We start from the raw sequence: 57,671 nt of genomic DNA, 5'->3' as shown, positions 1-57,671 counted from the left end.
ACGGCAACAACAACGGCTACTGCCAGGACTCGCCGCTGACCTGGATCGACTGGGAGTCCGTCGACGAGGGGCTGCTCGAGTTCACCAAGCTGGTCACCCGGCTGCGCACCGAGCACCCGACCTTCCGCCGGCGCCGGTTCTTCCACGGCCGCCCGGTGCGCCGCGAGGAGGGCGACCCGGTTCAGGACGTCGCCTGGTTCACGCCCGGCGGTGACCTCATGTCCGACGAGGACTGGGACGTCGGCTTCGCCAAGTCGCTGGCCATGTACCTCAACGGCCACGGCATCCGCGAGACCGACGAGCGCGGCGAGGACGTGGTGGACGACTGCTTCTACCTGCTCTTCAACGCCCACCACGAGCCGATCGAGTTCACCCTGCCGACGGACGAGTACGCCGAGGGCTGGACGGTCGTCGTCGACACCGCCGAGCTGCACCAGGTCGAGCCGGTCGTGGTCAAGGCCGGCGAGAAGCTGACGGTGCAGGCCCGGGCCAGCGTCGTCCTCCAGGCAGCCGCATGACGTCGACGGAGGACCGCCGCGCCGTCCCGACGGCGACGTACCGGCTGCAGGTGCACGCCGACTTCACGCTGGACGACGCCGCCGCCGTCGCCGACCACCTGGCGGCGCTGGGGGTGAGCCACGCGTACTCCTCGCCGCTGCTGCGGTCAGCGGCGGGGAGCACGCACGGCTACGACACGGTCGACCACGCGCACGTCGACGAGGCGCGCGGCGGCCGCGAGGCGTTCGACCGGTTCGTCGCGGCGCTGCACGAGCACGACCTCGGGCTCGTGCTCGACCTGGTGCCCAACCACATGGGCGTCGCCGACCCCACCGAGGCGCCGTGGTGGTGGGACGTGCTCCAGCACGGCCGCGACAGCACGCACGCCGCCGCGTTCGACATCGACTGGGACTTCGGCGGGCGGGTGCGGATCCCCGTCCTGGGGTCCGCGGACGACGTCGCGAAGCTGGAGGTGGTGGACGGCGAGCTGCGCTACTACGACAACCGCTTCCCCATCGCGCCCGGCACCGGCGAGGGCTCCCCGCAGGAGGTGCACGACCGCCAGCACTACGAGCTCGTCGACTGGCGGCGCGCGGACTCCGACCTCAACTACCGCCGCTTCTTCGCGATCAACACCCTCGCCGGGCTGCGCGCGGAGGACCCGGAGGTCTTCGCCGCGACCCACGAGCTGGTGCTCCAGCTGGTCCGCGAGGGGGCCGTGGACGGGCTGCGGATCGACCACCCCGACGGCCTGGCCGACCCCAAGGGCTACCTCGACCGGCTCGCCGACGCCTCGGGCGGCCGGTGGACGGTCGTGGAGAAGATCCTCGAACCCGGCGAGGACCTGCCGGAGAGCTGGGCCTGCGCCGGGACGACCGGCTACGACGCGCTGTCCGAGGTCGACCAGGTGCTGGTCGACCCGGCCGGCGAGGCGGAGCTGACCGCGCTGGACACCGAGCTGTCCGGCGGGCCGGTCGACTACGGGCAGCTCGTGCACGACTGCAAGCGCGAGGTCACCGACGGCATCCTCGGCTCGGAGGTGGCCCGTCTGGTGCGGGTCATCGGCGAGCTCCCGGGCGTCGACGAGGCCAGCGAGAAGGAGGCGCTGGCCGAGCTGCTGGCCTCCTTCGACGTCTACCGCAGCTACCTGCCCGACGGCCGCGAGCACCTCGACGCGACGGTCGCCGCCGTCCGGGCGCGGCGGCCGGACCTGACCGCCGCGCTGGACCAGCTGCACCCGGTGCTCGCCGCGGCGGGCACCGAGGCGGCCACCCGGTTCGAGCAGACCAGCGGCCCGGTGATGGCCAAGGGCGTCGAGGACAGCGCCTACTACCGCTGGGCCCGGTTCGCCGCGCTCAACGAGGTGGGCGGCGACCCGGCGCGGTTCGGCACCGGCGTCGAGGAGTTCCACGAGGCGCAGGCGCGGCGGCTGGCGCGCAAGGCGCAGGCGATGACGACGCTGTCCACGCACGACACCAAGCGCAGCGAGGACGTCCGGGCCCGGCTCGCCGTCCTGGCCGAGCTGCCCGGTGAGTGGGCCGGGCTGGTGCGCGGCCTGCTCGACCGCCACCCCCTCCCCGACCGGCCCCTGGCGCACCTCGTCTGGCAGAACCTGGTCGGCGCCTGGCCGCTGTCGCGCGAGCGGGCGCAGGCCTTCGCCGAGAAGGCGGCGCGCGAGGCCGGGCAGTCGACCACCTGGACCGACCAGGACGAGGAGTTCGAGTCGCGGCTGCGCGCGATGGTGGACGCCGCCTTCGACGACGAGCGGACGCGCTCGGAGCTCGACGCGTTCGTGGCCCGCATCGCCCCGCTCGGCTGGTCGAACTCGCTGACGCAGAAGCTGGTGCAGCTGACGATGCCCGGCGTCCCGGACGTCTACCAGGGCACCGAGCTGTGGGACCACTCGCTGGTCGACCCGGACAACCGGCGGCCGGTCGACTACGACCTGCGCCGCCGGCTGCTGGCGCGGCTCGACGAGGGCTGGGTGCCCGGGGTCGACGACACCGGGGCGGCCAAGCTGCTGGTGGTCTCCCGGGTCCTGCGGCTGCGCCGCGACTCCCCCGGCCTGTTCGCCGGGTACACGCCGGTGACCGCGACCGGGCCCGCCGCCGGCCACGTGCTCGCCTTCGACCGGGGAGCCGTGGCCTCGGTGCGGGGTCCCGCCGCGAGCGAGCGAGTGGCGGGGGGCACCGAGGTCCTCCGTGGCGTGGTGACCGTGGCGACCCGGCTGCCCGCCGGCCTGGCCGCCACGGGCTGGGGCGACACCGCGCTGCAGCTGCCCACCGGCGCCTGGCGCGACGTCCTCACCGGGGAACGGCTGGTCTCCGACGCCGGCGGCCTGCCCGTCGGGTCCGTGCTGGCCCGGCTGCCGGTCGCCCTGCTCACCCGTGACTGACAGCATGATCCACTCCGAGACCGAGTCCGCCACTGGAGGCGCCCGCATGTCCGAGCCCGCCGAGTTCGCCGTCTGGGCTCCTGTGCCGTCGCGGGTCCGCCTGCAGGTCGACGGCGCCGTCCACGACATGCGGCGCGACGACGACGGCTGGTGGCGCGCCCAGGTCGAGGCCGCGCCGGAGGCCGACTACGGCTTCCTGCTCGACGACGACGACACCGTGCGGCCCGACCCGCGCTCGCGCCGGCAGCCGCAGGGCGTGCACGGGCCGTCGCGGCGGTACGACCCGTCGTCGTACGGGTGGGCCGACCAGGCCTGGACCGGCCGCCCGCTGGCCGGCGGCGTCGTCTACGAGATGCACGTCGGCACGTTCACGCCCGAGGGCACGCTCGACGCCGCGGTCGGCAGGCTCGACCACCTGGTCGAGCTGGGCGTGGACTTCGTGGAGCTGCTGCCGGTCAACGGCTTCAACGGCACGCACAACTGGGGCTACGACGGCGTGCTCTGGTACACGGTGCAGGAGGAGTACGGCGGTCCGGCCGCCTACCAGCGGTTCGTCGACGCCTGCCACCAGCGCGGGCTGGGCGTGGTCCAGGACGTCGTCTACAACCACCTCGGGCCGTCGGGGAACTACCTGCCGCTGTTCATGCCGATCTTCTCCGAGGGCGGCGCGAACACCTGGGGCAACTCGGTCAACCTGTCGGGGCCGGACTCCGACGAGGTGCGGCGCTACATCATCGACAACGCGCTGATGTGGCTGCGCGACATGCACGTCGACGGGCTGCGGCTGGACGCCGTCCACGCGCTGGTCGACGAGCGCGCCACGCACGTGCTCGAGGAGATGGCCCAGGAGGTCGACAAGCTGTCGGTCGCCGTCGGCCGGCCGCTGACGCTGATCGCCGAGAGCGACCTCAACGACCCGCGGATGGTGACGCCGCGGGTGGCCGGCGGCCTCGGGCTGACCGCCCAGTGGAGCGACGACTTCCACCACTCCCTGCACTCGGTGCTGACCGGCGAGGGGCAGGGCTACTACGCCGACTTCGCCGAGGCCGGGCTCGGCGGGCTGGCCAAGACGCTGACCGGCGCGTACTTCCACGACGGCGCGTGGTCGAGCTTCCGCCGGCGGCACCACGGCCGGCCGGTCGACACGGCGCTGCTGCCGGGCTGGAAGTTCCTCGGCTACCTGCAGGACCACGACCAGATCGGCAACCGCGCGGTCGGCGACCGGATCTCGGCGTCCCTCTCCCCCGGCCTGCTCGCCGTCGGCGCGACGATCGTGCTGACCGGCCCGTTCACGCCGATGCTCTTCATGGGCGAGGAGTGGGGCGCGAGCACGCCGTGGCAGTTCTTCACCAGCCACCCCGAGCCGGAGCTGGGCAGGGCCACCGCGGAGGGCCGGATCGGCGAGTTCGCCGAGCACGGGTGGGACGCCGACGTCGTCCCCGACCCGCAGGACCCGGAGACGTTCACCCGGTCCAAGCTCGACTGGTCCGAGCCCGAGCGAGAGCCGCACGCCCGGCTGCTCGCCGTCCACCGGGCCCTGCTCGCGCTGCGCAAGGCCGAGCCGGACCTGGTCGACCCCGACCTGTCGGCGGTGGCGGTGAGCTGGGACGACGAGGACCGCTGGCTGGTGGTGCACCGTGGCGCCCTGCGGGTCGTGGCCAACCTGTCGGGCGAGGCACGCGAGGTCGACCTGGACCGCACGGCCACCCGGGTGCTGTTCTCCACCGGGGACGAGCCCACGCTGGACGGCCCGACCGTGACGCTGCCCGCCGAGAGCGCGGCCGTGGTCACCACGGCCTGAGGTGCGCCGCCTCCTGCCGGAGCCGGACCCGGCCGAGCTGGACGACGCCGCGCTGGCCGACGCCTACCGGCTGGCCGGCCGGTCGGTGCGGGTGAACTTCGTCGGTTCCCTGGACGGCGCGATCGCGATCGAGGGCCGCAGCGGCGGGCTGGGGTCGCCGGGCGACAAGCGGGTCTTCCGGATGCTGCGGGCGCTGGCCGACGTGGTGCTGGTCGGCGCCGGGACGGCGACCGCGGAGGGCTACCGGCCGGTGGCCGCCGACTCCGCGGTCGGCTCGCTGCGGGCCGCGCTGGGCCGGCCGGCGACCGCGCCGATCGCCGTCGTCTCCCGGCGGGCGTCCCTGGTGCCCGGAGACCGGCTGGCCGACGCCTCGACGATCCTGGTCACCTGCTCCTCGGCGGACCCGGACCGGCGGGCGGCGCTGGCCGAGGCGGGGGTGACGGTGCTGGTCTGCGGTGACGACGACGTCGACCTGCCGCGGGCGCTGGACGAGCTGGCCGGGCGCGGGCTCGAGCAGGTCGTGTGCGAGGGCGGGCCGGCGCTGTTCGCCGCGGCGCTGGCCGCCGGGGTCGTCGACGAGCTGGACCTGACGATCGCCCCCGCGCTGGTCGGCGGCGAGACGCGGCTGCTGCCGGGCGCGCTGGACGAGCCGGTGCGGCCGCGGCTGGTTCAGGTGCTCGAGGAGGACGGCGTCCTCTTCACCCGCTACGCGCTGCGAGGCTGACCGCCGGGGTCAGTCGTCCCCGCCGTTGCCCTGGTTCCCCTCGTTGCCGTTGCCCCCGCCTTCGTCGCCGTTGCCGCCACCCTCGTCCCCGTTGCCGCCGCCCTCCTCGTCGTTCCCGTTCCCGTTCCCCCCGTTGCCGTTGCCGCCGTTGCCGTTGCCGTTCCCCCCGTTGCCGTCGCCCTCCTCGGCGGCGGGTGGGGGCGGGGCGACGGCGTGGGTCACGGTGACCACGGTGCCGGGCTCCAGTTCACCCGTCGGGTCGAGCGCCAGCACCTCGCCGTCGGCGGCGTCGGCGGTGGTGACCGGGCGCAGCTGCACCTGCAGGCCCAGCGCGGTGAGCTCGGCCCGGACCTGCCCGACCGGCCGGCCGACGTAGTCCCCGGCGGCGACGCCGACGGTCGGTGGCTGCTCGGCGACCGTGGTCTCCGGCGCGGCACTGGTCGCCGTGCCGTCGGCGGGCGCGCTCGTGGTCGTCCCCGCCTCCCCCGTCCCCGGGTCGTCTCCGCCTCCGAGGGCGAGCGCGAGGACGACGCCGACCGCGAAGAGGGCGGCGAGCACGACCATCCCCGCGAGCAGTCCGCGGCGGGACCGGCGCGGCGGCTGCGCGGCGGGCCGGGCGGGCTGCGACGGTCCGGAGGGCGGACCCGAGGTCGCAGCCGCGGGGGCGGCCACGGGCAGCACGCGGGTGACCGGCGGGGCGGCACCGGCCGGGCGGGGCGGGATGACGGCGGTCGGGGTGCCGTCGGCGAAGGCGCCGGGCAGGGGCGCGACCGGGCGGCCGGCGCGGGCGGCGTCCACGGCGTCGCGGAAGGCCGCCCCGTCGGGGAACCGCTGGGCGGGGTCCTTGGCGAGGGCCCGGCCGACGAGCGCGCGCAGCGGCTCGGGGACGTCGTCGGGCAGCGGAGGCGGCGGCTCGTTGATGTGCCGCATCACGACCTGCACCGAGTTCTCGCCGTCGAAGGCGCGGCGCCCGGCGAGCATCTCGTAGCCGACCAGGCCGAGGGCGTAGACGTCGCTGGCGGGCGAGGCCGGGGCGCCCTGCGCCTGCTCCGGGGAGATGTAGTGCGCGGTGCCGATGATCTGCCCGGTGCCGGTGAGCGGGACGCTGGCCGCCGAGGAGGCGATGCCGAAGTCGGTGAGCTTCACCGTGCCGTCGCGCGCGACGAGGACGTTGCCGGGCTTGACGTCCCGGTGGACCACCCCGAGCGAGTGGGCGGCCCCGAGCCCGGCGGCGGTCTGCCGCAGCACGTCGGCGGTGCGGTCGGGGTCGAGGCGACCCTCTCGGGCGAGCACCTGCGACAGCGACTCGCCGTCGACCAGCTCCATGACGAGGTAGGCCAGGTGCTCGGGGCTGCCCGGGCCGACGGGGACCTCGCCGTAGTCGAAGAGCGTGGCGATGTTCGGGTGGCTGAGGACGGCGGTGTGCCGCGCCTCCGCCCGGAAGCGGGCCAGGAACTCCGGGTTGCCGGTGAACTCGCTGCGCAGCACCTTGAGCGCGACGTCGCGGCCGAGCAACGTGTCGGAGGCGCGCCACACCTGCCCCATGCCGCCGGTCGCCAGCAGCGACCGCAGTTCGTAGCGGTCGGCGATCCTGCCCTGGCCCGGCTGCACGCACCTCTCCCTCTGCCCGGGTCGCCCTGCGGCGGACCCGACACTCCATGGTCGCCGACGCCCGGGAACGCCGCGAGGGCGGCCCGGGAGATCCCGGACCGCCCTCGACGGGTGGGTCGATCAGACGGCGGGCAGCCCCTGCTCCAGCGTGAGCTCGACGCTCAGGGTCGCCTCGTCGCCCTGGACGACGTTGCCGACCTCGTCGTCGAGGCTGACGTCGATGATGTAGCAGAGGACGTCACCGGCGGCCAGCGGGTAGTCCGGGACGCCGGCCCCGTTCAGCTGCGACATCTTCCAGCCGGCTGTGCGGTTCTGCAGGCCCGCGACCGACGTGTCCGCGCCGCACTCAGCTGCCCGCTCCACCTCGACCAGGTAGACCGCGACATCCGCGGTCGTCGAGAACTGACCGTCGCCCGCGCAGCCGCCCGGGAGATTCCGCTCGGAGGCGGACTCACACCCGTCGGGAGCCTCGTCCACCGAGCCGACCGCGGACAGGCTCCCGTCGATGGAGCCGCCGTTCTCCACCGGGAAGCTGAGGCGGGTCGTCTCGCCAGGGGCGAGCTCGACGGACTGCGCATCCGTCTGGATGGACTCCGACGCGGTGATGACCAGGGTCCCAGCACCGGCGGAGCCCGTGGTGACGGCCTCGTCGGTGAACGAGGCGAAGGTGCCGCTCGCACCGAAGGCGATCAGGGCGGCGCCGCCCATGGCGGCGGAGGCGATGGCGATCTTCTTCACGGTGGGTCTCCTGACGATGTCCCCGTCGGACGACGGCTCTGTCACCGGGCACGGCGCCGCGGCTGTCGACCTCGACCCTCGCGGCGGACCACCGCACCGGACATCGTCAGAACTGGCGATCGTGGTCCCACCCGACCTCCTTCGTCACAGGCGACCCGTGCGCCGCAGCCACCTCGCCCCCGGGGGAGCACTCCACCGATGGACCCACCACACCGTGGTCTGCTGGCGTCCGACCACGGGGGGTCCGCCCATGACCAGCACGAACACCGCCACGGCGGCGGTGCGCGACGCCTGCCGGCGACTCGGCGCCGTCCGGATCGCGGCGGCCGGGACGGCGCTCGGCGCCGCCGTCGTCCTCCTCGCGCTCGGGCGTGCGGAGGCGCGGCACGAGGTGCTGGTCGTCCTGGGCACGCTCGGCTTCCTGCTCGCCGGCTGCGGCCACCTCCTCCGCTGGCGGGTCACCGGCAACGCCACCACGCGCTCCGTCGGCGCCGGGCTGTTGCTCGTCGGCCTGAGCCGCCCCGCGGCCGTGGTCACCGGGGCCCTCGTCGAGGGTGCCGGACCGGCACTGCCCGCGGCCGCTCACCTGGCCGTTGCGTCGACCGCCGCCGCCATCGTCCTGCGGGCCTTTCCCGGCGCGGGCTCCCGGCGGCGACCGGTCACGGCGGGCCTCCTGGCCGTGGCCCTCACCGCCGCGGCGGCGGTCGCACTGGGGGCCGCCGTCCCCGGGATCGCCCGGCCGGCGGCGGCCGGGGCGTGCTTGGCGCTCGCCGCGCTGTGGGGAGCGACCGCCGTCGCGGCCTGGCGCAGCGACCAGCTGAGCACCGGGCACCGGCGGTCCGCCCAGGCCCTGGCGGTGGTCGCCCTGTCCCTGTCGGGGATCGCAGCGCTGGCTGCCCTCCCCACCCTGGTCCCTGGCGTCGCCGCGACGGTCGCCCTCGTCCGCGACGTGGGTTCGGCGGCCGCCGCCGGCGCCGCCACGCTGGCCGCCGCCCGACGGCTCACCGACGCGCTCGGCGGTCAGGAGCGCTACCTGGCCGGCCTGCTGGAGCAGCTCGCCGGTCATGAGCGGCAGCTTCAGCAGGCACGCGCCTGCCTGCACGACGCGCGCGCCGCCGTGGCCGGCGTGCGCGCGGGGAGCGCCGCCGTGCAGCGCTGCACCGCTCCGTCCCAGGCCGCGCTGCGGGCCGACCTCGAGTCCTCGGTGGCCGCAGAGCTCGCGCGACTCGAGCGTCTGCTGCGGCTGCCCGACCAGGCCTCGCGCGTGCGCAGCACCGACCTCGACGGGCTGCTGCGTCCCCTCGTGGTCAGCCACCGGGAGCGTGGGCTGCGGCTGCGCTGGCAGCCGACCGGCGCCGGTCCGGTCTCCGTGGACGGCGACGCGCTCGCCGTCGTCGTCGGCAACCTGCTCGGCAACGCACTGGTGCACGCCCCCGGCGCGCTGTGCACGGTGACCGTCGAGGTGGGCGACGCGCTCAGCGTCATCGTCGCCGACGACGGGCCGGGCTTGGGCGCCGGCCGGCGCGCCGCGGCCTTCGAGGCCGGCGAGCGGGGCACATCGAGCCCCGGCGAGGGGCTGGGGCTGGCCATCTCCCGTGACCTGGCCCGGCGCCACGGCGGCGAACTGGTGGCGGTCGACGCCGCCGTGGGCTGCCGGTTCGTCCTGACCCTGCCACTGCGGCCGGCACCCGCAGTCCCGCCTGTCGTGCCGACCGCCCTCCCGCGCCCGCGCATCCCGGTCGAGGACCACCTCTCGCTGGCCCCCCGCCCCGCCCCGTCGGTGGCGGCCTCGTGAGCCCGCAGGCCACGCTGCTCGTCGACGACCACTCGCTCTTCGCCCAGGCGGTGCAACTGGGCCTGGCCGCCGCGGGGATCCCGGCGACCCGGGTCGTCCCGACGTCCGCCGCGGCCGTGATCGCCGCCTGCCGGGCAGCGGCACCGGCGACGGTGCTCCTCGACCTGCGGCTGGGCGCCGGCGAGGACGGCGAACCGATCGACGGCCTCGACCTGGTCGCCCCCCTGTCGGAGGCCGGCTGCCGGGTCGTCGTCGTCACCGGGGAGACCGGTGACGCCACGTGGGGCACCGCCGTCGAGCGCGGGGCGGTCACCGTCGTGGCCAAGGACACCGCGCTCGACGAGCTCGTCGCGCTGGTGCAGGCCGTCGGTTCCGGCGAGGGCGTCCTCGACGGCGGCCGGAGGCAGGACCTCCTCGCGGCCGCCCGACGGGCGCGCAGCGAGGAGTCGGCGCGCCTGGCGCCGTTCCGCTCGCTGAGCCCGCGCGAGGACGAGGTGCTCCGGCACCTGGCCGCCGGCCTGCCCGCCGCGGCCATCGCGGCGGCGGCCTTCGTCAGCGAGGCGACCGTGCGGACGCAGATCCGCGCCGTGCTGAGCAAGCTGCAGGTGTCCTCGCAGCTGCAGGCCGTGGCGCTCGCGCGGCAGTCCGGTTGGCTGCAGGACGGGCCCGAGCCCGCCCGCTGAGTTCAGCGGTTCTTACCGCCGCCCTGGCCGTTGTCGGTCCCGTTCTGGCCGTTGTTCCCGGTCGAGCCGCTGTTCCCGGTGGAGCCGCTGTTCCCGCCCGGGTTCCCCGGGTTCCCGTTCTGGTTGCCCGAGTTGCCCGGGCTACCCGAGTTGTCAGGGGTCGCCGGCTGCCCCGGCGTCTGCTCCACGTCGGCGGGGTCACCGCGGACGACGAGGTGGGCCCGCACGGTCCGCTCGTCGCTGAGGCCTTGGCCGGCCGGGTCCTGGACGAGGGCCAGGCGCAGGTCGACCCACGCGCTCGCGCCCGCCCGCGACGGCGGAGCGGCGGGGTCGCGTGCGACGTGCACCGAGACCGGCGTGCCGCCCGCTGCCACCGGCCCGAGGTCCACGGGCCCCTCGGTGAGCTCGCAGAGCGTCGGGGTCACCGTCCCCGCGCTCAGCCCCGTGATGGAGACGACGAGGCCGGGCAGGTCGTCGCACACGACCCCGGGGAGGGAGATCTGCAGCCGCCCGGCGACCCCGCTGGCAGTCACCAGCAGCGGGGCGCCGTCGGCGTCCTGCTCGTGGACCTGCAGCAAGTCCCCGCCCTCGGGCGAGGTCACCTGCAGCGCGAGGGAGGCCGCGCCGGCGGTGGCGGTCGACTGCGCCTGGTCGGTGAAGGTGGCCAGCGTCGTGCCGGCGCCGAGCAGGGCGGTCCCGGCGAGGACCCCGCCCAGGGCCCACTGCGTCTGCCGCCTCATGCCGCACTCTCCGCCCGGCGCCGACGGCGCACCACGAGGAACAGGAACCAGCCCAGCGCGAGGACACCCAGGAAGAGCCCGCCCGCCCACACGACGGCGGCCCCCAGCGACTGACCGGCGGCCCGCGACTGCGTGCGCGTCTCCGCCTGTGGCTCGGTCTGGGTCTGGGGCTGGGTCTCCCGCACCGTCGAGGACCGCATACCGCCGTCGTCCACGGTGACCGAGGCCGTGGACACGCCGATCACGGTCCCGGCGCCGCCGGGGGTGGTGCCCTGGCCGCCGCCGCGGACCGGGGTGCCCTGGCCGTTGCCGCCGCCCGGGCCGGCTCCGGACGGGCCCCCGTTGCCGACGCCGACGCCGTTGTTGCCGCCGCCGTTGCCGCCGCCGCCGTTGCCGCTGCCGCCGCCGTTCGTCCCGCCGCCGTTGCCACCGGGGGGGCCCGAGGTGCCGCTGCCGCCGGGAGTGCCGGCGGCGCCACCGCCGTCCGGGTCCTCCGGGTCGACGGGATCAGGCGCCGACGACTCGGCATACACGGTGAGCTCGAGGTCGAGGGTGTCGGACTGGGCGAGGTTGTTCTCGTCGAGGTCGTCGAAGGTCAGCCCGAGGACCAGGCAGGTAACGTCGTCCCAGCGCTCCCCTTCGTCCAGGGTGAGCTCGAGGTACTCGAGGACCGGCTCCTCCCCCTCCGCCGGGGTCGACGGCGCGACGAGGGGCAGCCCGACCCGGGGCCCGAGCGGGGCGCAGCCGCCGCCGGTGCCGACGGTCCCCGGGGCGACCGTGGCGCGCAGCTGCCCGACGAGCTCCCCCGGGTCGGCGGCCGGGTCGACACCCTCGGCGGCACACCCGTCACCCATGTCCCGCTCCGGGTCGAGACAGCCGTTCTCGCGCGAGCCCACGCCGGAGACGGCGACCTCGAGCAGTTCCGGCACCTCCCTCTCCCAGCCCGTGCGATCGAGGTCGACCCGCACGTCCTGCGTGCGGCCGGGGACCAGGCCGCTGTCCGCGGCGGCCGGTGCGGCCACCGCGAGGGCGCCGGCGGTCGCCGCGAGGGCGACGGCAGCGGTGTACAGGGGACGGCGCACCTGGCGATCGTCGTGTCGGCCGGCGCCCGGCACATCGTCAGAATCGATGATGTCGCGCGCTCCCGCGCCCGCGAGACTCGCAGCGTGCCCTCCCCAGCGCCGACCGTGCTCGAGACGGCCCGCCGGATCGTGGCATGGGCGATCGGCCTGGTCCTGCTGGCGGGGACGGCGACCGCCCTGGGCGTGGCCCTCTACCCGACGGTCACCGGCGGTCAGGCCCTCGCTGTCCTGTCGGGGAGCATGACCCCGGGCCTGCCGGTCGGCGGCATGGCCTTCATCCGACCGGTCGACCCGGCCTCGGTCGAGGTCGGGGACGTCATCACGTTCCAACACCCGTCCGACCCGACCGCCGTGGTCACCCACAGGGTGGTCGCGGTCGACGCCACGGGCGGGGCGCCGGTGTTCACTACGAAGGGCGACGCGAACGAGGACCCCGACCGCCGGCCGGTCCCGGCGTCCGCCGTGCAGGGCGCGCTCTGGTTCGACGTCCCGGAGATCGGCCGGCTGATCGCGCTCCTGCACTCCCCCAAGGGCGTCGGCGTGCTCGTCGTCCTCGTCTGCGGGCTGCTCGCCGTCCACCCGGGGAAGCGCAGCGGGGACGCGCCGGTGGCGGCGGGCAACGGGGACGGGGACGGGGACGTCGACGCGGACTCCGCGCGGACCGTGGTCATGGCGCCGGTGACCGAGGAGCCGGGGACCCTGCTGGTCGGGGCGGCGCGCCCGCGCGTCCCCGTGCCGCCGCCGGTGGTCCGGCTGCTTGACTGACCGGCATGGACCTGCCCGTGCTGCCGCCGGTCAAGCCGATGCTGGCCAAGGCGGCCACGAAGCTGCCCACCGCCGAGGGCCTGTTCTACGAGCCGAAGTGGGACGGCTTCCGCTGCATCGTCTTCCGGGACGGCGACGAGGTCGAGCTCGGCAGCCGCAACGAGCGGCCGCTGACGCGGTACTTCCCCGAGGTCGTCGAGGCCGTGAAGGCCGCGCTGCCCGAGCGCTGCGTGGTCGACGGCGAGATCGTCGTCCCCGCCGGGGACCGGCTGCACTTCGAGGCCCTGCTGCAGCGCATCCACCCCGCGGCCAGCCGGATCAACCTCCTGGCCGAGCAGACGCCGGCCACGTTCGTCGCCTTCGACCTGCTCGCGCTCGGCGACGAGTCGCTGATGGAGCTGCCGTTCGAGCAGCGCCGGGCCCGGCTGACCGAGGTCGTCCGCACCACCGACCAGGTGCACACCACCGCCGTCACCCGGGACCCGCAGACGGCCCAGCGCTGGTTCGAGCAGTTCGAGGGCGCCGGCCTGGACGGCGTGGTCGCCAAGGCCGCCGACCTGCCCTACGGCCCCGACCAGCGGCTGATGACGAAGGTCAAGCACGTCCGCACCGCCGACTGCGTGGTGGCCGGCTTCCGCTGGCACAAGAGCGGGCCGATCGTGGGCTCGCTGCTGCTCGGGCTCTACAACGCCGAGGGCGACCTCCAGCACATCGGCGTCGCCGCCTCCTTCCCGATGGCCCGGCGCGCCGAGCTGGTCGAGGAGCTCGAGCCCTACCGGGCGAGGGCGCTCGACGGGCACCCGTGGCAGGACTGGGCCAACGCACAGACCGACACGAACGGCGAGCACCGCATGCCGGGCGCGCAGAGCCGGTGGAACGCGGGCAAGGACCTCTCCTGGGTCCCGCTGCGGCCCGAGCTGGTCGTGGAGATCAAGTACGACCAGCTGGAGGGACGGCGGCTGCGGCACACCGGCCAGTTCCTCCGCTGGCGCCCCGACCGCGAGCCGCGCAGCTGCACCTACGACCAGCTCGACGTCCCGGTCCGCTACGACCTCGCCGAGGTGTTCGCCGGGTGAGCCGCGCGGGGGACCTGGTCCGCACGGGCCTGCGGGGCGTCGGGCAGCTGCTGCTGACGATCGGCTTCGTGCTGCTGCTGTTCGTCGTCTACGAGCTGTACGTCACCGACATCCTCGCCGGCCAGGCGCAGGAGGAGCTCAGCGACGAGCTGCGCGACGAGTGGGACGGCGCCGCCTCCGGCGGCACGCCCGCGCCGATCACCCCGGAGGTCGGCGAGCCGTTCGCCTTCCTGCACATCCCGGGGCTGGGCGCCGGCTGGAACCGGGCGGTCGTCGAGGGCACCAGCGCCGCGGAGCTCGAGCAGGGCCCCGGCCACTACATCGGGACGGCGCTGCCGGGCCAGCAGGGCAACTTCGCCGTCGCCGGCCACCGCGTCGGCCGCGGCTCGCCGTTCCTGGAGCTGGACGAGCTCCGGCCCGGCGACCCGATCGTCGTCGAGACCGCCGACGCCTGGTACGTGTACCGGGTGCTGGGCGACCCGGCGACCGGCGACTTCGCCGGCCCGGTCCCCGGCCAGCAGATCGTCTCGCCGAGCGACGTCTCGGTGATCTCCCCCACCCCGCTGGCCGCCCCGGAGGTCCCGCCGTCGGGCGCGTACCTGACCCTGACGACCTGCCACCCGGAGTACTCGGCACGGCAGCGGCTCATCGTCCACGCGGTCCTCGACGGGGGCCCGGTCATGCGCGCCGACGCCCCCGACGGACCGCCCGCGCTGCAGGAAGGCTGAGGTAGAGGCCGTGTACTCGTGGATCTGGCGGCGCCTGCCCGGCGGCACGGGGAGCAAGGCGTTTCTGGCGCTGCTGCTCGTGCTGGCGGTCAGCGCGCTGCTGCTGTTCGTCGTCTTCCCGCGGGTGGAGCACCTGCTGCCGTTCACCGATGTGACGGTGGACTAGGTCCGTCGGCCCTCCTGCAGGGGCCCGTCGCGAGCCTGCGAGCGATGGGGGGCAGGGAGGTCCTTCAACTACCCTTGTCGATCATGCGAGCCTCCCGCGGTCTGCTGGCCGCCGCGTCCGGCCTGCTCCTCGCCCTCACCGGCTGCACGTCGGACGGCGGCGGGGACGACGCCGACACCACCGCCGCCGAGACGACGTCGGCGGCGCCGACGACCGCGGCGACGGACGTCGAGCCGATCGAGCTGCAGGACTGCACCGACGACCTCCTCGGCGTCGGCGTGGCCAACCCGCGGTCCCTGGCCTACGAGTGCGGCTACCTCGACGTGCCGATCAGCTACGAGGAGGCCGACAGCGAGACGCTGCCGATGTTCGTCATCCGCGCCCGCTTCCCCGGCCAGACCGACAAGATCGGGTCGCTGGTGGTCAACCCCGGCGGGCCCGGCGGCTCCGGCGCCGACGCGGCGCTGAGCCTGTCGCAGACGCTGCCCGAGGACGTGCTGCGGCGCTTCGACGTCGTCGGCTTCGACCCGCGCGGCGTCGGCCTGACCACGCCGGTCGAGTGCTTCACCGACGAGCAGAAGGACCAGTTCTTCGCCGACGAGCCGCGGCCGGTGCAGCAGGAGCAGCTCGACGCCGTCCTCGGCCTGTACGACGACATCGCGGCCTCGTGCGCCGACACGTACGGCGACGCGCTGGGCGCCTTCAACACCGTCGACACCGCGCGGGACATGGACCGGCTGCGGGCCGCGCTCGGTGACGAGCAGCTGACGTTCCTCGGCTACTCCTACGGCACCACCCTGGGATCCACCTACGCCGAGCTGTTCCCCGAGCAGGTGCGCGCGTTCGTCCTGGACGCCGCCGTCGACCCCGACGCGGACGCGCAGGCCAACGCGGAGGCGGGCGCCGCCGGCCTGGAGGCCGGGTTCGACGCCTTCGCCGCCAGCTGCACCGGCCTGATCTCCGGCTGCCCGGTCGGCGACAACCCGCGGCAGTTCGTCTACGACCTGCTCGGCCAGGCCGGGGCGGCGCCGATCCCCAGCAGCGCGCCCGGCGAGACGCGGCAGGCCACCCCGGGTGTCGTGATGACCGCCGTGACCGCGGCGATGTACGACCCGGCGTCGTGGCCGCAGCTGTCGCAGGCGCTGCGCGCGGCCCAGGCCGGGGACGCCGCCGGCCTCTTCTCCCTGGCCGACAGCTACAGCCAGCGGCAGGACGACGGCAGCTACTCGAACCTGTTCGACGCCAACCTGGCGATCAACTGCGCGGACACCCCCGAGGACGTCACCTTCAGCCGCGACCAGGTGGCGGCGCTGGCCGCGGACTGGGGCTTCCGCTACCCGCTGTTCGGCGCCGACTCGGCGGCGGCGCTGTACCTGTGCAGCGTGTGGGACGCCCCGCGGACCCCGCTGCCGGAGCGGGACGCCGAGGGCAGCGCGCCGATCGTGGTGGTGGGCAACGCCGGCGACCCGGTCACCCCGCTGTCCGGATCGGTGGACATGGCCGAGGACCTCACGTCCGGCGTCCTGGTCACCTGGCAGGGGCAGGGGCACACCGCCTACCCGAAGACCGATTGTGTGACAGGCGCGGTCAACGCCTACCTGATCGACCTCGTCGTCCCGCAGGATGGCCTGACGTGCCCGGCGTGAGCCCGGCGGGCTGACCTCGACGGAAGGGCGTGCATGGCCTCCAGCAAGGACGCCGTGGTCCTGCAGGTGGACGGGCGCGAGGTGCGCGTCTCGAACCCGGAGAAGCCGTACTTCGCCGAGCAGGGCATCCGCAAGATCGACGTCGTCGAGTACTTCGTCAGCGTCGGCGAGGGCATCCTGTTCGCCCTCAAGGACCGGCCGACCACGCTGGAGCGCTGGCCCGGCGGGGTGTTCGAGGGCGCACGGCTGTCGACGCGGATGGACAACACCGGCGACGCCTTCTACCAGAAGCGGGTGCCCAAGAACGCCCCGGACTGGGTCCCGACGGCGCACATCACCTTCCCCAGCGGGCGGACGGCGGACGAGATCGCGCCGGACTCGGTCGCCGTGGTCGCCTGGTGCGCCAACCTCGGCACGCTGACCTTCCACCCGTGGCCGGTCGGCAAGGACGACGTCGAGTCGCCGAACCAGATCCGCATCGACCTGGACCCGCAGCCGGGCACCGACTTCTCCGACGCCGTGTGGGTGGCCCCGCACGTGCGGGAGCTGCTCGCCGAGTTCGGCATGCAGGGCTGGCCGAAGACCTCCGGCGGCCGCGGCGTGCACATCTACGTGCCGATCCAACCGCGGTGGACCTTCACCGAGGTGCGCCGGGCGGTCATCGCCTTCGGCCGCGAGCTGGAACGGCGCCTGCCCGACCGCGTGACGATGTCGTGGTGGAAGGAGGAGCGCGGCGAGAAGATCTTCATCGACTACAACCAGATGGCCCGGGACCGCACGATCGCCTCCGCCTACTCCATCCGGCCCAAGCCGCACGCCCCGGTGTCGGCGCCGCTGGACTGGGACGAGCTGCCCGACGTCCACCCGACCGACTTCACCGTGCTGACCATGCCGGAGCGGTTCAAGGCCGTGGGTGACAAGCACGCCGGCCTGGCCGACCACGCGTTCGGCATCGAGCCGCTGCTGGAGCTGGCCGAGCGGCAGGCCGCCGACCAGGGCCTGGGCGACATGCCCTATCCGCCGGACTACCCGAAGATGCCGGGCGAACCGATGCGGGTCCAGCCCAGCCGTGCGAGAAAGCCCGCCGCCACGGAGGGCTGACCCCAGGGACGGCCGCGGCGGCGGGACCGAGCTCGAGCTGTGCGGTCCTCGGCGGTCAGTCCGGGTCGAGGCCGGAGTAGACGCGCAGCGCGTTGCCGCCGAGGACCAGCGGGACGACGTCCTCGGGGATGCCGAGCGAGGCCACGGCGCGGGCGTTGGCGGCCTGCCCCGGGACGCCGGGCCAGTCGGTGCCGTAGATGAACTTGCGGGCCAGCCGTCCCAGGTCGAACTTCGCGTAGTACTCGGGCAGCCGCTTCGGCGGCAGCCCGGAGAGCTCGATCCACACGTTCGGCCTGGAGACCGCGAGGAAGGCCGCGGCGTCGTACCACCAGCCGCGGCCGCCGTGCGCGAGCACGACGTGCAGGTCCGGGAAGTCCCGGATCACCGCGTCGAGCAACTGGGGGTCGGCGTAGGCGTTGGTCGAGCCGGGGAAGGTGCTGGTCCCGCAGTGCACGACCAGCGGCACACCCCGCTCGACCAGGACCGCGTAGGCGGGGTACATCGCCGCGTCGTCGGCGCGGAAGCCCCCGTGCACCGGGTGGATCTTCAGCGCCGCGGCGCCGAGGTCCAGCTGCCTCGTCAGCTCCTTCGCGATCGGGAAGTGCAGGTGCGGGTTGACGTTGGCCACCGGCCGGAACCGCCGCGGGTTGTGCTCGACGAGCGGCAGCAGGTCGTCGAAGCGCTGGTAGCCGGTGGCCTTGGGGCTGTACTCGCAGAACAGCAGGGCGACATCGACCCCCTGGTCGCCCATGTGCCGGTCCAGCGCCGCGGGGTCGGGCGTGCCGTCGGGCCGCCAGATCTCCTCGAGGATGCCGCTGGGGCCGAACTGCCGCGCCCAGTCGACCCACGCGGGCGCGAGGGTGTCCAGGTGCGGGACGTGGACGTGGGCGTCCACGAGGACGTGACCGTCGAGCATCCTCGGCTGACCTCTTCTCTCGTTCAGACCCAGCGCGGGAGGGCGGGCAGCGGCCCGTCGGCCTGCAGGCCCTCGCCCGTCGTCCGTCCGGTGACCCACCCGGCGACCGCCGGCAGGGACCCCGCGACGGCGGGCTCCCCGCTGCCCCACTCCCGGTCCCCGGCGAACAGTGTGAGGGGCGGGACCTCCCCGCGGCGCTGCCAGGCGGCGAACACCTCGTCGACCACGTCGGCCAGCACCCCGTCGGGGACGTCGGCGAAGCCGACCCCGGCGTCGAGGTCCACCGCGTGCACCCAGACCTCGCGGGCGCGCATCCCCAGCACCGCCGAGGCCGGCACGGTCCGGCCCTGCGCCGTCCGCACGGGCACGTCCCAGGCCTGCTCGGGCATCGCGGCCACGGCGTCGGCCAGGCGCCGCGCCGCGTCGACCACCTCGGCCTCCAGCTCGGCCGGCGGGAGCTCCGCCCGGCGGGCGATGTCGGCGTCCCGGGCCCCGGGCGAGGCGTACATCGGCGACTCGACCCCGGTGCGCGCCCAGGTCAGCAGGTTGACCAGCGCCTCGGCGTTGCCGGCCAGGTGACCGAGCACGTGCGCCCGGGTCCACCCGGGCAGCAGCGACGGGCCGGCGTGGTCGGCGGGGACCAGCCGGCCCATCGCGGTGCCGACGGCGCGCTCGCCGTCGGCCCACCAGGTCCGGACGCCGCTCACTTCTCCGCCACGCAGGTGTTGCGGCACTGCCCCAGCCCGGCGATGGAGGTGGTCAGCACCGCCCCCTCGGTGAGGTAGCGGGGTGGCTTGCGGGCGTGGCCGACGCCCCCCGGGGTGCCGAGCGCGATCACGTCGCCGGGCCGCAGGGTCAGGATCGTCGAGACGTAGGCGATCGTCGCGGCGGCACCGAAGACGAGGTCGGCGGTGTTGGCCGACTGCACGACCTCGCCGTCGACCTCGCAGCGCAGGTCCAGACCCTCGCCGGCCTCGTCCGGGGTGACCAGCTCGGGGCCGAAGGGCGTCGTCGCCTCGAACGTCTTGCCCTGCAGCCACTGCAGCGTCCGGTACTGCCAGTCACGGGCGGTGACGTCGTTGAGGACCGAGTACCCGGCGATGGCGGCGCCGGCGGCCGCCTCGTCGGCGTGCCGGACCGTGTCGCCCAGGACGACGGCCAGCTCCCCCTCCCAGTCCACGGCCTGCGACGCCTTCGGCAGCACCACGTCGTCGTACGCGCCGACCAGCGCCTCGGCGTACTTCGCGAACAGCGTCGGGAACTCCGGCGTCTCCCGGCCCATCTCCGCGATGTGCGCCCCGTAGTTGATCCCGACGCAGACGATCTTCCCCGGCCGCGGGACGACCGGCGCGTGGTCGAGCCCGCCGAGGTCGTGGGCCGGGCCGTCGGCGGCCTCGGCGAGCGCCCGCCAGCCGGGCCGGGCCAGCAGCTCGCCGACGTCGGTGTGACCGGTCTCGACGGCGCGGTCGGCGTCGACGCGGACGGCGCGGGTGCCGGTCGCGGTACGGATGGTGGCCAGGCGCATCAGGCGCTCGCTTCCGTGCGGAGGAGGGAGGACTTCTCGAAGACGGGGGCGTCGGAGAAGGTGAGCAGGTCGAGGTCGCAGCCGGCCGACCGGCCCCACAGCCGCTGCGAGTTCGAGCGGTCCGGCGTCCGCCGGTCGCGGACCTCGTCCGGGCCGAACTCGGAGGAGCCCCGGTCGGCCTGCGCCACGAGCGGGATGTCGGGGCCGTCGCGCCGGGCCATCGGGGTGTCGGCGCCGTTCTGGGAACCGTGGAAGGCCAGCCGGGGGGCGAGCGGCACCGCCCGTGGCGCCGGCACGTGCGGCACGAGGTCGCCGCGGGTGGTCCGCAGCGGGGTCGTGCCGACGGCGGCGAGGTCGCGGTGGAGCCCGGCCAGCCGGGCCCGGTGCCCGGGGCCGTCGAAGTCGGCCGCCGCGGTGGGGGTCCTCCGGGTGGCGGTCACGGTGCACTCCTCCCCGCCAGCCGCGCGGCGAGGTCCTCCCGCAGCGCCTTCTTGTCGATCTTCCCGACCTTCGTGGTCGCGAGGGCGTCGACCACCTCCAGCCGGTCGGGCCACTTGAACCGGGCGACCCCCGCCTGCTCGAAGGCGGCGCGGACGGCGTCCAGGGTCAGCTCCGCGCCGGGCTCGGGGACGGCGTAGACGCAGACGCGCTCGCCCAGCTCCGGGTCGGGCATCGCCACCGCGGCCACCTGTGCGACCTGCGGCAGCGTGTAGACGACGTTCTCGACCTCCTCGGCGCTGATCTTCTCCCCGCCCCGGTTGATCATGTCCTTGTCGCGGCCCTCCACGACGAGGTTGCCGTCGGGCCGGCGGCGGACGACGTCGCCGCTGCGGTACCAGCCGTCGGGGGTGAAGGCGCGCGCGTTCTGCTCCGGCGCCCGGTAGTAGCCGCGCGGGGTGTACGGGCCGCGGGTGAGCAGCGCGCCGGGCACGTCGTCGGGCAGGTCCCGGTCGTCGGGGTCGACGACGCGCACCTCGTCGCCCTCGCTCATCGGCCGGCCCTGGGTCGAGCAGATCACGTCCTCGGGGTCGTCGAGGCGGGTGTAGTTGAGCAGCCCCTCCGCCATCCCGAAGACCTGCTGCAGCGTGGCCCCGAGCACCGGCCGCACCCGGCGGGCGACCTCGTCGGCCAGCCGCGCACCGCCCACCTGCAGCACCTCGAGCGAGGCCACCTGCCCCGCGCCCGCCTCGGCGGCGTGGGCCAGCCAGCGCTGCGCCACCGCCGGGACGGCCGCGGTCACGGTCACGCCCTCCGCGGCGACGGTCGCGAAGGCCCGCTCCGGCTCCGGCGACGGCAGCATCACCACCCGGCCGCCGGCCAGCAGCGCGCCGAGGATCCCCGGGCAGGCCAGCGGGAAGTTGTGGGAGGCCGGCAGCGCGACGAGGTAGACGGTGCCGGGGCCGAAGCCGCACACCGCCGCGCTCTGCCGGGCGTTGTAGGAGTAGTCGTCGTGGGTCCGGGCGATCAGCTTGGGCAGCCCCGTCGTCCCGCCCGACAGCAGGAAGACCGCCACCGCTCGGCTGCCCGGCGGGTCGGCGTCCCAGCGGGCCCGCTCGGCGGCGGCGTCGGCCGGCGGGGCGCACAGCGCGGTGAGGTCCACGCTGCCGGGACCGGTCCCCTCCCCCACCACGAGCACGTGCCGCAGGGTCTGCGACCCGGCGACCAGCTCACCGGCCATCGCCTGGTGGTCGAACCCCCGGAGCGTGGTCGGGACGGCGATCGCGGCCGCCTCGCTGTGCCCGACGAGGTACGCGAGCTCGTGCTGCCGGTGGGCGGGCAGGGCCATGACGGGCACGATCCCGGCCCGCAGGCAGGCCAGCGTGAGGACGACGAACTCCCAGCAGTTGGGCAGCTGGACGACGAGCCGGTCCTCCCGGCGCAGCCCGAGGTCGTCGACCAGCCGGGAGGCCAGGGCGTCCGCGCGGGCCGTCAGCTCGGCGGAGGTCAGCCGCACGTCGCCGTCGACCAGCGCGACCTCGTCCGGGCGGGTGTCGGCGACCTCGTACAGGTCGGCGCCCAGCGACCGGCCGCGCCACCAGCCGCGGTCGGTGTACTCGCGGGCCAGCTCCTCCGGCCACGGGACGGTGCCCGCGGCGACCGGGGTGGCGGTGGTCGTCTCCACGTCAGCGCGCCTCCTGTCCGAGGGTCACCACGGCGTCCAGGGCCAGCAGCCCATCGGCGGTGACCCGGAGCGGGTTGACCTCGACGGACCCGACCTCGGGGTGGGCGGCCAGCAGGTCGCCGAGCGCGGCCAGCACGGCGCCGATCGCGGCCCGGTCGGCGACCGGGCCGCCGCGGAAGCCGTCGAGCAGGGCACGGCCGGCCAGCTCGCCGGCCAGGGCACCGGCCGCCTCGGGGGCCAGCGGCGCCGGGGCGACGGCGACGTCGGCCAGCGCCTCGGCCACGACGCCGCCCAGCCCGAGCAGCACGGTCGGGCCGAACACCGGGTCGCGCGTGGCGCCGGCGATCAGGTCGACCCCGGGCGGGGCCATCGACTCGACGAGGAAGCGGGTCGCGCCGGCGGCCTCGAGGGCGTCGAGGGCGGCGTCGAGCGCCGCCGGGTTCCCGACCCCCAGCACCACGCCGCCGACGTCGGTCTTGTGCGTCACCGCGGCGTCGAGCAGCTTCACGGCGACCGGTCCCGGCAGCTCGGCCAGCGCGGTGTGCGCGGCGGCCCGGTCGGCGCAGGCCCGCCGCGGCGGACAGGGCACGCCGAGGCCGCCGAGCAGCGTCTTGGCCTCGTCCTCGTCGAGGTCCCGGGTGAGCGGCGCGCCCGGGCCCGGCACCGCGACCGGGGCGCCCGCCGTGGCGCGGCCCCGGGCGTCGTCGACCAGCGCGGCGACCGCGGCGGTCAGCGCGGCCGGGCTCGTCAGCGCCGGCACCCCGAGCTCCCGCAGCGCGCGGCGCTGGGGCGCCACCTGCTCGGGCGGCCCGCCCACGCCGACGACCAGCGGACCGGCCCCGGCCGCGCGCACCGCGGCCGGCAGGTCCAGCGCGTCGGGCTCGGTCAGCGCGTAGGCGCTGACGAGGTCGACGGCCGGGTCCTCGGCGACCGCGGCGAGGACGCCGGCGAAGCCCGGGCCGGGGCGGCCGGTGTCGACCGGGTTGGCCTGGTAGGTCAGCGGGGGCAGCAGCTCGGCCAGCCGCTCCCGGGTGGGGCCGGCCAGCGGCGGGACGGCGACCCCGCGGCCGCGCAGGCCGTCGACGTGCAGCAGCCCCGGCCCGGCCTGCGCAGTGACCACGCCGACGCCGGGGTCGGGGGCGGGTGCGAGGCGCAGCGCCGAGAGCGCGGTGACCGCGTCGACCAGCTGCCGCTCGTCGTCCACGAGCACGGCGCCGGCCGCGCGCAGCGCGGCACGGGTGGTGCGCCAGGACGTCGCGAGCGCCCCGGTGTGCGAGCGGGCGAACTCGGCGACGTCGTTGCGGCCCACGACCAGCGCCACCACCGGCACCCGGGCCGTCGCCGCCCGGACGGCCGCCACCAGCGCCGGCCCGTCGGTCACCGACTCGACGTGCAGCGCGACCGCGCGGGTGGCGGGGTCGCCGGCCAGGTGGGTCAGCACGTCGGCGGCGGTGACATCGACGGCGTTGCCCAGCCCGACGGCCAGCGAGACGCCGAGCCCGGCCTCGGCCAGCAGGAAGGCCAGCGCGTGGTTGACCCCGCCGCTGGCCGCGACGACGGCGACCGGCCCGGCGCCGACCGCGGCGGCGCCGGGGACGAAGGAGGCGGTGAGCGCGCGGGCCGGCGCCAGGAACCCGGAGGTGTTGGGGCCCAGCAGGGCCACGCCGGTGTCGGCCGCCGCGGCGACCAGCTCGGCCTGGAACCCGACGCCCGGCCCGCCCGCCTCGGCGTACCCGCCCGAGCAGACCAGCGCGGCGCGCACCCCGCCGGCGGCGGCGTCGGCCAGTGCCCGGGCGGAGACGGCGGCGGGCACGCAGAGCACAGCCAGGTCGATGGGACCGGCGCCGGCTGCGGCGTCGGCGACCGAGGCGTACCGGCCGGCTGCGGGGTCGACGTCGCGCGCGTTGACCCCGGCGACCGGGCCGGGGAACCCCGACAGCGAGCGGGTCATGACCGCGCCGAGCTTGGCCGGGTCCCGGGAGGCGCCGACGACGGCGATCCCGCGCGGGGCGAACAGCGGCGCCAGCCGGTCCTGCTCCCCCGGCATCGGAGGGCTCACGGCGCGGCCACGAGGTCGGTGCGGCCGGACAGGACGGCGGTGAGCCGGGCGTCGTCGTCGGCGTCCTCCACCAGCAGCGCGGGCACGCGGTGCTCCAGGCGGGCGGCCTCGCACAGCAGCCGCCGGGTCAGCGGCGTCCCGCCGGAGACCGCGACCAGCGCCGCTCCGGCCGCCGTCCCCTCCGCCACGGCGGCCAGCGCGCCCGCCATCCCGGCCTCGTCGTCCGGGGCGGTCACCGCCAGCCCCCACGGGCCGGCGGCGGCACCCGCGGCGGTCCGCAGCGGCAGCGCACCGCCGGGCAGCAGCACCGCGCCGTCGCGGACGTCGACCACGCGGCCGGGCAGCCGGTGCCCCGCGACCTCGACGGGGCTGTCCAGCGGCGGCGCCCCGTGCTCGGCCTCCCACGCGCGGTGCACGTCGTCGACGAAGCCGGCGTCGCGCCGGCGCAGCTTGGCGTCGGGGAGGCTCCGGGTGAAGAAGTGGTAGGCGAACTGCCACGGGGGCAGCGCGTCGTGGCTGCGACCGAAGTGCTCCCACCAGGAGAGGCTCGGCCGCGCGGAGTCCTGGATCTTCGCCACCTGCGGCCGGCGCGTCTCGGCGTAGGCGGCCAGGGCGGCGTCGACGTCGTCGGCGGAGCCGCCGGGGTGGGCGTCCAGCGCGGCGACCAGGGCGATCGCGTCCTCCATCGCCATCTTGGTGCCGGAGCCGACGGAGAAGTGGGCGGTGTGGGCGGCGTCGCCGAGCAGGGCGATGCCCGTGCCGCCCACCCGGTGCGTCCAGCGGGCGGTCCGCAACGTGCGGAAGTTGGCCCAGCGGGAGTTGTTCACCAGCAGCGGGGCGCCGTCGATCGCCTCGGCGAACAGCTCCTGCAGGTAGTCCCGGGTGCGCTCGTCGCTGGGGCCGGGCGGCTGCGTGACGTCGAACGCGTCGAGGCCGGCGGCCCGCCACGACGCCTCGTCGGTCTCCACGATGAAGGTCGAGACCCCGTTGCCGATCGGGTAGCCGTGCACCGCGAACACGCCGTGCGGACCCCGCTCGTGCACGAAGGTCAGCCCGTCGAACGGGTACGTCGTGCCGAGCCAGACGAACTTCGCCGTCGCCGTCTCCACCGTGGCGCCGAAGACGTCGGGGAAGCGGTTGCGCAGCCGGGAGTTGGCGCCGTCCGCGGCGACCACCAGGTCGTACCCGGCCGCGAGCAGCGCGTCGGGGTCGGCCTCGGCGGAGAAGCGGACGTCGACGCCGGCCGCGATCGCCCGCTCCTGGAGCAGGCGCAGCAGGATCCGCCGCTCGACGGCGGCCATGCCGTTGCCCCCGCACGACAGCCGCTCGCCGTGCAGCCGGACCTCGATCGGGTCCCAGTGCACGCCGTGCTCGGTCAGCGCGGTCCGCAGCACCGGGTCGGCGGCGTGGATCCCGGCGAGCGTTGCGTCGGAGAAGACGACGCCGAAGCCGAAGGTGTCCTCCGCCCGGTTGCGCTCGAACACGGTGACCTCGCGGGAGGGGTCCGACGTCCGGGCGAGTGCGGCCGCGAACAGGCCGCCGGGGCCGCCGCCGAGCACCGCGATCCGCATCGACCGATCCCCCTCGTCCGACTCCGACGGCAACATGTGTCACTTGCTTGACGGACGACGCCACTGTGGCACACATTGGGGCCGCCGCGACAGAGTCCCTCGACCCGGGAGGCGCAGCGAGGTGAGGCCCCGCTCGGTCGTCTTCGACCTCTTCGGCGACCACCTGCGCTACTGCGGCGGGGTCGTGCGCATGCAGGCGCTGGCCGAGCTGCTCGGCGTCTTCGGCATCGGCGAGAGCACCGCGCGGGTCGTGCTGTCCCGGATGCGCCGCGAGGGCTGGTTCGCCACCCGCCGCGAGGGGCGGCAGACCGTCTATGCGCTGACCGAGAAGAGCTGGCGCCTGCTCGACGAGGGGCGCGACCGGATCCTCGACCGCGGGAACGCCGGCTGGGACGGCGAGTGGCGGATGGTGCTCTACGCCGTCCCCGAGGCCGAGCGCGCCGAGCGGGAGCGGGTGCGCCGGGCGCTGTCCTGGCTGGGGTTCGGCCCCCTCGCGCCGTCGGTGTGGCTGAGCCCGCACCCGCGGCTGGCGGCCGCGGAGGAGGCCCTCGCCGGCACGTCGGCGACCCGGGTGGAGCTGCTCACCGCCCGCAGCGGCGGCCGCGAGGCCGACCGGCGGATGGCCGCCCGCTGCTGGGACCTCGACACCCTCGGCCGCGACTACACCGACCTGGTCGCCGAGCTCGACCAGCTCCTCCCGGCCGCAGAGCTGGCGGCCCTGCCCGGTGCGGAGGCGCTGCGCCGGCGGATCGAGCTGATCTCCACCTACCGGCGCTTCCCGTTCCGCGACCCGGACCTGCCCGGTGAGCTGCTGCCCGAGGGCTGGCCCGGCGCCCGCGCGCACGCCCTCTTCCTCGCCGCGCACGCGGCGCTGGAGGCCCCCGCCGACGGGTTCGTCCGGCAGGTGCTCGACCGGCACACCTGACCTGCACCACCCGCGTCCGGCCGGGCGCGGTCCACCCTCGACGAGGAGGAACGGACATGGCGGACTTCGTCCTGCAGCACGGCGCGTGGCACGGCGGGTGGTCCTGGCAGCCGGTGGCCGCGCGGCTGCGCGCGGCCGGGCACCGGGTCAGCACCGTCACCAGCCCGGGGCTCGCCGTCGACGACGACCCCCGCGGGGTCACGCTCGCCGACTGCGTCGACGCCCTCGTGGCCCACGTGGAGTCGACCGACCGCCGCGACGTCACCCTCGTCGGGCACAGCTGGGGCGGGTACGTCGTCGCCGGCGCCGCGCCGCGGCTGGCCGACCGGCTGGCCGGCGTCGTCTTCTGGAGCGCGTTCGTCCCCGAGGCCGGCCGCTCGCTGTACGACGAGGTGCCCCCGCCCTACCAGGAGCTGTTCGCCTCGCTGGCGGCCGCGTCGGACGACGACACCGTCGCCCTGCCGCTCGAGGTGTTCCAGAACGGCTTCATGAACGACGCCGACCCGGCCACCGCCGCCGTCGTCCACTCCGTGCTGCGCCCGCAGCCCTACCGGACCTTCACCGACGAGCCGGTGGGCGGCAACGCCTACCGCGAGCTCGGCGTCCCGCTGCACTACGTCTACTCGACCGAGGACGTCGCACTGCCGCCCGGCGAGCACGCCTGGACCCCGCGCTTCCCCGACCGCTGCGGCGCGACGCCGGTGACCGTGCCGGGCAGCCACGAGTCGGTCTTCACCCGGCCGGCGGAGCTCGCGGCGGGCATCCTGCGCGCGGTGGGGGCGGACTGAGCCGGCCGCTCCCGGCACCGGGACCAACGGCCCGGCGGCACCCGCCCGGGGTGACAGCACCGGCCACCCACAGCACGATGAGAGCTGGATCACATCCGCGCGGATCCGCGCGGACGGACCCGAGACGAGGAGTTCCATGACCGACCGACCGGGCGTCCCCGCCCGCGAGCTGTCCGACGAGGAGCTGGAGCGCCAGGGCGTGCACGCGCACGCCATGCGGCACTGGGTGTTCCTGCACGGCACCGCCGACCAGTTCCGCACCCACACCGAGCGGATGCTGGAGCTGGAGCAGGAGTACCTGCGCCGCCACCCGCAGCGCACCTGGCAGGGCTCCGGCGGCGACGCCGACGCCCCCTCCCGCGACGACCGCATCCGCGACCTGGTGCAGACCTTCACCCGCGCGATCACCGCGCTGCTCGACGAGGAGCCCGCCCCCGCCGCCCCGGCGCACCGGCGCGACCCCGAGGAGGCCCAGGCGGCCCTGCTCCGGCGCTTCGCCGAGGCGCCCGACGGGCGGCTGCACAAGCTCGAGGCGCACCAGATCGCCCGGCAGCTGGCCCCGGACAACCACCTGGTGGCCCGGCTCTACCGCTCGGACCCGCCGCTGCTGCAGGCGGAGAAGGACGCCCGCGTGATCACCGAGGCGGGCCGCGCCTGGCTGGCCGCCCACCCGGCCCCGGCGTAGACCGGCGGGCAGCGTGCGGTCAGCCCTCGCGGGCGAGCTCCGCCCACGCCGCCTGGGCCCGACCGGCCCAGGCGGCGTGCCGCTCGCGGAAGACCTCGGCCGCGCGGTTGCCGCTCCACCGCGGCGGCAGCAGCTCGCGGGGCAGGCCGGGGTCCAGCAGCGGGAAGCGCCGCCACTCCTGCACGAGCCGCACCTGGGCGACCAGCGCCTGCCGGTCGGTGCGGGGCCGGCGCCGGCCCACCAGGTCGAGGAAGTCCTCGTAGCGGCCCTCGATGTCGTCGAGGTCCCAGGCCGACCGGGCCAGCGAGCGCTCGTCCCCGACCTGGCCGGCGGCGGCGGCGAACGTCCAGCTGCCGGCCAGCAGACCCAGCTCCTCCAGCGCCTCGCGCACCTCCGGCTCCCGGCCGGTCCAGGGGGTGACCCACGTGCTGGGGGCGGGCGACCCCAGCCCCGCCCAGCCCAGCTGCGTGCGCAGCCGCTGGCGCACGGCCCGGTTGTTCTCCGGCACCCCGACCAGCGCGACCAGCCAGCGGCCGTCCCACTCGCGCTCGTCGGTGGCGAAGCCGTAGATCCGCTCGCTGCCCTCCCGCAGCAGCCGCGTGCCGGCCGCGGTCAGCGACCAGCGCGTCTCCCGGCCGACGCGCGAGGGCGCGATCCAGCCCGAGTCCGCGGTCCGCATGATCGCCTGGCGGGCGGCCTTCTCGGCGATGTCGAGCTCGCCCAGCAGCTCGATGAGCGTCGCCGTCCACACCGGGCGCCCGGCGGGCAGCACGAACTCGCCGAGCACGGTCAGCAGCAGGCTGCGGGCACTCGCCGCGCCCAGCTCCTGGCGACGCGTGACGAAGGGACCGCCGACTGCCTCCACGTCCCCCATCGTGGCATCCCCCCTCCCCCTCGCCGCGTCCCCCGGACGGCTGGGACCCGTGTCGGCAACGACTCGGTAACGGGTCGCGCCCATCGACTGTGGCGCTTGACACAGCCCGTTGCGCTCTACAGCATCCCTCAAGACAGACGTGCAGCTGTAGCACGTCGCGCACCCTCGCGGAGACCATCATGGCCGTGCCGGACCTGTCCCGTCGTCAGCTGCTCGGCGCCTTCGGAGTGGGCATCGGGGGGCTCGCGCTGTCCGCCTGCGGGGGCGGCAGCCTCGGTGACGACGACGGCGGGGACGGCGGCGGCGGGGGCGGTGGCGGGGGCGGCGGGACCATCCGCGTCGGCCTCGTGATCCCCCAGGCCGGCGTCTACACGCCCCTGGGCACCGACATGAAGAACGGCTGGGACCTCTGGCTCCAGCAGAACGACGGGAAGATGGGCGACTGGACGGTCGAGACCGTCACCGCCGACGAGGGCGAGGGCCCCGACACCGGCGTGCCGGCGATCCAGCAGCTGATCGGCGACGTGGACGTGGTCGTCGGCATCGTCAACTCGGCGACCGCCCTCGGCGTCGTCGAGCAGTTCACCGAGGAGGAGAAGCTGCTCCTCATCAGCAACGCCGGCGCGGTGGCCATCACCGGCGACGCCCGCACGGACTTCGTCTGGCGGGTGTCGTTCACCAACGCCCAGAACTCCTACGCGATGGGCGAGTACCTCGCCGGCCAGAACGTGGGCTCGGTCTTCATCATGGCGCCGGACTACGCGGCCGGTCAGGAGAACGTCACCGCGTTCACCGAGGCCTTCGAGGCCGGGGGCGGCACCGTCGCCGGCTCCGCGCTCTCGCCGTTCGGGACCACCCAGGACTTCCAGCCGTTCCTGCAGCGCGCGCAGTCCTCCGGCGCGAACGCGGTGTTCTGCTTCTACAGCGGCGGCGAGGCCGTCAGCTTCGTCAACCAGTACGCCGACTTCGGCCTCAAGGACACCATCCCGCTCTACGGCTCGGGCTTCCTCACCGAGGGCAGCGTGCTCCAGGGCCAGGGGGCCAACGCCGTGGGCATCCAGACGACGCTGCAGTACTCGACCGAGATCGACAACGAGGCCAACCGGACGTTCGTCGAGGCCTACCAGGGCGCCTACGACGTGCTGCCGACGGTGTTCGCCATGTCGACCTACGACGCGGCCAACGTGCTGAGCAAGGCCCTCGCCGAGGCCGGCGCCACCGACGGCCCGGCGCTGGTCGAGGCGCTCGGCGGGCTCGGGACGATCGACGACAGCCCGCGCGGGCCGTGGGAGTTCGAGGACCAGAACCCGAACCAGACCATCTACCTGCGCGAGGTCGTCGACGAGGGCGGCACGCTGATCAACTCCGTCGTCGAGGAGCTCGGGCAGTACGGGACCGTCTGACGCCAGAGTCCGGGCGGGGGTTCCCCCCCGCCACAGGCACCCGTCCGGGGCCGGGTCGGCGACCCGGCCCCGGACGGCCGTAGACCGGGAAGGCTCCCACCATGGCGGACTGGTTCTCCGAGAACCTGGTCAGCATCCTCAACGGCTTCGCGATCGGCTCGCTGCTGTTCATCCTCGCCGTCGGCCTGTCGATCGTCTTCGGGATGATGGGCGTGCTCAACCTCGCCCACGGCGCCTTCTACCTCGTCGGCACCTACCTGGCGTACTCGCTGCTCGACGACGGCGTCACCTGGGGCGGCTTCCTGGGCGCACTCGCCCTGGCCGCCGTGTTCGGCCTCGTCGCCGGCGGCGCGCTGTCGGTGATGACCGAACCGCTGGCGAAGCGGCCGATCCTCGACCAGGCGCTGCTCACCCTGGGCGTCTCGCTCATCGTCGCCGAGGTGCTGTCGATCATCTACGGCAACGACGTCTACAGCATCGCCCCGCCGCCGGGCCTGGACGACCGGGTCGACGTCGGCGACGGCTCCCTGCCCGTCTACCGCCTCGCCCTCATCGGCATCGGCCTGGTCCTGGCCCTGGTCGTCTACCTCGTCGTGGAGAAGACCTCGGTCGGCGCCCTGGTCCGGGCCAGCGTCGCCGACCGGGAGATGGTCTCGGCGATGGGCATCGACAACCGCAAGGTCAAGGTCGCCGTCCTCGGCATCGGCTCGGCGCTGGCGATGGTGGCCGGCGTGCTCGGCACCCCCGTCTACGGCGTCGACCCGGGCCTGGACGAGTCGGTCCTGCTGCTCGCGCTCATCGTCGTCGTCATCGGCGGCCTCGGGTCGGTCAAGGGCGCGCTGATCGGGGCCCTGGTCATCGGGCAGGTCGACTCGCTCGGCCGGGCGCTGCTGCCCGAGCTGGCCTCGTTCATCCTCTTCGGCGCCCTGGCCGTGGTCCTCATCGTCCGCCCGCGCGGGCTCTTCGGCCCGAGGAAGGTGGCGTCATGACCGCCTCCGTCCGCCCGTCCACCGAGCCGTCGGCGGCTGCGGCCGCTCGCGGCGGGAGCAGCCCGTCGGGCGGCGCCCGCCGCCCGCGCGGCCGGGCGCCGCTGCGGGCCGTACCGGCGCTCGCCGCGCTCGTCCTGCTGGCGCTGGTGCCCTACGTGTTCGGCCCCGACGAGACGCAGATCCTCAGCCGGGTGCTGATCTTCGGCCTGTTCGCCGTCAGCCTCGACCTGCTGGTGGGGATCACCGGCCTGCCGTCGCTGGGCCACGCCGCCTACTTCGGCGTCGGCGCCTACACCGCCGGGCTGGTCGCCGAGCACTGGACGCCGAACGCCCCCGTGCCGGTGCTGGCGGCCGCCGTCGCGGGCGGCGCGGCCGCCGTCCTCACCGGGTGGCTGGTCGTCCGCAGCGACGGCGTCTTCTTCCTCATGCTCACCCTCGCCATCGGCGAGATCACGTCCCAGCTGGCGCTGCAGCTCGACGACGTCACCGGCGGGTCCGACGGGCTCTTCGGCATCCCGAACTTCCGCATCGGCGGCGAGGTCCTGCGCCTCGAGGGCTACCGGTACTGGTACGTCCTCACCGTCTTCACCGTCACCTTCGCGGCCGTCTGGCTGATCTCCCGCTCGCCGTTCGGGCTGGCGCTGCGCGGCATCCGCGACAACGAGGCCCGCATGCGCTCGCTGGGCTACTCGCCGTTCCGGTACAAGTACGCGGCCTACGTGCTCGCCGGCGCCTTCGCCGGGGTGGCCGGCGGGCTGTTCGCCCAGCTGAACCGGATCGTCAACCCCAGCGACGCCGGCTTCGCGCTGAGCGCGATCACCCTGCTGGCCCTCGTCCTGGGCGGCGCCGGGTCGCTGTGGGGCCCGGTGGTCGGCATGGCCGTCGTCGTCGTGGTCCGCGACTACTACGGCCCCGACCTCGGCGGGCACGGCCCGCTCGTGCTCGGCATCGTCTTCGTGCTCGCCGTCTACGTCCTCCCCCGCGGCTTCGCCGGGCTGGCCGGGCTCACCGGCCTGCGGCGGGGACGACGCGAACGGACCCCCGGCGACGGCGCCGTCCCCGGCAGCGGCAGCACCCCCGGCAGCACCCCCGGCAGCGAGGAGCGACCGGCATGACCACCCCCCTGCTCGAGCTGCGCGGCGTCACCCGGCAGTTCGGCGCGCTCAAGGCCGTCGACGGCGTCGACCTGCAGGTCCCGGCCGGCGCGCGGCACGCGCTGATCGGACCGAACGGCGCCGGCAAGAGCACGCTGTTCAAACTCGTGACCGGCTCGATGCCGGTCACCAGCGGCACCGTCTCGCTCGACGGCACCGACATCACGAAGCTGGGCGAGGCCCAGCGGGCGCGCCGCGGGATCAGCCAGACCCTGCAGCACTCGAGCCTGTTCCTCAGCCAGACCGTCGAGCGCAACGTGGTGATGGCCGCCCAGCGCCAGCCCGGCGGCAGCCGCCACTCCCTGGTCCCCCGCCGGCAGAAGGCGACCCGCGAGCGGGCCCACCAGCTGCTCGAGGACGTCGGCCTGGCCGCGCGCTCCGGGGCGCTGGTGTCGGCGCTGTCGCACGGCGAGCGGCGGCAGCTGGAGGTCGCCGTCGCGCTGGCGTGCGAGCCGCGGCTGCTGCTGCTCGACGAGCCGGCCGCCGGCATGTCCCCCGCGGAGAGCGCCCGCCTGGTCGGGCTGCTCAAGGCCCTCCCGGAGACGGTGACCCTCGTGATCGTCGAGCACGACCTCGACGTCGTCTTCGCCCTCGCCACCTCGGTGACCGTGCTGCACCTGGGCAAGCTGCTGCTGACCGGGTCGCCGGACGAGGTGCGGGCCAGCTCGGCGGTGCAGGAGGCCTACCTCGGCACCGGCCGCGAGTCGCTGTTCCTCGACTCCTCCGAGGCCGCCGGCCTCGGGGTGACCCGTGCCGGGCAGGAGGTGGGCTGAGTGCTCGAGGTCCGTGGACTGGAGTCCGGCTACAAGCGCAGCACCGTCCTGCAGGGGGTCGACCTCGACCTCGACGCCGGCCGCGTGCTCGGCCTGCTGGGGCGCAACGGCGTGGGCAAGTCGACCCTGATCAACACGCTCATGGGCCTGGTGACCCCCTCGGCGGGCCGGGTCACCCTCGACGGCCGCGACTTGACCGGGAAGCGCCCCGACGTCATCGCCCGGGCCGGTGTCGCGCTCGTGCCGCAGGGCCGGCGCACCTGGGCGCCGCTCACGGTGACCGAGCACCTCGACCTCGCCGCCCGCCGGGGCCGGGGCAAGGGCCCCTGGGACACCGGCCGCGTGATCGACCTGCTCCCCCGCCTCGGCGAGCGGCGCAGGCACGAGGCCGGTCAGCTCTCCGGCGGCGAGCAGCAGATGCTCGCCATCGCCCGCGCCCTGCTGACCAACCCCCGCCTCGTCCTCATGGACGAGCCCTCCGACGGGCTGGCGCCGGCGGTCGTCGACCTCATCGGGGAGGCGATCGGCGGCATGAAGGCCGAGGGCGTCACCCTGCTCGTCGTCGAGCAGGACCTGCACCTGGCCTTCGCCGTCGCCGACGAGATCGCCGTCATGGACAAGGGCCGGATCGTGCACCGCTCCCCCACCCTGGAGTTCCGCAAGGACTCCTCGGTGGCGCACGCGCTGCTCGGCGTGGCCTGAGGGCGGGGCGACCCGTGCGCGCCGAGGACAACGTCCGCATCACCCGGACCGGCCCGGGCACGCCGGCCGGGGAGTTCATGCGCCGCTACTGGCAGCCCGTGGCGCTCGCCGAGGAGCTCGCCGGCGACCGGCCGGTCGTGCCGGTCCGGGTGCTGGGCGAGGACCTGGTCCTGTTCCGGGACGACGACGGCGGGCTGGGCCTCATCGACCGCCGCTGCCCGCACCGCGGCGCCGACCTCGCCCTGGGCCGGCGGGAGGACGGCGGGCTGCGCTGCTACTTCCACGGCTGGCTGCTGGCCGGCGACGGGCGCTGCCTGGAGACGCCGGCCGAGCCGGAGGACAGCACGCTGGCGTCCAAGGTCCGCTTCAGCCACTACCCGGTGCAGGAGCGCAACGGCGTCGTCTGGGGGTACCTGGGGCCGGGCGAGCCGCCGGAGTTCCCCGCCCTGGACTGCTTCGCCGCACCGGAGGAGTACACCTTCGCCTTCAAGGGGTTCCTCGACTGCAACTGGCTGCAGGCGCTCGAGGTGGGCATCGACCCGGCGCACGCCTCCTACCTGCACCGCTTCGAGGTCGACGAGGACCCGGCCGACAGCTACGGCAAGCAGTTCCGCTCCTCCAGCCTGGGCACCGACCTGCCGATGACCCGGATCCTGCGGGAGTACGGCCGCCCGGAGATCCTCAACGCCCGCACCGACTACGGGCAGCGGATCGTGGCGTTGCGGACCCTGGACAAGGGCGGCGAGGACGGCAGCCGCACCCACGTGCGGATCACCCACCAGGTGTTCCCGCACGGGATCACCATCCCGCTGTCGTCGACGATGGCGATCACCCAGTGGCACGTGCCCGTCGACGACGTCACCTGCTACTGGTACGCGATGTTCACCAGCCTCGACGAGCCGGTGGACCAGGCGACGATGCGCGCGCAGCGGCTCGACGGGATCACGCTGCCGGACTACAAGCCGGTGCGGAACCGGGCCAACAACTACCGGTTCGACCCCGAGGAACAGCGGACGACGACCTACACCGGCCTCGGCCCGGACATCAACGTGCACGACCAGATGGCCGTCGAGGGTCAGGGACCGGTCCACGACCGCACGCGGGAGAAGCTCAGCCGCTCGGACAAGGCGATCATCACCTACCGCCGGATGCTGATGGCCGCCATCGACGCCGTCGAGGCCGGCGGTGACCCGCAGACGCTGCTGCACGACAAGGCCGAGGTGGAGAGCCGCGGACCCATCCCGCTCGACGGCATCGGCCCCACCGGCGCGTGGGAGCCCTTCTGGGCCGAGGCGATCGCCCGGCTGCGCGCCGCGAGCCCCTGGGCCGGCGCCTGGACCGCGGCGCTGACCACCGGGCCGGCCGGGGTGCGCGCCGAGGACGTCGAGCCGGAGGACCCGACGGTCCTCGCCCCCCGCCGCCGCCCGTGAGCGGACAGGGGCGTGGACACCGCAGCGAGCGCAGGCGAGCGAGGAGCGCAGCGCCCCGCGCGAGCGGACCGGTGACGTGGTGACGGGGTTCGTCGAGGAGTTCGGCGGGTGGGGCGAGGAGGAGCGCGCCGCGGCCCGGGAGCTCGTGGAACGGGTCGACGTCGACCGGGTGGAGACCGTGCGGGTCGGCTTCGTCGACCTGCACGGCCTGGTCCGCGCCAAGACCGTCGTGGCAGACCAGCTGCCGGGCGTCCTCGCCGCCGGCCTGCCGATCGTGAGCACGCTGCTGTCGAAGGACACCTCCGGGCGCACGGTCTACGGCGCCTTCGCCCCCGACGGCGGGGTGGGCGTCGCCGGGATGGGCGGTGCCGGGGACGTCGTCATGGTCCCCGACCCCACCACCTTCCGCGTGCTCCCCTGGGCCGGCCGCACCGGCTGGCTGCTGTCGGACCTGCGGCTCAAGGACGGCGGGCCCGTGCCGTTCGACCCCCGCGGCGCGCTGCGGACGGCGCTGGGCCGGGCCGCCGACCGCGACCTGGAGCTGGTGACCGGCCTGGAGCTGGAGTTCCACCTGCTGCACGCCGGCCCGGACCCGCTCGGCGGCCCGCTCGACCCGGCGGAGGTGAACCGCCCCGGCGCCCCGGGCAGGGCGCCCGCCGTCTCCCCGGTGGACCGCGGCTACCAGCTGCTCTCCGAGGACCGCGCCGACGCCCTCGAGCCGTTCCTGGCCGACCTGGCCCGTACCCTGCGCCGCCTCGGCCTCCCGCTGCGCACCGTGGAGGTGGAGTTCGGCCCCGGCCAGGTCGAGGTCACGACCGCGCCGCTGCGCGGCCTGGGCAGCGCGGACGCGATGGTGCTGCTGCGCGCCGCCGTCCGGGCGGTCGCCCGGCGGGCCGGGCTGCTCGCCACGTTCATGTGCCGGCCCCAGCTGCCCGAGGCGTGCTCCAGCGGCTGGCACCTGCACCAGTCGCTGGTCCGTCCCGACGGGGGCAACGCCTTCGTCGAGGACGACGGGCTCTCTCCCGTGGGCGCCGGCTACCTGGGCGGTCTGCTGCGGCACGCCCGGGCGGGGTGCGTCTTCGCCGTCCCCACCGTCAACGGCTACAAGCGGTTCCAGCCCAACTCCATGGCCCCCGACCGGGTGCTGTGGGCGCACGACAACCGCGCCGCGATGCTGCGCGTGGTCGGCTCCGCCGCGCGCGGGGACCTGCACGTGGAGAACCGCGCCGGCGAGCCGGCCGCGAACCCCTACCTGGCGATGGCGGCGCAGCTGGTCGCCGGGCTCGACGGGGTGGAGCGCGCGCTGGACCCCGGCCCCTCGGCCGACCAGCCGTACGCCACCGAGGCGCCGCGGCTGCCCACCAGCCTGGCCGAGGCGGTGCGCGCCCTGGACGGGGACACCGAGCTCCGCGCCCTGCTGGGCCCGGCCCTGGTCGACCACTACGCCGGCGTGAAGCGCGCGGAGGTCGCCCGCTTCGAGGCCGCGGTGACCGACTGGGAGCAGCGCGAGTACCTGTTGCTGTTCTGAGGCCGCCCGCAGCACGAGTGACGCACGACACACCGTGACACCGGCAGGTCGCGGCGCCGCCCGCCCGGAGGGGGCTCGTGGACGGCCCGCCTTCCCGGGCCGGAGGTCATCCACGCTGGTCAGGCCGCCGCCTCCCGGGCCTGCCCCGCAGGGCGTGGCCTGCCGGGACGGCGCCGCACGCGGCCACCACCGGCCGAGCCGGGCCACCCTGGTGACCCGCTACACACCTCTACACGATCCTCCCCACTTGCACAGGATGGTGTAGCACGTCACCATGGGTGCACGAGGCCTGCGGGGATCCCCTGCGCCTGCTCCGTCCCCCTGGGAGGCACCGTGACCACGCTGGAAGACCGTTCGACGACGGCGGCGGAGGGCCCGGCCCCGGTGGCCGAACCGGCCGCGACGGTGGAGGTCTCGTTCCAGACCTCGCCGGAGCAGTACCGGCACTGGCGGCTGTCGGTCGACGGCGAGATCGCCACGCTGACGCTCGACGTCGACGAGAACGGCGGCCTCGTCCCCGGCTACGAGCTGAAGATGAACAGCTACGACCTGGGCGTCGACATCGAGCTGCACGACGCGGTCCAGCGGCTGCGCTTCGAGCACCCCGAGGTCAAGGCCGTCGTCGTCGCCAGCGGCAAGGAGCGCATGTTCTGCGCCGGCGCCAACATCAAGATGCTGGCCGCCTCGCCGCACAGCTGGAAGGTGAACTTCTGCAAGTTCACCAACGAGACCCGCAACGGCATCGAGGACGCGACCCGCAACTCGGGTCTGCCGTTCGTCGCGGCGGTCAACGGCACGGCGGCCGGCGGCGGCTACGAGCTCGCACTGGCGTGCGAGCAGATCGTCCTGGTCGACGACAACTCCTCGGCCGTCTCGCTGCCCGAGGTCCCGCTGCTGGGGGTGCTGCCCGGCACCGGCGGCCTGACCCGCGTGGTCGACAAGCGCGGGGTGCGCCGCGACCTCGCCGACATCTTCTCCACCACCGCCGAGGGCGTCCGCGGCGAGCGCGCCGTGCAGTGGCGGCTGGTCGACGCCGTCGCCAAGGCGCGCGACTTCGACGCCGAGGTGCAGCGCCGGGCGGCCGAGCTCGCCGCCGGCTCCTCCCGGCCCGGGGCCGGCGCGCAGGGCGTCGCGCTCACCCCGCTGCAGCGCGAGACCACCGACGACGGCTTCCGCTACGAGCACGTGCGCGTCGTCCTCGACCGCGACTCGGGGACGGCGACCATCACGGTGCTGGGCCCGACCGCCGTCCCCGCCTCGGTGGAGGAGCTGCAGGGCCAGGGCGACTCGGGCTGGTTCCTGGCGATGACCCGCCAGCTCGACGACACGATCCTGCACCTGCGCACCAACGAGCTGGCCCTGGGCACCTGGCTGCTGCGCACCGAGGGCGACCCCGCGCTCGCCGCCGCCTACGACGAGTTCCTGCTCGCCCACCGCGGGCACTGGCTGGTCAACGAGATGATCGGCTTCTACAAGCGCACGGCCAAGCGCCTGGACACCACCTCGCGCAGCCTGTTCGCGCTGATCGAGCCGGGCAGCTGCTTCGTCGGCGCGCTCGCCGAGATCGCCTTCGCCGCCGACCGCCAGTACATGCTCGAGGGCCAGTTCGAGGACGACGACGACCCGAAGCCCCCGGCGGTGGTCCGCCTCGACGAGTTCAACACCGGCCTGCTGCCGATGGGCAACGACATGACCCGGCTGCAGGTCCGGTTCCTCGGCAGCGCCGAGGAGCTGGCCGCGGCCGAGGCGGCGGTGGGCCGCGACCTGCTCGCCGCCGACGTCGCCGAGCTCGGCCTGGTCACCGCCACCCCGGACGACATCGACTGGGAGGACGAGGTCCGCCTGGCCATCGAGGAGCGGGCGAGTTTCTCCCCCGACGCGCTGACCGGCATGGAGGCCAACCTCCGCTTCGCCGGCCGGGAGACGCCGGAGACCAAGGTCTTCGGCCGGCTCACCGCCTGGCAGAACTGGATCTTCCAGCGGCCCAACGCCGCTGGCCCCGAAGGAGCACTGCGCCGCTACGGCACCGGCAAGCGGGCCGACTACGACAGGAAGCGGGTCTGAGCCATGACCACCACCGAGAGCACACCGCAGACCGGCACGGTCACCGGGGACGCCCCTGAGCCGACCGGCCCGCTGTCGAAGATCGACTACAGCGAGCGGATCCCGAACAACGTCGACCTGGCCAGCGACCGCAAGCTGCAGCGCGCGCTGGAGGGCTGGCAGCCCAAGTTCCTCGACTGGTGGCGCAACCTCGGGCCGTCGATCCCGACCTCGGACGTGTACCTGCGCACCGCGGTCGCCGTCGGCCGCGACGGCTGGGCGCACTTCGACCGGGTGCCGATGGAGGAGTACCGGTGGGGCATCTTCCTCGCCGAGCGCGACCCCGACCGCAAGGTGAACTTCGGCCAGCACAAGGGCGAGCCGGCCTGGCAGGAGGTCCCCGGTGAGTACCGCTCGGACCTGCGCCGGCTGATCGTCGTCCAGGGCGACACCGAGCCCGCCTCGGTCGAGCAGCAGCGCCACCTGGGCGCGACCGCGCCGTCGCTCTACGACATGCGCAACCTCTTCCAGGTGAACGTGGAGGAGGGCCGTCACCTGTGGGCGATGGTCTACCTGCTGCACGCCTACTTCGGGAAGGACGGCCGCGAGGAGGCCGAGCAGCTGCTCAAGCGCAACTCCGGCGACTACGACAGCCCGCGCATCCTCGGCGCCTTCAACGAGGACACCACCGACTGGCTGCAGTTCTTCATGTTCACCTACTTCACCGACCGGGACGGCAAGTACCAGCTCGGCACGCTGAAGGAGAGCGGCTTCGACCCCCTGGCGCGCACCTGCGAGTTCATGCTCAAGGAGGAGGCGCACCACATGTTCGTCGGCACCACCGGCGTGCAGCGGACGGTGGAGCGCACCGCGCAGCTGATGAAGGAGCACGGCACCGACGACATCTGGGAGCACGGCGGCATCCCGCTGTCGGTCATCCAGAAGTACCTCAACTTCCAGTTCTCGGTGTCGATGGACCTCTTCGGCGCCGAGACGTCGTCGAACGCGGCCGCGTACTACACCGCCGGCCTCAAGGGCCGCTGGATGGAGACCCGCCGCAAGGACGACCACCTGCTGCACGACCTGACCATGGACGTGCCGGTGATCGAGGACGGCCGGCTGGCCACCAAGACGGTGCCGATGCTCACCGCGCTCAACCTCGACCTGCGCAACGAGTACGCCGCCGACTGCGAGAACGGCGTCAAGCGCTGGAACCAGGCGCTGGAGGAGGCCGGCCTCGAGCAGCGGCTGACCCTCCCCCACCAGGGCTTCAACCGGAAGGTCGGCGCCTTCGCCGGGCACCACGTGTCCCCCGACGGCGAGGTCCTGGACGCCGCCACCTGGGAGCAGCGGGCCGCGGACTGGCTGCCGTCGGCCGAGGACCGGGCCCGCGTGGCCGAGCTGATGAAGCCCTGCCACGAGCCCGGTCAGTTCGCCGGGTGGATCGCACCGCCGTCGGTCGGGATCAACTCCCTGCCGGTCGAGTACGACTACGTCCGCTTCTGAGCGGACTCCGCCCCGGCGAGATCTGCACACTCGTCGCCGTCAGCGTCTGATGGTGACGAGTGTGCAGATCTCGCCTCCGTGCAGGAAGGGACGTGCACCGTGGCCACCCTCGAGACCGCTCCACCCCCGGCGCCGGCCGTGGTCGCCGTCGGCCCCGAGCTGTTCAACGCCGCTGACTGGCTGGTCACCCGGCACGCCCGGGCGACGCCCGACCGGCGCGCCATCACCGCCGTCGACCTGGACGGCAGCGTCCGGACGCTCAGCTACGGCGAGCTCGACGACGCCGTCACCCGGTTCGCCGCCGCGCTCGTCGCCTCCGGCGTCCGGCCGGAGGAGCGGCTGCTGCTCTGCATGGGCGACACCCCGGAGCTGCTGACCGCGTTCCTGGCGGGGCTGCGGATCGGTGCGGTGCCGGTCCCGGTCAGCACCATGCTCAAGCCGCAGGACATCGCGGGCCTGGCCGGCGACAGCCGCGCCCGGCTGGTCGTGCTGAGCTCGGAGTTCGCCGGACTGGCCGAGGGGCTGACCGGGCACCGCGACCTCGCCGACGTCGTCGTCCTCTCCACCCCGGCGGAGGCCCCGGGGACCCTCCCCGAGGTCCCCGGCGTGCAGGTGCGGAGCTGGGACGCCTTCGTGGCGGCCGGCGCGGACGCCCTCGAGCAGGTCGCGACCCCCTACCCGACCGTCGCCGACTCGCCGGCCTTCTGGCTCTACACCTCCGGGACCACCGGCAAGCCCAAGGGCGCGATGCACCGGCACGGCTCGCTGCGGGACACCGCCGAGACCTACGCCCGCGACGTGCTGGCCATCGGTCCGGACGACGTGACCTTCTCCGTGGCGAAGTTCTTCTTCGCCTACGGCCTGGGCAACACGCTCACGTTCCCCTTCTCGGTCGGCGCGAGCACCGTGCTCGACCGGTCGCGGCCGAGCCCCGCCGGCACGCTGCGCGTGCTCCAGGAGCACCGGCCCACCCTGTTCTTCGCCGGCCCCACCTTCTACGCCGCGCTCGCCAACGCCGGCCTGCCCGCCGACGCCTTCGCCAGCGTGCGGGCCTGCGTCTCGGCCGGCGAGGCGTTCCCCGCGCCGCTGTTCGAGCGGTTCACCTCGATGTTCTCGGTGGAGATGCTCGACGGCATCGGCTCGACCGAGATGCTGCACATCTTCATCAGCGGCCGGCCCGGCCGGACCCGCGCCGGGGCGACCGGCGAGATCGTCGCGGGCTACGAGGCCAAGATCCTCGACGACGACGGCGTCCCGGTCCCCGACGGCACCCCGGGCAACCTGTGGGTCAAGGGCAGCTCGGCGGCCACCGGCTACTGGCAGCGCATGGACGTCACCCGACGGGTGTTCCAGGGCGACTGGGTGCGCACCGGCGACACCTACGTGCGCAGCGCCGACGGCTACTACTCCTCGCTCGGCCGCACCGACGACATCATCAAGGCCGGCGGCATCTGGGTCTCCCCCACCGAGGTCGAGGAGCGGCTGCGCGCGCACCCGGAGGTCAGCCAGGTCGTCGTCGTCTCCGTCCCGGACGAGACCGGGCTGGACAAGCCGGTGGCCTGCGTCGTGCTCGCCGCGGGCGCGACCGTCACCGACGACGGGCTGGTCGCCTTCTGCCGCGACGGGCTGGCCGCCTTCAAGCGGCCCCGCAACATCCTGGTCTTCGACGAGCTGCCGCAGACGGCCACCGGGAAGCTGCAGCGCTTCCGCGTCCGCGAGCTCGCGATCGAACGGCTCGGCAGCGCGCGCGCCGACGCCGTCCGGCCCGACCTGACCACCACCGCCTCCGCCTCCGCCTCCGCCTCCGGGAGTCCCGCATGACGGCCGCCGACACCGCTGCGACCGCCACCGGGACCGCCGGCAGCCGCGACGTCCGGGTCGACCTGCTGGTCGTGGGCGCCGGACCGGCCGGGCTGTACGCGGCCTACTACGCCGGCTTCCGCGGGCTGCGCACCGCCGTCGTGGACAGCCTCCCGGAGCCCGGCGGGCAGGTGACGGCGCTGTACCCGGAGAAGGCCATCTACGACGTCGCCGGCTTCCCCGGGATCAAGGGCCGGGACCTGGTGGCCAACCTCGTGGAGCAGGCCGCGCGGTTCGACCCGGTCTACGTCCTCGGCGAGCGCGCCGAGACGCTGACCAACGAGGCCGGGGCCACCCCGCGCGCGGGTGACCGGCTCGTGGTGACCACCGACAAGGGCACCCGCGTGCACTGCGGCGCGGTCGTGGTCACCGGCGGGATCGGCACCTTCACCCCCCGCCCGCTGCCCGGCGGCGACGCGTGGGAGGGCCGCGGCCTGACCTACGTGGTCAGGGAACTGGCGACCCACGAGGGCCAGGACGTCGTCATCGTCGGCGGCGGCGACAGCGCCGTGGACTGGGCCCTGGCGCTGAGCGGCATCGCGGGCTCGGTCACCCTGGTGCACCGCCGCAAGGCCTTCCGCGCGCACGCGGCCAACGTCGCCGACATGGAGGCCGGCCCGACGACGATCGTCACCGACGCCCAGGTCAGCCACCTCGAGGGCGACGACCGGCGCCTGCACACGGTGCACGTCAGGCACAAGGACGGCACCGTCACCCCGTACCCGGCGCACGCGGTGATCGCCGCGCTCGGCTTCACCGCCGACATCGGCCCGCTGGAGCGCTGGGGCATCGACATCGCCGACCGGAAGATCCTCGTCGACACCGCCATGCGCACCACCGTCCCGGGTGTCTACTCCGCCGGGGACATCACCGAGTACCCCGGCAAGGTCCGTTTGATCGCCGTGGGGTTCGGGGAGGCCGCCACGGCCGTGAACAACGCCGCGACCTACCTCGACCCGGACCAGCCCCTGTTCCCCGGGCACAGCAGCGACGACCCCGCCGGCATCGGCGCGGCCGCCGCCTGACCGCCCGCACACCGCTTCGCGAGGAGATCCCCCGTGCCCTACGTCATCGGCTCCGAGTGCATCGACACCACGGACATGTCCTGCGTGGACGAGTGCCCGGTCGACTGCATCTACGAGGGCGACCGCAAGCTGTACATCAACCCCAAGGAGTGCATCGACTGCGGCGCCTGCGAGCCCGTGTGCCCGGTCGAGGCCATCTCGCAGGACCGCCGGGTGAGCGAGGAGAACGAGCCGCACATCGCCGACAACCGGCGCTTCTTCGTCGAGCCGCTGCCCGGCCGCGACGAACCGCTGGGCAGCCCGGGCGGCGCGTCCAAGGTCGGCAAGATCGGCGTGGACACCGAGCTCGTCGCCGGCGCATGACGCTCTGGGCCCTCGACGGCGTCGCGCCGGTCGTGCACCCCACCGCGTGGGTGCACCCCGACGCCACCGTCATCGGCCGGGTCGAGCTGGGGCCCGAGGTCAGCATCTGGCCCCAGGCGGTCCTCCGCGGGGACTACGGCGACATCCGGATCGGCGCGCGCACGTCCGTCCAGGACGGCACGGTCCTGCACACCACCGAGGAGTGGCCGACCGTCGTGGGTGCCGACTGCGTCGTCGGCCACCTCGCCCACCTCGAGGGCTGCACGATCGGCGACCGCTGCCTCATCGGGTCCCAGTCGGTCGTCATGAACCGGGTGGTCGTCGGCGACGGCGCCCTGGTCGGTGCCGGGGCGCTGGTGCCCGAGGGCACCACCGTGCCACCGGACTGCCGCGCCCTCGGCGTGCCCGCCCGCATCCGCGAGGGCGCCGGCACCGGCCCGTGGGTGGAGGAGGCGGTCGCGCTCTACGTCGAGAACGCGCGCCGGTACCGGGCGGGGCTGACCCGCGTCGGCTGAGCCCGGCCGCGCCGCCGGTGCCGCAGCCGCCACCGTCCCGGAGAGGGGAGCCGGATGCGGGTCTTCCTGACCCTGAGCTCCGACGGCCGCGCCGTCGCGACCGAGGCGCGCGCCGCGGAGGCCGCGGGCTACGACGGCCTCGCCACCGGGGAGCACCTGTTCTTCCACTCTCCGCACAACAACGGCTTCGTGTCCCTCGCCGCGGCCGCGGGCGCCACGAGCCGCATCCGGCTGCTCAGCTCCCTCACCGTCCTCCCCCTCTATCCCGCCGCGCTCGCCGCCAAGCTGGCCACCACGCTGGACCAGGTCTCGGGCGGCCGCTTCGACATGGGCGTCGGCGTGGGCGGCGAGTACCCGCCGGAGTTCGTCGCGGCCGGCGTCGACGTCACCCAGCGCGGTGCCCGCACGGACGAGGCCCTGACGCTGGTGCAGCGGCTGTGGCGCGGCGGTCCCGTCGACTTCGACGGGAGGTTCACCCGGGTGCCCGGGCTCGCGCTCGACCCCGGCGTGGTGCAGCCCGGTGGCCCACCGATCTGGCTCGGTGGGCGGAGCCCGGCCGCGATCCGTCGTGCCGGCCGCTTCGCCGACGTGTGGATGCCGTACATGTACACGCCCGAGCAGGTGGCGAGGAGCCTCGCCGAGGTGCGGGCGGCCGCCGAGGCGGCCGGCCGGGACCCGGCGACCGTCCGCGGCTCGGTCTTCTGCTGGGGCGGCGTCGACCCGGATGGGGCACGTGCCCGGCAGGAGGTGGTCGACGGGGTCAGCGCCGTCTACCGGCAGGACTTCACCCGCCTGGCCGACAGGTACCTGCTCCACGGCGATCCCGACCGGGTGGCCGCGCGGGCGCGGGAGTACGCCGACGCCGGAGCGGAGACGCTGGTCTTCTCCCCCGTGGGCGACGGGGACCGGCGTCGCCAGATCGTCGACACGTTCACGTCGGCAGTCCTCCCCCGCGTCCGGCCTCCCTCGTGAGGGCCCAGGACCCGCTGCGCTCGCGGGGACCGAGCGGGTCCTGCGCACCCGGACGAGGGCACCTTCTGCACAGACCGGCGTCCTGGTGACGGCGCCGGTCCACCGGGAGGCCCGCCGCAGCGCGAGGAGGGCGGCGCCGGCTCGGGGAGGAGCCGGTGAGTGCCTCCCGCGCGGGCGGGAACGACACGGACGGGCCCGCGCCCGGGACCGGCCCGGTCCCGGGTCGGGCAGCATCTGTCCCGGTCCGCCGCAGCGCGGGCCGACATCTCGGCACGAGGAGTGACATGACGTCCGACGACTTCACCGACCGGGTGGCGGTCATCACCGGCGCCGGACGCGGGCTGGGGCGCAGCTACGCCCTGGCGCTCGCGCAGCGCGGCGCCAGGGTCGTGGTGAACGACCCCGGGTCGGCGGTGGACGGCGGCGCCGGCGAGGAGGACGCGGCCGGCAGCGTCGTGGCCGAGATCCGCGCCGCCGGCGGCGAGGCGATCGCCGACCGCGCCAGCGTCACCGACCCCGCCGGGGTGCAGGCGATGGTCGACGCCACCCTCGACGCGTTCGGCCGGGTCGACATCCTGGTCAACAACGCCGGCATCCTGCGCGACCGCTCGTTCCACAAGGTCGACCTCGACGACGTGCTCGCCGTCCTCGACGTCCACCTGACCGGGTCCCTGCGCTGCACCCACGCCGTCTGGCCGCTGATGCGCGACCAGGGCTACGGCCGCGTCCTGTTCACGTCCTCGCAGAACGGCACCTACGGCAACTTCGGCCAGGCCGGCTACGCCACCGCCAAGGCCGCCGTCCTCGGGCTCATGAAGGTCCTGGCCATCGAGGGCGCCGCCAAGGGGGTCCGCACCAACACCATCGTCCCGGTCGCCCGCTCGCGCATGACCGAGGGGACGATCATCGGCGACCAGGCCGACGCCGAGGACCTGCCCCCGGAGTCGGTGACCGCCGGAGTCCTGTTCCTGGTCGGCGAGGACGCCCCCAACGGCGTCATCCTCAACGCCGGCGGCGGCGCCTTCTCCGTCAGCGAGATCCCCGAGACGAAGGGCGTGTTCCTCGGCCGCGACGCCCGGCCCGAGGACGTCCGGGCGCACTGGGACGAGATCCGCGCCGGCGGCTACGTCGACGTCCTGGAGAACGGGCCGGCCCAGTTCACCAAGTTCCTCGGCATGGCCCGCGGCGAACGGACCTGAGCCCGACGCCACCCACCGGAACCGGGGTGGCCCCGCGTCTCGGCGACCGGAACGGTCGCCGAGACGCCTTGACACCACCGATCGAGTCGTCAGCATGGCAGCCGTACCCTCCGGCCATGCGGACCGCCCGACCGATCGGACCTCCGACGCGATGACGCGCTACGGCGCCCAGTACGGGCCCGACATCACCTACCTCGGCGTCGATCGCTGCGACCTCGACGACCCGGCGTCCTACGCCGGGGCGGACGTGGTCGTGCTCGGCGCCCCCTTCGACGGCGGCACCTCGCACCGGCCGGGCACCCGCTTCGGCCCGCAGGCGATCCGGATGACCGACTACCTGCCGCACGACGGGTCGCGGCCGAGCCTGGCGCTGCGCACCGACGGACTCCGGGACCTCCGGGTGCTCGACGCCGGCGACGTCGAGATGTACTCCGGGGACATCGAGACGGCGCTGCCGGCGCTCGAGGCCGCGGTGGAGGCGGTGGCCCGCGCCGGCGCCGTCCCCGTCGTGCTCGGCGGCGACCACTCGATCGCCTTCCCCGACGCCAAGGGCGTGGCCAACGTGCTGGGTCACGGCCGCGTCTCGATGATCCACTTCGACGCGCACGCCGACACCGGCGACATCGAGTTCGGCTCGCTGTGGGGACACGGTCAGCCGATGCGCCGGCTGATCGAGTCCGGCGCGCTGCGCGGCGACCGGTTCCTGCAGATCGGCCTGCGCGGCTACTGGCCGCCGCCGGAGACGCTGGACTGGATGGCGGCGCAGCGGATGCGCTCCTACGAGATGACCGAGATCGTCCACCGCGGCCTCGAGGAGTGCCTGACCGAGGCCTTCGGCATCGCCACCGACGAGTGCGACGGCGTCTTCCTCTCCGTCGACATCGACGTCTGCGACCCCGGGCACGCCCCCGGCACCGGCACCCCGGAGCCCGGGGGGCTGACCGCCCGCCAGCTGCTGGACTCCGTGCGCCGCACCTGCCTGGAACTGCCCGTCGTCGGCGTCGACGTCGTCGAGGTCAGCCCGCCCTACGACCACGCCGACATCACCGCCGCCCTGGCCAACCGGGTGGTCCTGGAGGCGCTGTCGGCCATCGCGCGGCGCCGCCGGGACGCGCGGGACGGCACCCGCTGGGACCCCTTTCTCCCCCTGCTCGCCCACCGCCCCGACACCGCCCCGGAGGACCCCTCATGACCGAGGCCGCGCCGTCCTGCCACGGCTCCGGCAGCGCCGGCCGCCCGGCCCCCGCCGGCACGCCGCACCCGCTCGACCCGCTGACCGCGGACGAGTTCCGGGCCACCGCCGCGATCCTGCGCCGGGACCGGGGGGTCGACGAGCGCTGGCGGTTCGCCTCGATCGAGCTGCGCGAGCCGGCCAAGGACGCCGTCCGCGCGTTCCGTCCCGGCGACCCGGTCCCCCGCGAGGCCCGGGCGACGGTCTGGAGCCGCGACGAGGGGACGCCGTACAAGGCGGTCGTGTCCCTCACCGACGACGCCGTCCTGTCCTGGGAGGCGGTGCCCGGGCAGCAGGCCAACATGACCCTCGACGAGTGGCACGAGGCGCACGAGGTGCTGATCCGGCACCCGGACGTCGTCGCGGCGCTGGCGAACCGGGGCATCACCGACCTCGACCTGGTGCTCATCGACACCTGGGCCTACGGCCACTCGCTGATCCCCCAGGGCCTCCAGGACCGCCGGGTCGGCTGGACCGACGTGTGGCGGCGCTCGGTCCCCGGCGGCAACCCCTACGCCAACCCCGTCATGGGCCTGCACTTCGTCGTCGACCTCAACACGATGGAGCTGCTGCAGGTCGAGGACACCCCGCCGCCGGCGCAGCCCGCCGTCATGGGCGAGTACGTGCCCTCGCTGGTGCCCGGCCTGCAGCAGCGCACCGACGTCCGGTCCCTGGAGATCACCCAGCCGGACGGCGTGTCCTTCGCCCTCGACGGCTCCGAGCTGCGCTGGCAGGGGTGGACGATGCGGCTGGGCTTCAACCACCGCGAGGGCCTGGTGCTCCACCGGGTCGCCTACGACGGGCGCCCGGTGGCGCACCGGATGTCGTTCGCCGAGATGGTCGTGCCCTACCGCGACCCCAGCCCCGACCACCACCGGCGCACCGCCTTCGACATCGGCGAGTGGGGCCTGGGCTTCATGACCACGTCGCTGGAGCTGGGCTGCGACTGCCTGGGCGACATCACCTACGTCGACGCCGTCCTGCACGACAGCCGCGGCGAGCCGTACACGATCAGGAACGCCATCTGCCTCCACGAGGAGGACGACGGCGTGCTGTGGAAGCACGTCGACGAGCACGCCGGCGCCGAGGTGCGCCGGTCCCGCCGCATGGTCGTCTCGTTCCACGCCACGGTCGCCAACTACGAGTACCTGACCTACTGGCGCTTCTACCAGGACGGCACGATCCAGTGCGAGGTCCGGGCGACCGGGATCATGGTGACCAGCGCCTACGAGGGCGACCCGCCGCCGTACGGCACGGTCGTGGACGAGCGCACCTACGCGCCGATCCACCAGCACTTCATCGTGGCCCGCCTCGACATGGAGGTCGACGGGCCCGAGAACACCGTCGTCGTCACCGAGAGCGAGGCGCTGCCGGTGACCGAGGAGAACCCGTACGGGCTCGCCCTCGTCACCCGCAGCCGTGCCGTCGAGAGCGAGGCCCAGGGCCGCCTGGACCTCGACTTCGCCAGCCAGCGGTCGTTCGCGGTCGTCAACCGGACCCGGCCCAACCGGCTGGGGACGGCGCCGGGCTACAAGCTGTACCCGACCTCGGCGCTCCCGTCGCTGGCCCACCCGGACGCGCCCTTCCGGCAGCGGGCGCAGGTGATCGACCACCCGGTGTGGGTGAGCCGGTTCGCCGAGGACGAGCGCTGGCCCGCCGGCGAGTTCTGCAACCAGAGCCGGCGCGACGCCGGCCTGCCGGTCTGGCAGGAGGCCGACCGCCCCCTCGTCGACACCGACGTCGTGCTCTGGCACGTCTTCGGCATCCACCACGTGCCGCGGCCCGAGGACTGGCCGGTCATGCCGGTGGACACGGTGTCCTTCGAGCTCAAGCCGGTGGGCTTCTTCGACCGCAACCCGGCCCTCGACGTGCCGCCGGCCCCGGGCCACTGCCACTGAGCGGGGCCGCCCTGCCGGCCGCGGGGTCTCAGAGCCCGGGCGCCCCGCCGGCCGGCGGGCCCTGGGGGCCGCGCGTGCCCCAGGCGTAGGTCTGCTTCGCCAGGGCCAGGTACAGGTGCGTCTCGGTGGACTCCACCCCGTCGACGGCGCGGATGCGGGCGACGACGTCGAGCAGCTGGTCGTCGTCCTCGCAGACCACCTCGACCAGGAGGTCCACCGACCCCGCCGTGATGACGACGTAGTCGACCTCGGGGAACTCGGCGATCCGGTCGGCCGCGGCCCGGGGGTCGCCGGTGGTCCGCACGCCCACCATCGCCTGCCGCGAGAAGCCGACCTGCAGCGGGTCGGTGACCCCGACGATCTGCATGACGCCCGCGTCCAGCAGCCGCTGTACGCGCTGCCGGACGGCGGCCTCGGACAGTCCCACCGCGGAGGCGATGCGGGCGTAGGGACGGCGGCCGTCCTCCTGGAGCTGCTCGATGATCGCCCGTGAGACGTCGTCCAGCGCGAACTGCCGGCGGATGCTCATCCCAGCCTCTCCCCGTTCGTCCCCGGCGGATCCGGGCCCCCGATCGTAGCCAGCACCGTCGACTGCCGGTCTGGTCCGGCGAACACCCCTCCACGTACGATTCGGCTCGTCTCATGCCTTGCCGACGACGGGATCCGAAGCCATGACCACGACCGAGCAGGACGTCACGACCGCCCGGCCCGTCGGTGCGGACGCGACCGCGAACCTCTGGCTGCACTTCTCCCGCATGGGCGCCTACCGGGACACCCCGCCTCCGGTGATCGTCCGCGGCGAGGGCGCGTCGATCTACGACGACCGGGGCCGCCGCTACCTCGACGGGCTCGCCGGGCTGTTCGTCGTCCAGGCCGGGCACGGGCGCCGGGTCCTGGCCGAGGCGGCCGCCCGCCAGGCCGGGGAGCTCGCGTTCTTCCCGCTGTGGTCCTACGCCCACCCGGCCGCGATCGAGCTCTCGCAGCGGCTGGCGGCCGCGGCCCCCGGCGACCTGGACCGGGTCTTCTTCACCACCGGCGGCAGCGAGGCCGTCGAGACGGCGTGGAAGGTGGCCAAGCAGTACTTCAAGCTCACCGGCAGGCCCCAGAAGACCAAGGTGATCAGCCGGGCGGTCGCCTATCACGGGACCACCCACGGCGCGCTGTCCATCACCGGGATCCCCGCGCTCAAGCAGGCCTTCGAGCCGCTGGTCCCCGGCAGCATCCGGGTGCCGAACACCAACCGGTACCGGGCGCCGCTGTTCGGGGACGACCCCGAGGCGTTCGGCCGCTGGGCCGCCGACCAGATCGAGCAGGCGATCCTCTTCGAGGGCCCCGAGACCGTCGCCGCCGTCTTCCTGGAGCCGGTGCAGAACGCCGGCGGCTGCTTCCCGCCGCCGCCGGGTTACTTCGCGCGGGTCCGCGAGATCTGCGACCGCCACGACGTGCTGCTCGTCAGCGACGAGGTGATCTGCGCCTTCGGCCGGCTGGGGACGACCTTCGCCTGCGAGAAGCTCGGGTACGTGCCGGACATGATCACCTGCGCCAAGGGCATGACCTCGGGCTACTCCCCGATCGGCGCGATGATCGCCACCAGCCGCGTCGTCGAGCCGTTCCTGCGCGAGACGGCCTCCTTCGCGCACGGCTACACGTTCGGCGGCCACCCGGTCAGCTGCGCGGTGGCGCTGGCCAACCTCGACCTCATGGAGGAGGAGCGGCTCGGCGAGCGGGTGCTCGCCCACGAGGCCGCCTTCCGGGCCACCCTCGAGCGGCTGCTGGACCTGCCGATCGTGGGGGACGTGCGCGGCGACGGGTACTTCTACGGCATCGAGCTGGTCAAGGACCGCGCCACGAAGGAGACCTTCGACGCCGACGAGTCGGAGCGGCTGCTGCGCGGGTTCCTCTCCGGCGCGCTGTTCGAGGCCGGCCTGTACTGCCGGGCCGACGACCGCGGGGACCCGGTCATCCAGCTCGCTCCCCCGCTGATCTGCGGGCAGGCGGAGTTCGACGAGATGGAGCAGGTCCTCCGCGGCGTCCTCACCGAGGCGTGGGCCAGGCTCTGACCCCTCGCCGGGGCCCTGCCCGGAGGTGCCGTCGTCGGCAACCGCTAGGACTCGTCCTCCGCCGCCGGCACGCACAGCACCGGGCGGTCGGACAGGTGCAGCAGCTTGTGCGACACCGAGCCGAGGACGGCGCCGCGCAGGGGGCTCTCCCCGCGGGTGCCGACGACGATGACCCGGCCGTCGTGCCGGTGCGCGGCCTCGATCAGCGCCTGGGCCGGCTTCTGCGACAGCACCTCGACGACGGTCCGCACACCGGCCGCCTCGGCCTCCGCGACCGCGTGCGACACCGCCGTCCGCCCCATCTCGGCGAGTGCCCGCTGGTGGGCCTGGAACTCCTCCCCGAGGCCACCGGGCGGCTCGACGCCGTACACGAGGACGAGCGGCTCGTCGAAGCGCGCGGCCAGCGAGATCGCCATGGCCAGCGCCGGGCGGGACCCCGGCGACTCGTCGTACCCCAGCACGATGCTCACCGCAGGTCCTCGTCCACCTCGATGCGGTCGCCGGCGATCCCGGGCCGCTCCTGCCAGTACCGGCTGTCCCGGGTCCGCCACACGACCATCAGCACCAGCCCCAGCACGAAGATCCCCAGGCCGATCACCAGCGGGGGGCCCACCCCCAGCCAGGCCTGGCCGGTGTAGGAGTTCGCCGGGTCGGCGAGGTCGCGGATCGACAGCGCCAGCAGCCAGATCAGCAGGCCGGCCCCCACCAGGGGGCCGACCCCGATGAGCAGGAACGCCGAGACGCTGCGCGTCAGCTGCCGGCGGTGGTACACGGCGCAGGCGATGCCGGTCAGCGCGTAGTAGAAGGCGATCAGCAGCGACAGCGCGGTGATCGAGTCGAACAGCGCGTTCTCGCTGAGCAGGCTGACGGCGACGAACCAGACGCTGGCGATGACGCCGACCCACCAGGTGGAGACGTCGGGCGTGCGGTGGCGCGGGGAGATGTGCCCGAAGCGGCGGGGCAGCGCGTGCCGCCGGGCCATCGACAGCCCGGTCCGCGACGCCGGGAGGATGGTGGTCTGGGTGGACGCGATCGCGGCCGTGGCCACCGACAGGAGGACGACCCAGTCCCAGCCGCCCATCACCTCGGTGGAGAGCAGGGCGAAGATGGCCTCCTCCTCGCCCGCGTTGTCGGCGAGGTAGTCGGTGCCCGCGAAGGCGAGGACGGCGATCGCGACGGCCACGTAGGTGACGAGCAGGACCACGGTGGAGACGATCGCGGCGCGGCCCGGCGTCGAGGTGGAGTCGCGGGTCTCCTCGGTGAGGTTCACCGCCGACTCCCAGCCCCAGTAGGCGAAGACACCGAGCAGCAGCCCGCCGGAGAGCGCGGCACCGCCGGCGCCGAAGGGGTTGAGCCAGTCCCAGCTCGGGTCGAGGCCGCCCAGCGGACTGTCCCCGCTGACCCCCCGGTAGATCGCGACCGCCGCGAACACCAGCAGGGCGACGGTCTGGGCGAGGATCAGCGCGTTCTGCAGCCGCGCCGACAGCTCGGTCCCCAGCACGCAGATCCACGTCATGAGCAGGATCAGCGCGACGGTCAGCGCGAGCACGAGCGCGGTGTTCTCGGCCAGCGAGTCCAGGTTCAGCGTGCGCAGCGTGAAGACGACGCCCACGTTGGCCAGCGACCCGATGATCAGGACACCGGTCATCGCGATCGCCCAGCCGCCGATCCAGCCGGCCCACGGCCCCATCGCCCGGGTGACCCACGAGAACGTCGTCCCGCAGTCGGGATCGACCCGGTTGAGGGCGGCGAAGGCCGACGCGATCAGCAGCATCGGCACGAAGGAGGCCAGCAGCACGCCGGGCGCGTTGACCCCGGTGAGCGCCACCAGGGCGCCGATGATCGCGGCGAGCGAGTACGCCGGCGAGGTGGAGGCCAGTCCGATCACGAGGGCGTCGAGGAACCCGATGGCCCCGGGTCGGAGGGTCGCCTCCTCCCCGGGACGGACCCCGACATCGGGGCGGTCCGGCTTCATGCGACGGTTATGGCAGTTGGCGGGCCGTTCGACAAGGGTTCTGAGGTCGAAAACCTGCCGGAACGACGGAAGTCGTCGCTAGGGTGGTGCCTCCCGTGGAGGTGGAGATGCGCATCCTGCTGGTCGGCGCCGGCGGTGTCGGCAGTGCCGTGGCGACCATTGCGGCGCGCCGCGACTTCGTCGAGACGCTGGTCGTCGCCGACTTCGACCCCGCCCGTGCCGAGAAGGCCGTCGCCGCGGCCGGGGACCCGCGCTTCGTCGCCGCCCGCGTCGACGCCTCGGACGAGGCGGGCGTCCGGGCCCTGATCGCCGAGCACCGCTGCGAGGTCGTGCTCAACGCGACCGACCCGCGGTTCGTCATGCCGCTGTTCCGCGCGTCCCTCGCCGCCGGCGTCGACTACCTGGACATGGCCATGTCGCTGTCGCGCCCCCACCCGGAGCGCCCGTACGAGGAGACCGGCGTCAAGCTCGGCGACGAGCAGTTCGCGCTGGCCCCCGAGTGGGAGGCGGCGGGGCGGCTGGCCCTGGTCGGCATGGGCGTGGAACCGGGCCTGTCCGACGTGTTCGCCCGCTACGCCGCCGACCACCTGTTCTCCGAGATCGACGAGCTCGGCGTCCGGGACGGGGCCGACCTGACCGTGCGCGGGCACGGGTTCGCGCCGTCGTTCAACATCTGGACCACCATCGAGGAGTGCCTGAACCCGCCGGTCGTGTGGGAGCGGGACCGGGGCTGGTACACCACCGAGCCCTTCAGCGAGCCGGAGGTCTTCGAGTTCCCCGAGGGCATCGGCCCCGTCGAGTGCGTCAACGTGGAGCACGAGGAGGTGCTCCTCATGCCGCGCTGGGTCGACGCCCGCCGGGTCACCTTCAAGTACGGCCTGGGCTCGCACGTCATCGAGGTGCTCCGCGTGCTGCACGAGACCGGCCTGGACTCCACCACGCCGGTCCGCGTCGGCGACGTCGAGGTCGCGCCGCGGGACCTGGTCGCCGCGGCCCTGCCCGACCCGGCCTCGCTCGGCGAGCTCATGTCGGGGAAGACCTGCGCCGGCCTGTGGGTGAGCGGCACCGGCACCGACGGCCGGCCCCGGCAGGTCTACCTGTACCACGTCGTCGACAACGCCTGGTCGATGGCCGAGTACGGCTCGCAGGCCGTGGTGTGGCAGACCGCGGTCAACCCGGTGGTGGCCCTCGAGCTGCTCGCGACCGGCCGGTGGCAGGGCAGCGGCGTCCTGGGCCCGGAGGCCTTCGACGCCGTGCCCTTCCTGGACCTGCTGACCGCCTACGGCTCGCCCTGGGGGATGCGCGAGGGCGGCTGAGGACGGCCCCCCTGCTCCCCACGCCCCGCGGGGCTCACCCGGCCGCGTGCGCGTCGAAGGCGGCGTCGAGGACGTCGAGCGCCTCGCCGAGCAGGTCCTGCCCGATGACCAGCGGGGGCAGGAACCGCAGCACGTTGCCGTGCGTGCCCGCCGTCAGGGCGATGACTCCCTCGGCGTGGCAGGCCTTGGAGACGGCGGTGGTCAGCGCGGCGTCGGGCTCGTCGGTCCCCGGGCGCACCAGTTCCACGGCCAGCATCGCGCCCCGCCCCCGGACGTCGCCGACCACCCCGGTGCGCTCCTGCAGCGCCCGCAGCCGCGGCAGCATGGTGGCCTCGATCGCCCGTGCCGCGGCGTTGAGGTCCAGCTCCTGCATGGTGCGGATGCTGGCCAGCGCGGCGGCGCAGGCGACCGGGTTCCCGCCGTAGGTGCCGCCCAGCCCACCGGTGTGCACGGCGTCCATCAGGTCGGCCCGGCCCGTCAGGCCGGCCAGCGGCAGCCCCCCGGCGATCCCCTTGGCCGTGGTGACCAGGTCGGGGACGACGCCCTCGTGCTCGGCGGCGAACCAGGCGCCGGTCCGGCAGAAGCCGGTCTGCACCTCGTCGGCGACGAGGACCGCACCCGAGCGCGCGCACCACTCGGCCAGCGCCGGCAGGAAGCCCGGCGCCGGGACGACGAAGCCGCCCTCGCCCTGGATCGGCTCGATCAGGACGGCGGCCACGTTGTGGGCGCCGATCTGCGTCTCGACCAGGTCCAGCGCCCGCGCCGCGGCCTGCGCGCCGGTCGTGCCCGGTGCGTCGCGGTACGGGTAGGACATCGGCACGCGGTAGACCTCGCCGGCGAACGGCCCGAAGCCGTTCTTGTAGGGCATGTTCTTCGCCGTCAGCGCCATCGTGAGGTTGGTGCGCCCGTGGTAGGCGTGGTCGAAGACGACGACCGCCGACCGGCCGGTGGCCACGCGCGCCACCTTGACCGCGTTCTCCACGGCCTCCGCGCCGGAGTTGAACAGCGCCGACCGCTTCTCGTGGCCCCCAGGGGTGAGCCGGTCGAGTTCCTCGGCGACGGCGACGTAGCCCTCGTAGGGCCCGACCATGAAGCACGTGTGGGTGAACGCCGCGACCTGCGCCTGGACGGCGGCGACGACCTCGGGCGCGGCGTGCCCGACGTTCGTGACGGCGATGCCCGAGCCGAGGTCGATGAAGGAGTTCCCGTCGACGTCGACGACCACACCCCCGGCGGCACGCTCCACGTAGACCGGCAGGACGCTGCCGACCGCGGAGGTCACCGCGGCCGAGCGGCGGGCGGCGAGCTCGCGGGAGCGGGGGCCGGGGATCTCGGTGACCAGCCGCCGCTCCTGGGCGATGCTGCCGGTGCTGGTGCCGGTGCTGGTGCCGGTGTCGGTGAGCAGGTCGGTCATCGCTGTCTCCTCGCGGACGCCGACCTCCCCGCGCCGGGGAGGTCCCGCCTCCAGCCTGGGGGCCGCGCCGCTCCGCCGGTACCGTCCGGATCGGCACCTCGGACCCACCCCGGTGTCCACTTCGTCGAGGGGATGCCCGTGCCGATGACCGTCGCGGTCCTGCTGGGGACCGCGTCGCTGGAGCTGACGCTGCACACGCGCACCGCGACGGTGGACCGTCCCCTGTCGTGGGTGCACGTCAGCGAGCTCGCCGATCCGACGCCCTTCCTCGAGGGCGGCGAGCTGCTGCTCACCACCGGCCTCTCCCTGACGCCGGGGGACGCCCCGGACTACGTGCGCCGGCTGGCCGGCGCCGGTGTGGTCGCGCTCGGCCTGGGCACCGGCCTCACCCACGCGCGCGTCCCCGGCGAGCTGGTCGCGGCGGCCGACGAGGCCGGGCTGGCGGTGCTCGAGGTGCCCCGCCAGACACCGTTCATCGCCCTCTCGCGCGCGGTCTCCCGCGCGCTGGCGGCCGAGGAGTACGCGTCCGTGAGCCGGACCGCCGCGGTGCAGCGGGAGCTGACCCGTGCCGCGGTGGCCCCCGGCGGCCCCGGCGCCGTGCTCGACCGGCTCGCCCGGTCCCTGTCCGGCTGGGCGCTGCTGCTGGACGCCGCCGGAGCACCGCTGGAGGCGTCGCCCCCCTCGGCCCGGGCGCGCGCCGGGGACCTGACGGCGACGGTCGAGCGGCTGCGCGCCGCCCGGCCGCCCGCGGGTGCCGCGCTGACCCAGCCCGGGGAGACCGTCGTGGTGCAGTCGCTGGGCACCGGTCCCCGGGTGCGGGGCCTGCTCGCCGTCGGACGTCCGGAACCCCTGTCCCCCGGCGACCGGCACGTGGTCAACGCCGCCGCGCTGCTGCTGACCCTGCGGATGGAGCAGTCGCGAGCACTCGACAGCGGCACCGCGGCGCTGCGCGCGGCGATCCTGCAGCTCCTGCTGTCCGGGCAGCCGGCCGCGGCCGGCTCGGTCGCCGGGGCGCTCGGTGAGGCGCTGCCGTCCGAGCCGGTGGCGGTCCTGGCGCTGCTGGGCGGCGCGGACCAGCAGGCGTCCGCCGTCGACGTCGCCGCCGACGCCGCGGCCTCCGGCCGCGAGCCCGTCCTGTCCGCACGGGTGGACGACGCCCTGGTCGTCCTGGTGCCGGGGGGGGGGGGGGGGGGGGGGGGGGGGGGGGGGCGGCGCCGGGGGGGGGGGGGGGGGGGGGGGGGGGGGGGGGGGGGGGGGGGGGGGGGGGGGGGGGGGGGGGGGGGGGGGGGGGGGGGGGGGGG

General features: G+C 74.8%; 51 protein-coding genes (1 of these 51 running past the window's edge). 35 read left to right on the top strand and 16 right to left on the bottom strand.

What is annotated here, in order from left to right; genetic code table 11:
- The 4 genes in view from glgX to ACI8AX_RS12610 are tightly spaced (at most 46 nt apart) and all read left to right on the top strand, a layout consistent with a single transcriptional unit that may run on beyond the window.
- Positions 1-518: the final stretch of a glycogen debranching protein GlgX gene (gene glgX / locus ACI8AX_RS12625; RefSeq protein WP_456550168.1), read on the top strand. The gene continues 1,588 nt to the left of window position 1, outside the view; the window shows 518 of its 2,106 coding nt (coding positions 1,589-2,106); its start codon lies off the left edge, out of view; the stop codon is at positions 516-518.
- A complete protein-coding gene (treY, locus tag ACI8AX_RS12620) occupies positions 515-2,893 on the top strand; it encodes a malto-oligosyltrehalose synthase (RefSeq protein WP_456550167.1) in 2,379 nt (792 codons plus the stop codon). The genes glgX and treY overlap by 4 nt, the downstream gene beginning before the upstream one ends.
- Before the next feature lie 46 nt (positions 2,894-2,939).
- A complete protein-coding gene (gene treZ / locus ACI8AX_RS12615; RefSeq protein WP_456550166.1) occupies positions 2,940-4,694 on the top strand; it encodes a malto-oligosyltrehalose trehalohydrolase in 1,755 nt (584 codons plus the stop codon).
- 1 nt (position 4,695) lies between these two features.
- A complete protein-coding gene (locus ACI8AX_RS12610; RefSeq protein WP_456550165.1) occupies positions 4,696-5,418 on the top strand; it encodes a dihydrofolate reductase family protein in 723 nt (240 codons plus the stop codon).
- Positions 5,419-5,427: 9 nt separating this feature from the next.
- Here the strand turns inward: ACI8AX_RS12610 and ACI8AX_RS12605 are convergent, their stop codons facing one another.
- On the bottom strand, positions 5,428-7,029 hold the full coding sequence (locus ACI8AX_RS12605) for a protein kinase domain-containing protein (protein ID WP_456550164.1): 1,602 nt from the start codon (positions 7,027-7,029) through the stop codon (positions 5,428-5,430).
- A 120-nt stretch (positions 7,030-7,149) separates the two neighbouring features.
- Positions 7,150-7,767, bottom strand: a complete 618-nt coding sequence (locus ACI8AX_RS12600) for a TasA family protein (protein ID WP_456550163.1) — start codon at positions 7,765-7,767, stop codon at positions 7,150-7,152.
- 250 nt (positions 7,768-8,017) lie between these two features.
- Between ACI8AX_RS12600 and ACI8AX_RS12595 the strand changes: the two genes are divergently transcribed.
- Together ACI8AX_RS12595 and ACI8AX_RS12590 are read left to right on the top strand one after the other, a co-directional pair.
- Positions 8,018-9,562 (top strand): sensor histidine kinase, encoded by a 1,545-nt coding sequence (locus tag ACI8AX_RS12595; RefSeq protein ID WP_456550162.1) that lies wholly within the window; start codon positions 8,018-8,020, stop codon positions 9,560-9,562.
- Positions 9,559-10,245 (top strand): LuxR C-terminal-related transcriptional regulator, encoded by a 687-nt coding sequence (locus tag ACI8AX_RS12590; protein WP_456550161.1) that lies wholly within the window; start codon positions 9,559-9,561, stop codon positions 10,243-10,245. Before ACI8AX_RS12595 ends, ACI8AX_RS12590 begins: the two co-directional genes overlap by 4 nt.
- 2 nt (positions 10,246-10,247) lie before the next feature.
- On the opposite strand, the gene ACI8AX_RS12585 is transcribed toward ACI8AX_RS12590, so the two are convergent.
- Together ACI8AX_RS12585 and ACI8AX_RS12580 are read right to left on the bottom strand one after the other, a co-directional pair.
- On the bottom strand, positions 10,248-10,985 hold the full coding sequence (locus tag ACI8AX_RS12585; protein WP_456550160.1) for a hypothetical protein: 738 nt from the start codon (positions 10,983-10,985) through the stop codon (positions 10,248-10,250).
- Positions 10,982-12,067, bottom strand: coding sequence for a hypothetical protein (locus tag ACI8AX_RS12580; protein WP_456550159.1), 1,086 nt, complete (start codon positions 12,065-12,067; stop codon positions 10,982-10,984). The genes ACI8AX_RS12585 and ACI8AX_RS12580 overlap by 4 nt, the downstream gene beginning before the upstream one ends.
- An 84-nt stretch (positions 12,068-12,151) precedes the next feature.
- Between ACI8AX_RS12580 and ACI8AX_RS12575 the strand changes: the two genes are divergently transcribed.
- The 6 genes from ACI8AX_RS12575 (at position 12,152) to ACI8AX_RS12550 (ending at position 17,549) form a co-directional block, all read left to right on the top strand.
- Positions 12,152-12,832, top strand: coding sequence for a signal peptidase I (locus ACI8AX_RS12575; protein WP_456550158.1), 681 nt, complete (start codon positions 12,152-12,154; stop codon positions 12,830-12,832).
- Positions 12,833-12,837: 5 nt separating this feature from the next.
- On the top strand, positions 12,838-13,908 hold the full coding sequence (locus ACI8AX_RS12570) for an ATP-dependent DNA ligase (RefSeq protein ID WP_456550157.1): 1,071 nt from the start codon (positions 12,838-12,840) through the stop codon (positions 13,906-13,908).
- Positions 13,905-14,636: a class E sortase gene (locus ACI8AX_RS12565; protein WP_456550156.1), complete on the top strand. Its 732-nt coding sequence runs from the start codon at positions 13,905-13,907 to the stop codon at positions 14,634-14,636. The genes ACI8AX_RS12570 and ACI8AX_RS12565 overlap by 4 nt, the downstream gene beginning before the upstream one ends.
- Positions 14,637-14,646: 10 nt before the next feature.
- Positions 14,647-14,802: a hypothetical protein gene (locus ACI8AX_RS12560; RefSeq protein WP_456550155.1), complete on the top strand. Its 156-nt coding sequence runs from the start codon at positions 14,647-14,649 to the stop codon at positions 14,800-14,802.
- Between the two features lie 83 nt (positions 14,803-14,885).
- Positions 14,886-16,448, top strand: a complete 1,563-nt coding sequence (locus tag ACI8AX_RS12555; protein ID WP_456550154.1) for an alpha/beta hydrolase — start codon at positions 14,886-14,888, stop codon at positions 16,446-16,448.
- Positions 16,449-16,481: 33 nt separating this feature from the next.
- Entirely contained in the window at positions 16,482-17,549 is a 1,068-nt protein-coding gene (locus ACI8AX_RS12550; RefSeq protein WP_456550153.1) for a DNA polymerase domain-containing protein, read from the top strand.
- 55 nt (positions 17,550-17,604) lie between these two features.
- Here ACI8AX_RS12550 and ACI8AX_RS12545 read toward each other — a convergent pair whose 3' ends face one another.
- From ACI8AX_RS12545 to ACI8AX_RS12515, 7 genes are read right to left on the bottom strand one after another with little or no spacing between them, the layout of a single operon-like run.
- Entirely contained in the window at positions 17,605-18,465 is an 861-nt protein-coding gene (locus ACI8AX_RS12545; RefSeq protein WP_456550152.1) for an amidohydrolase family protein, read from the bottom strand.
- Positions 18,466-18,488: 23 nt separating this feature from the next.
- Complete coding sequence (locus ACI8AX_RS12540; protein ID WP_456550151.1) at positions 18,489-19,172, bottom strand: maleylpyruvate isomerase family mycothiol-dependent enzyme; 684 nt, start codon at positions 19,170-19,172, stop codon at positions 18,489-18,491.
- The gene (locus tag ACI8AX_RS12535; protein WP_456550150.1) at positions 19,169-19,990 is read right to left on the bottom strand and encodes a fumarylacetoacetate hydrolase family protein; all 822 of its coding nucleotides are present in this window, start codon (positions 19,988-19,990) and stop codon (positions 19,169-19,171) included. Before ACI8AX_RS12535 ends, ACI8AX_RS12540 begins: the two co-directional genes overlap by 4 nt.
- Positions 19,990-20,430, bottom strand: coding sequence for a hypothetical protein (locus ACI8AX_RS12530; RefSeq protein ID WP_456550149.1), 441 nt, complete (start codon positions 20,428-20,430; stop codon positions 19,990-19,992). The genes ACI8AX_RS12535 and ACI8AX_RS12530 overlap by 1 nt, the downstream gene beginning before the upstream one ends.
- On the bottom strand, positions 20,427-22,112 hold the full coding sequence (locus ACI8AX_RS12525) for a (2,3-dihydroxybenzoyl)adenylate synthase (protein WP_456550148.1): 1,686 nt from the start codon (positions 22,110-22,112) through the stop codon (positions 20,427-20,429). The genes ACI8AX_RS12530 and ACI8AX_RS12525 overlap by 4 nt, the downstream gene beginning before the upstream one ends.
- Before the next feature lies 1 nt (position 22,113).
- A complete protein-coding gene (locus ACI8AX_RS12520; RefSeq protein ID WP_456550147.1) occupies positions 22,114-24,159 on the bottom strand; it encodes an acetate--CoA ligase family protein in 2,046 nt (681 codons plus the stop codon).
- A gap of 8 nt (positions 24,160-24,167) precedes the next feature.
- Positions 24,168-25,742 (bottom strand): FAD-dependent monooxygenase, encoded by a 1,575-nt coding sequence (locus ACI8AX_RS12515; RefSeq protein ID WP_456550146.1) that lies wholly within the window; start codon positions 25,740-25,742, stop codon positions 24,168-24,170.
- A gap of 121 nt (positions 25,743-25,863) precedes the next feature.
- On the opposite strand from ACI8AX_RS12515, the gene ACI8AX_RS12510 reads away from it, so the two are divergent.
- From ACI8AX_RS12510 to ACI8AX_RS12500, 3 genes are all read left to right on the top strand, one after another.
- Entirely contained in the window at positions 25,864-26,667 is an 804-nt protein-coding gene (locus ACI8AX_RS12510) for a PaaX family transcriptional regulator (protein WP_456550145.1), read from the top strand.
- Positions 26,668-26,723: 56 nt separating this feature from the next.
- Positions 26,724-27,455 (top strand): alpha/beta fold hydrolase, encoded by a 732-nt coding sequence (locus ACI8AX_RS12505; RefSeq protein ID WP_456550144.1) that lies wholly within the window; start codon positions 26,724-26,726, stop codon positions 27,453-27,455.
- Positions 27,456-27,591: 136 nt separating this feature from the next.
- Positions 27,592-28,140, top strand: coding sequence for a DUF6158 family protein (locus ACI8AX_RS12500; protein ID WP_456550143.1), 549 nt, complete (start codon positions 27,592-27,594; stop codon positions 28,138-28,140).
- Positions 28,141-28,159: 19 nt separating this feature from the next.
- Here the strand turns inward: ACI8AX_RS12500 and ACI8AX_RS12495 are convergent, their stop codons facing one another.
- On the bottom strand, positions 28,160-29,014 hold the full coding sequence (locus ACI8AX_RS12495) for a PaaX family transcriptional regulator (protein ID WP_456550142.1): 855 nt from the start codon (positions 29,012-29,014) through the stop codon (positions 28,160-28,162).
- 179 nt (positions 29,015-29,193) lie between these two features.
- On the opposite strand from ACI8AX_RS12495, the gene ACI8AX_RS12490 reads away from it, so the two are divergent.
- The 17 genes from ACI8AX_RS12490 to ACI8AX_RS12410 all read left to right on the top strand — a co-directional run bounded on the left by ACI8AX_RS12490 (position 29,194) and on the right by ACI8AX_RS12410 (position 49,605).
- A complete protein-coding gene (locus ACI8AX_RS12490; protein WP_456550141.1) occupies positions 29,194-30,417 on the top strand; it encodes an ABC transporter substrate-binding protein in 1,224 nt (407 codons plus the stop codon).
- A 101-nt stretch (positions 30,418-30,518) separates the two neighbouring features.
- Positions 30,519-31,406 carry a branched-chain amino acid ABC transporter permease gene (locus ACI8AX_RS12485; RefSeq protein ID WP_456550140.1) on the top strand — a complete coding sequence of 296 codons (888 nt, stop codon included), beginning with the start codon at positions 30,519-30,521 and terminating at the stop codon, positions 31,404-31,406.
- The gene (locus tag ACI8AX_RS12480) at positions 31,403-32,521 is read left to right on the top strand and encodes a branched-chain amino acid ABC transporter permease (protein WP_456550139.1); all 1,119 of its coding nucleotides are present in this window, start codon (positions 31,403-31,405) and stop codon (positions 32,519-32,521) included. Before ACI8AX_RS12485 ends, ACI8AX_RS12480 begins: the two co-directional genes overlap by 4 nt.
- Entirely contained in the window at positions 32,518-33,333 is an 816-nt protein-coding gene (locus tag ACI8AX_RS12475; RefSeq protein ID WP_456550138.1) for an ABC transporter ATP-binding protein, read from the top strand. The genes ACI8AX_RS12480 and ACI8AX_RS12475 overlap by 4 nt, the downstream gene beginning before the upstream one ends.
- Positions 33,334-34,035: an ABC transporter ATP-binding protein gene (locus ACI8AX_RS12470; protein ID WP_456550137.1), complete on the top strand. Its 702-nt coding sequence runs from the start codon at positions 33,334-33,336 to the stop codon at positions 34,033-34,035. It begins immediately after the preceding gene.
- 14 nt (positions 34,036-34,049) lie between these two features.
- On the top strand, positions 34,050-35,465 hold the full coding sequence (locus ACI8AX_RS12465; protein WP_456550136.1) for a Rieske 2Fe-2S domain-containing protein: 1,416 nt from the start codon (positions 34,050-34,052) through the stop codon (positions 35,463-35,465).
- 76 nt (positions 35,466-35,541) lie between these two features.
- Positions 35,542-36,993: a glutamine synthetase family protein gene (locus ACI8AX_RS12460; protein WP_456550135.1), complete on the top strand. Its 1,452-nt coding sequence runs from the start codon at positions 35,542-35,544 to the stop codon at positions 36,991-36,993.
- A 333-nt stretch (positions 36,994-37,326) separates the two neighbouring features.
- On the top strand, positions 37,327-39,057 hold the full coding sequence (boxC, locus tag ACI8AX_RS12455; RefSeq protein WP_456550134.1) for a 2,3-epoxybenzoyl-CoA dihydrolase: 1,731 nt from the start codon (positions 37,327-37,329) through the stop codon (positions 39,055-39,057).
- A 3-nt stretch (positions 39,058-39,060) separates the two neighbouring features.
- Positions 39,061-40,542 (top strand): benzoyl-CoA 2,3-epoxidase subunit BoxB, encoded by a 1,482-nt coding sequence (gene boxB, locus ACI8AX_RS12450; protein ID WP_456550133.1) that lies wholly within the window; start codon positions 39,061-39,063, stop codon positions 40,540-40,542.
- 99 nt (positions 40,543-40,641) lie between these two features.
- Positions 40,642-42,363, top strand: coding sequence for a benzoate-CoA ligase family protein (locus ACI8AX_RS12445; protein WP_456550132.1), 1,722 nt, complete (start codon positions 40,642-40,644; stop codon positions 42,361-42,363).
- On the top strand, positions 42,360-43,427 hold the full coding sequence (locus ACI8AX_RS12440) for an NAD(P)/FAD-dependent oxidoreductase (protein WP_456550131.1): 1,068 nt from the start codon (positions 42,360-42,362) through the stop codon (positions 43,425-43,427). The genes ACI8AX_RS12445 and ACI8AX_RS12440 overlap by 4 nt, the downstream gene beginning before the upstream one ends.
- Positions 43,428-43,460: 33 nt before the next feature.
- A complete protein-coding gene (gene fdxA / locus ACI8AX_RS12435) occupies positions 43,461-43,790 on the top strand; it encodes a ferredoxin (RefSeq protein WP_456550130.1) in 330 nt (109 codons plus the stop codon).
- On the top strand, positions 43,787-44,305 hold the full coding sequence (locus ACI8AX_RS12430; protein ID WP_456550129.1) for a gamma carbonic anhydrase family protein: 519 nt from the start codon (positions 43,787-43,789) through the stop codon (positions 44,303-44,305). Before fdxA ends, ACI8AX_RS12430 begins: the two co-directional genes overlap by 4 nt.
- 54 nt (positions 44,306-44,359) lie before the next feature.
- Entirely contained in the window at positions 44,360-45,277 is a 918-nt protein-coding gene (locus ACI8AX_RS12425; protein ID WP_456550128.1) for an LLM class flavin-dependent oxidoreductase, read from the top strand.
- 284 nt (positions 45,278-45,561) lie between these two features.
- On the top strand, positions 45,562-46,476 hold the full coding sequence (locus tag ACI8AX_RS12420; RefSeq protein WP_456550127.1) for an SDR family NAD(P)-dependent oxidoreductase: 915 nt from the start codon (positions 45,562-45,564) through the stop codon (positions 46,474-46,476).
- Between the two features lie 151 nt (positions 46,477-46,627).
- The gene (speB, locus tag ACI8AX_RS12415; RefSeq protein ID WP_456550126.1) at positions 46,628-47,668 is read left to right on the top strand and encodes an agmatinase; all 1,041 of its coding nucleotides are present in this window, start codon (positions 46,628-46,630) and stop codon (positions 47,666-47,668) included.
- Entirely contained in the window at positions 47,665-49,605 is a 1,941-nt protein-coding gene (locus ACI8AX_RS12410) for a primary-amine oxidase (RefSeq protein WP_456550125.1), read from the top strand. The genes speB and ACI8AX_RS12410 overlap by 4 nt, the downstream gene beginning before the upstream one ends.
- Positions 49,606-49,633: 28 nt before the next feature.
- Here the strand turns inward: ACI8AX_RS12410 and ACI8AX_RS12405 are convergent, their stop codons facing one another.
- Positions 49,634-50,134 (bottom strand): Lrp/AsnC family transcriptional regulator, encoded by a 501-nt coding sequence (locus tag ACI8AX_RS12405; protein WP_456550124.1) that lies wholly within the window; start codon positions 50,132-50,134, stop codon positions 49,634-49,636.
- 142 nt (positions 50,135-50,276) lie between these two features.
- Here ACI8AX_RS12405 and ACI8AX_RS12400 point away from each other — a divergent pair, with 142 nt between their 5' ends.
- Positions 50,277-51,665 carry an aspartate aminotransferase family protein gene (locus tag ACI8AX_RS12400; RefSeq protein WP_456550123.1) on the top strand — a complete coding sequence of 463 codons (1,389 nt, stop codon included), beginning with the start codon at positions 50,277-50,279 and terminating at the stop codon, positions 51,663-51,665.
- Between the two features lie 44 nt (positions 51,666-51,709).
- Here ACI8AX_RS12400 and ACI8AX_RS12395 read toward each other — a convergent pair whose 3' ends face one another.
- A complete protein-coding gene (locus tag ACI8AX_RS12395; protein WP_456550122.1) occupies positions 51,710-52,135 on the bottom strand; it encodes a universal stress protein in 426 nt (141 codons plus the stop codon).
- Positions 52,132-53,640 (bottom strand): APC family permease, encoded by a 1,509-nt coding sequence (locus ACI8AX_RS12390; RefSeq protein ID WP_456550121.1) that lies wholly within the window; start codon positions 53,638-53,640, stop codon positions 52,132-52,134. The genes ACI8AX_RS12395 and ACI8AX_RS12390 overlap by 4 nt, the downstream gene beginning before the upstream one ends.
- 107 nt (positions 53,641-53,747) lie before the next feature.
- On the opposite strand from ACI8AX_RS12390, the gene ACI8AX_RS12385 reads away from it, so the two are divergent.
- Entirely contained in the window at positions 53,748-54,956 is a 1,209-nt protein-coding gene (locus tag ACI8AX_RS12385) for a saccharopine dehydrogenase C-terminal domain-containing protein (RefSeq protein WP_456550120.1), read from the top strand.
- A 34-nt stretch (positions 54,957-54,990) separates the two neighbouring features.
- Here the strand turns inward: ACI8AX_RS12385 and gabT are convergent, their stop codons facing one another.
- Entirely contained in the window at positions 54,991-56,370 is a 1,380-nt protein-coding gene (gabT, locus tag ACI8AX_RS12380; RefSeq protein WP_456550119.1) for a 4-aminobutyrate--2-oxoglutarate transaminase, read from the bottom strand.
- Between the two features lie 144 nt (positions 56,371-56,514).
- On the opposite strand from gabT, the gene ACI8AX_RS12375 reads away from it, so the two are divergent.
- The coding region (locus tag ACI8AX_RS12375; protein ID WP_456550118.1) for a PucR family transcriptional regulator ligand-binding domain-containing protein at positions 56,515-57,671 on the top strand (1,157 nt) is incomplete at its 3' end.

The organism is Blastococcus sp. SYSU D00813 (genome assembly GCF_054050735.1).
This window is presented reverse-complemented; position numbering and strand designations above follow the sequence as displayed.

Coding starts and splice junctions, on each gene's coding strand:
- treY (WP_456550167.1), top strand. CDS start 515: ATGACGTCGACGGAGGACCGCCGCGCCGTCCCGACGGCGACGTACCGG.
- treZ (WP_456550166.1), top strand. CDS start 2,940: ATGTCCGAGCCCGCCGAGTTCGCCGTCTGGGCTCCTGTGCCGTCGCGG.
- ACI8AX_RS12595 (WP_456550162.1), top strand. CDS start 8,018: ATGACCAGCACGAACACCGCCACGGCGGCGGTGCGCGACGCCTGCCGG.
- ACI8AX_RS12585 (WP_456550160.1), bottom strand. CDS start 10,985: ATGAGGCGGCAGACGCAGTGGGCCCTGGGCGGGGTCCTCGCCGGGACC.
- ACI8AX_RS12570 (WP_456550157.1), top strand. CDS start 12,838: ATGGACCTGCCCGTGCTGCCGCCGGTCAAGCCGATGCTGGCCAAGGCG.
- ACI8AX_RS12555 (WP_456550154.1), top strand. CDS start 14,886: ATGCGAGCCTCCCGCGGTCTGCTGGCCGCCGCGTCCGGCCTGCTCCTC.
- ACI8AX_RS12550 (WP_456550153.1), top strand. CDS start 16,482: ATGGCCTCCAGCAAGGACGCCGTGGTCCTGCAGGTGGACGGGCGCGAG.
- ACI8AX_RS12545 (WP_456550152.1), bottom strand. CDS start 18,465: ATGCTCGACGGTCACGTCCTCGTGGACGCCCACGTCCACGTCCCGCAC.
- ACI8AX_RS12535 (WP_456550150.1), bottom strand. CDS start 19,990: ATGCGCCTGGCCACCATCCGTACCGCGACCGGCACCCGCGCCGTCCGC.
- ACI8AX_RS12520 (WP_456550147.1), bottom strand. CDS start 24,159: ATGCCGGGGGAGCAGGACCGGCTGGCGCCGCTGTTCGCCCCGCGCGGG.
- ACI8AX_RS12515 (WP_456550146.1), bottom strand. CDS start 25,742: ATGCGGATCGCGGTGCTCGGCGGCGGCCCCGGCGGCCTGTTCGCGGCC.
- ACI8AX_RS12505 (WP_456550144.1), top strand. CDS start 26,724: ATGGCGGACTTCGTCCTGCAGCACGGCGCGTGGCACGGCGGGTGGTCC.
- ACI8AX_RS12500 (WP_456550143.1), top strand. CDS start 27,592: ATGACCGACCGACCGGGCGTCCCCGCCCGCGAGCTGTCCGACGAGGAG.
- ACI8AX_RS12495 (WP_456550142.1), bottom strand. CDS start 29,014: ATGGGGGACGTGGAGGCAGTCGGCGGTCCCTTCGTCACGCGTCGCCAG.
- ACI8AX_RS12490 (WP_456550141.1), top strand. CDS start 29,194: ATGGCCGTGCCGGACCTGTCCCGTCGTCAGCTGCTCGGCGCCTTCGGA.
- ACI8AX_RS12485 (WP_456550140.1), top strand. CDS start 30,519: ATGGCGGACTGGTTCTCCGAGAACCTGGTCAGCATCCTCAACGGCTTC.
- ACI8AX_RS12480 (WP_456550139.1), top strand. CDS start 31,403: ATGACCGCCTCCGTCCGCCCGTCCACCGAGCCGTCGGCGGCTGCGGCC.
- ACI8AX_RS12475 (WP_456550138.1), top strand. CDS start 32,518: ATGACCACCCCCCTGCTCGAGCTGCGCGGCGTCACCCGGCAGTTCGGC.
- boxB (WP_456550133.1), top strand. CDS start 39,061: ATGACCACCACCGAGAGCACACCGCAGACCGGCACGGTCACCGGGGAC.
- ACI8AX_RS12440 (WP_456550131.1), top strand. CDS start 42,360: ATGACGGCCGCCGACACCGCTGCGACCGCCACCGGGACCGCCGGCAGC.
- ACI8AX_RS12430 (WP_456550129.1), top strand. CDS start 43,787: ATGACGCTCTGGGCCCTCGACGGCGTCGCGCCGGTCGTGCACCCCACC.
- ACI8AX_RS12425 (WP_456550128.1), top strand. CDS start 44,360: ATGCGGGTCTTCCTGACCCTGAGCTCCGACGGCCGCGCCGTCGCGACC.
- ACI8AX_RS12420 (WP_456550127.1), top strand. CDS start 45,562: ATGACGTCCGACGACTTCACCGACCGGGTGGCGGTCATCACCGGCGCC.
- speB (WP_456550126.1), top strand. CDS start 46,628: ATGACGCGCTACGGCGCCCAGTACGGGCCCGACATCACCTACCTCGGC.
- ACI8AX_RS12410 (WP_456550125.1), top strand. CDS start 47,665: ATGACCGAGGCCGCGCCGTCCTGCCACGGCTCCGGCAGCGCCGGCCGC.
- ACI8AX_RS12405 (WP_456550124.1), bottom strand. CDS start 50,134: ATGAGCATCCGCCGGCAGTTCGCGCTGGACGACGTCTCACGGGCGATC.
- ACI8AX_RS12400 (WP_456550123.1), top strand. CDS start 50,277: ATGACCACGACCGAGCAGGACGTCACGACCGCCCGGCCCGTCGGTGCG.
- ACI8AX_RS12390 (WP_456550121.1), bottom strand. CDS start 53,640: ATGAAGCCGGACCGCCCCGATGTCGGGGTCCGTCCCGGGGAGGAGGCG.
- ACI8AX_RS12385 (WP_456550120.1), top strand. CDS start 53,748: ATGCGCATCCTGCTGGTCGGCGCCGGCGGTGTCGGCAGTGCCGTGGCG.
- gabT (WP_456550119.1), bottom strand. CDS start 56,370: ATGACCGACCTGCTCACCGACACCGGCACCAGCACCGGCACCAGCACC.